The organism is Candidatus Sericytochromatia bacterium, from assembly GCA_035285325.1.
GTDB lineage: Bacteria > Cyanobacteriota > Sericytochromatia > S15B-MN24 > JAQBPE01 > JAYKJB01.
Genome location: JAYKJB010000005.1, coordinates 1 through 57,671, shown reverse-complemented (window position 1 = coordinate 57,671; position 57,671 = coordinate 1). Strand labels below are relative to the sequence as shown.

47 protein-coding genes (1 of these 47 running past the window's edge) are annotated in these 57,671 nt (G+C 64.5%); 26 read left to right on the top strand and 21 right to left on the bottom strand.

All coding sequences use genetic code 11. The features are described from left to right. Positions 1-722: the 5' portion of a hypothetical protein gene (locus VKP62_01080; GenBank protein ID MEB3195774.1), read on the bottom strand. Its footprint begins 154 nt before the window's first position; the window shows 722 of its 876 coding nt (coding positions 1-722); its start codon is at positions 720-722; its stop codon lies beyond the left edge, outside the window. Positions 723-853: 131 nt separating this feature from the next. On the opposite strand from VKP62_01080, the gene VKP62_01075 reads away from it, so the two are divergent. Both VKP62_01075 and VKP62_01070 read left to right on the top strand, forming a co-directional pair. Further along, positions 854-1,792 carry a GerMN domain-containing protein gene (locus VKP62_01075; GenBank protein ID MEB3195773.1) on the top strand — a complete coding sequence of 313 codons (939 nt, stop codon included), beginning with the start codon at positions 854-856 and terminating at the stop codon, positions 1,790-1,792. A gap of 12 nt (positions 1,793-1,804) precedes the next feature. After that, positions 1,805-3,613, top strand: a complete 1,809-nt coding sequence (locus tag VKP62_01070) for an N-acetylmuramoyl-L-alanine amidase (GenBank protein MEB3195772.1) — start codon at positions 1,805-1,807, stop codon at positions 3,611-3,613. A 10-nt stretch (positions 3,614-3,623) separates the two neighbouring features. Here VKP62_01070 and VKP62_01065 read toward each other — a convergent pair whose 3' ends face one another. Then, complete coding sequence (locus tag VKP62_01065) at positions 3,624-4,112, bottom strand: GNAT family N-acetyltransferase (protein ID MEB3195771.1); 489 nt, start codon at positions 4,110-4,112, stop codon at positions 3,624-3,626. Positions 4,113-4,221: 109 nt separating this feature from the next. On the opposite strand from VKP62_01065, the gene VKP62_01060 reads away from it, so the two are divergent. Next, entirely contained in the window at positions 4,222-4,809 is a 588-nt protein-coding gene (locus tag VKP62_01060) for a hypothetical protein (GenBank protein MEB3195770.1), read from the top strand. 164 nt (positions 4,810-4,973) lie between these two features. Further along, entirely contained in the window at positions 4,974-5,552 is a 579-nt protein-coding gene (locus VKP62_01055) for a zinc ribbon domain-containing protein (protein MEB3195769.1), read from the top strand. A 16-nt stretch (positions 5,553-5,568) separates the two neighbouring features. Here the strand turns inward: VKP62_01055 and VKP62_01050 are convergent, their stop codons facing one another. The 3 genes from VKP62_01050 to VKP62_01040 form a co-directional block, all read right to left on the bottom strand. Next, complete coding sequence (locus VKP62_01050) at positions 5,569-5,775, bottom strand: hypothetical protein (protein ID MEB3195768.1); 207 nt, start codon at positions 5,773-5,775, stop codon at positions 5,569-5,571. 16 nt (positions 5,776-5,791) lie between these two features. Beyond that, positions 5,792-6,682, bottom strand: coding sequence for an undecaprenyl-diphosphate phosphatase (locus tag VKP62_01045; protein MEB3195767.1), 891 nt, complete (start codon positions 6,680-6,682; stop codon positions 5,792-5,794). A gap of 123 nt (positions 6,683-6,805) precedes the next feature. Then, positions 6,806-8,518 carry a hypothetical protein gene (locus VKP62_01040; GenBank protein ID MEB3195766.1) on the bottom strand — a complete coding sequence of 571 codons (1,713 nt, stop codon included), beginning with the start codon at positions 8,516-8,518 and terminating at the stop codon, positions 6,806-6,808. A gap of 314 nt (positions 8,519-8,832) precedes the next feature. On the opposite strand from VKP62_01040, the gene VKP62_01035 reads away from it, so the two are divergent. Beyond that, complete coding sequence (locus VKP62_01035) at positions 8,833-11,412, top strand: hypothetical protein (protein ID MEB3195765.1); 2,580 nt, start codon at positions 8,833-8,835, stop codon at positions 11,410-11,412. Between the two features lie 119 nt (positions 11,413-11,531). Here the strand turns inward: VKP62_01035 and VKP62_01030 are convergent, their stop codons facing one another. Continuing rightward, positions 11,532-13,007, bottom strand: a complete 1,476-nt coding sequence (locus tag VKP62_01030) for a kelch repeat-containing protein (protein MEB3195764.1) — start codon at positions 13,005-13,007, stop codon at positions 11,532-11,534. A gap of 190 nt (positions 13,008-13,197) precedes the next feature. Between VKP62_01030 and VKP62_01025 the strand changes: the two genes are divergently transcribed. Beyond that, positions 13,198-14,676 carry an aldehyde dehydrogenase family protein gene (locus VKP62_01025; GenBank protein MEB3195763.1) on the top strand — a complete coding sequence of 493 codons (1,479 nt, stop codon included), beginning with the start codon at positions 13,198-13,200 and terminating at the stop codon, positions 14,674-14,676. Positions 14,677-14,724: 48 nt separating this feature from the next. Here the strand turns inward: VKP62_01025 and typA are convergent, their stop codons facing one another. After that, positions 14,725-16,512 carry a translational GTPase TypA gene (gene typA, locus VKP62_01020; GenBank protein MEB3195762.1) on the bottom strand — a complete coding sequence of 596 codons (1,788 nt, stop codon included), beginning with the start codon at positions 16,510-16,512 and terminating at the stop codon, positions 14,725-14,727. Positions 16,513-16,860: 348 nt separating this feature from the next. Between typA and tig the strand changes: the two genes are divergently transcribed. From tig to VKP62_00995, 5 genes are all read left to right on the top strand, one after another. Further along, positions 16,861-18,312 (top strand): trigger factor, encoded by a 1,452-nt coding sequence (gene tig, locus VKP62_01015; GenBank protein ID MEB3195761.1) that lies wholly within the window; start codon positions 16,861-16,863, stop codon positions 18,310-18,312. Positions 18,313-18,409: 97 nt separating this feature from the next. Then, a complete protein-coding gene (clpP, locus tag VKP62_01010) occupies positions 18,410-19,048 on the top strand; it encodes an ATP-dependent Clp endopeptidase proteolytic subunit ClpP (GenBank protein MEB3195760.1) in 639 nt (212 codons plus the stop codon). Between the two features lie 4 nt (positions 19,049-19,052). Continuing rightward, positions 19,053-20,357, top strand: coding sequence for an ATP-dependent protease ATP-binding subunit ClpX (gene clpX, locus VKP62_01005; protein ID MEB3195759.1), 1,305 nt, complete (start codon positions 19,053-19,055; stop codon positions 20,355-20,357). A 94-nt stretch (positions 20,358-20,451) separates the two neighbouring features. Then, complete coding sequence (locus VKP62_01000; protein ID MEB3195758.1) at positions 20,452-23,139, top strand: valine--tRNA ligase; 2,688 nt, start codon at positions 20,452-20,454, stop codon at positions 23,137-23,139. 7 nt (positions 23,140-23,146) lie between these two features. After that, the gene (locus tag VKP62_00995; GenBank protein MEB3195757.1) at positions 23,147-23,764 is read left to right on the top strand and encodes an SPOR domain-containing protein; all 618 of its coding nucleotides are present in this window, start codon (positions 23,147-23,149) and stop codon (positions 23,762-23,764) included. Positions 23,765-23,792: 28 nt separating this feature from the next. Here VKP62_00995 and VKP62_00990 read toward each other — a convergent pair whose 3' ends face one another. The 3 genes from VKP62_00990 to rpmE form a co-directional block, all read right to left on the bottom strand. Then, the gene (locus VKP62_00990) at positions 23,793-24,536 is read right to left on the bottom strand and encodes a 16S rRNA (uracil(1498)-N(3))-methyltransferase (GenBank protein ID MEB3195756.1); all 744 of its coding nucleotides are present in this window, start codon (positions 24,534-24,536) and stop codon (positions 23,793-23,795) included. A gap of 1 nt (position 24,537) precedes the next feature. After that, positions 24,538-24,996 carry a GNAT family N-acetyltransferase gene (locus VKP62_00985; protein MEB3195755.1) on the bottom strand — a complete coding sequence of 153 codons (459 nt, stop codon included), beginning with the start codon at positions 24,994-24,996 and terminating at the stop codon, positions 24,538-24,540. Between the two features lie 120 nt (positions 24,997-25,116). Beyond that, on the bottom strand, positions 25,117-25,401 hold the full coding sequence (gene rpmE / locus VKP62_00980) for a 50S ribosomal protein L31 (protein ID MEB3195754.1): 285 nt from the start codon (positions 25,399-25,401) through the stop codon (positions 25,117-25,119). Between the two features lie 305 nt (positions 25,402-25,706). On the opposite strand from rpmE, the gene secA reads away from it, so the two are divergent. From secA to VKP62_00945, 7 genes are all read left to right on the top strand, one after another. Then, positions 25,707-28,634 (top strand): preprotein translocase subunit SecA, encoded by a 2,928-nt coding sequence (secA, locus tag VKP62_00975; protein ID MEB3195753.1) that lies wholly within the window; start codon positions 25,707-25,709, stop codon positions 28,632-28,634. Between the two features lie 5 nt (positions 28,635-28,639). Continuing rightward, a protein-coding gene (gene prfB, locus VKP62_00970; protein ID MEB3195752.1) for a peptide chain release factor 2 occupies positions 28,640-29,768 on the top strand; the annotation gives its coding sequence in 2 pieces (ribosomal slippage) (positions 28,640-28,705 and positions 28,707-29,768; 1,128 coding nt in all). Continuing rightward, positions 29,755-30,267: a D-glycero-beta-D-manno-heptose 1-phosphate adenylyltransferase gene (gene rfaE2, locus VKP62_00965; GenBank protein ID MEB3195751.1), complete on the top strand. Its 513-nt coding sequence runs from the start codon at positions 29,755-29,757 to the stop codon at positions 30,265-30,267. The genes prfB and rfaE2 overlap by 14 nt, the downstream gene beginning before the upstream one ends. 1 nt (position 30,268) lies before the next feature. After that, entirely contained in the window at positions 30,269-30,808 is a 540-nt protein-coding gene (locus tag VKP62_00960) for a DUF4330 domain-containing protein (GenBank protein MEB3195750.1), read from the top strand. 1 nt (position 30,809) lies between these two features. After that, complete coding sequence (locus tag VKP62_00955) at positions 30,810-32,240, top strand: O-antigen ligase family protein (GenBank protein ID MEB3195749.1); 1,431 nt, start codon at positions 30,810-30,812, stop codon at positions 32,238-32,240. Continuing rightward, positions 32,237-33,313 carry a glycosyltransferase family 9 protein gene (locus VKP62_00950; GenBank protein MEB3195748.1) on the top strand — a complete coding sequence of 359 codons (1,077 nt, stop codon included), beginning with the start codon at positions 32,237-32,239 and terminating at the stop codon, positions 33,311-33,313. Before VKP62_00955 ends, VKP62_00950 begins: the two co-directional genes overlap by 4 nt. Further along, positions 33,310-33,819 carry a hypothetical protein gene (locus VKP62_00945; protein MEB3195747.1) on the top strand — a complete coding sequence of 170 codons (510 nt, stop codon included), beginning with the start codon at positions 33,310-33,312 and terminating at the stop codon, positions 33,817-33,819. Before VKP62_00950 ends, VKP62_00945 begins: the two co-directional genes overlap by 4 nt. On the opposite strand, the gene VKP62_00940 is transcribed toward VKP62_00945, so the two are convergent. Further along, positions 33,803-34,291: a hypothetical protein gene (locus VKP62_00940; GenBank protein ID MEB3195746.1), complete on the bottom strand. Its 489-nt coding sequence runs from the start codon at positions 34,289-34,291 to the stop codon at positions 33,803-33,805. The two genes, VKP62_00945 and VKP62_00940, sit on opposite strands and share 17 nt — an antisense overlap. A gap of 547 nt (positions 34,292-34,838) precedes the next feature. On the opposite strand from VKP62_00940, the gene VKP62_00935 reads away from it, so the two are divergent. Then, the gene (locus VKP62_00935) at positions 34,839-35,756 is read left to right on the top strand and encodes a GNAT family N-acetyltransferase (GenBank protein MEB3195745.1); all 918 of its coding nucleotides are present in this window, start codon (positions 34,839-34,841) and stop codon (positions 35,754-35,756) included. A gap of 28 nt (positions 35,757-35,784) precedes the next feature. On the opposite strand, the gene VKP62_00930 is transcribed toward VKP62_00935, so the two are convergent. Together VKP62_00930 and VKP62_00925 are read right to left on the bottom strand one after the other, a co-directional pair. Beyond that, positions 35,785-36,951: an aminotransferase class V-fold PLP-dependent enzyme gene (locus VKP62_00930; protein ID MEB3195744.1), complete on the bottom strand. Its 1,167-nt coding sequence runs from the start codon at positions 36,949-36,951 to the stop codon at positions 35,785-35,787. A 259-nt stretch (positions 36,952-37,210) separates the two neighbouring features. Then, positions 37,211-38,110: a tryptophan 2,3-dioxygenase family protein gene (locus VKP62_00925; GenBank protein ID MEB3195743.1), complete on the bottom strand. Its 900-nt coding sequence runs from the start codon at positions 38,108-38,110 to the stop codon at positions 37,211-37,213. Positions 38,111-38,306: 196 nt separating this feature from the next. Here VKP62_00925 and VKP62_00920 point away from each other — a divergent pair, with 196 nt between their 5' ends. Next, complete coding sequence (locus VKP62_00920) at positions 38,307-41,528, top strand: hypothetical protein (GenBank protein ID MEB3195742.1); 3,222 nt, start codon at positions 38,307-38,309, stop codon at positions 41,526-41,528. Further along, positions 41,521-42,912 carry a hypothetical protein gene (locus VKP62_00915; GenBank protein MEB3195741.1) on the top strand — a complete coding sequence of 464 codons (1,392 nt, stop codon included), beginning with the start codon at positions 41,521-41,523 and terminating at the stop codon, positions 42,910-42,912. The genes VKP62_00920 and VKP62_00915 overlap by 8 nt, the downstream gene beginning before the upstream one ends. A 108-nt stretch (positions 42,913-43,020) precedes the next feature. Here VKP62_00915 and eda read toward each other — a convergent pair whose 3' ends face one another. Then, positions 43,021-43,665, bottom strand: a complete 645-nt coding sequence (eda, locus tag VKP62_00910; protein ID MEB3195740.1) for a bifunctional 4-hydroxy-2-oxoglutarate aldolase/2-dehydro-3-deoxy-phosphogluconate aldolase — start codon at positions 43,663-43,665, stop codon at positions 43,021-43,023. A gap of 49 nt (positions 43,666-43,714) precedes the next feature. Next, positions 43,715-45,229 carry a lysine--tRNA ligase gene (lysS, locus tag VKP62_00905; GenBank protein ID MEB3195739.1) on the bottom strand — a complete coding sequence of 505 codons (1,515 nt, stop codon included), beginning with the start codon at positions 45,227-45,229 and terminating at the stop codon, positions 43,715-43,717. Positions 45,230-45,323: 94 nt separating this feature from the next. On the opposite strand from lysS, the gene VKP62_00900 reads away from it, so the two are divergent. Together VKP62_00900 and VKP62_00895 are read left to right on the top strand one after the other, a co-directional pair. Further along, on the top strand, positions 45,324-45,557 hold the full coding sequence (locus VKP62_00900; protein ID MEB3195738.1) for a hypothetical protein: 234 nt from the start codon (positions 45,324-45,326) through the stop codon (positions 45,555-45,557). Between the two features lie 25 nt (positions 45,558-45,582). After that, positions 45,583-45,951, top strand: a complete 369-nt coding sequence (locus tag VKP62_00895; protein ID MEB3195737.1) for a hypothetical protein — start codon at positions 45,583-45,585, stop codon at positions 45,949-45,951. Between the two features lie 16 nt (positions 45,952-45,967). Here the strand turns inward: VKP62_00895 and VKP62_00890 are convergent, their stop codons facing one another. Further along, entirely contained in the window at positions 45,968-47,011 is a 1,044-nt protein-coding gene (locus VKP62_00890) for a LysM peptidoglycan-binding domain-containing protein (protein MEB3195736.1), read from the bottom strand. 250 nt (positions 47,012-47,261) lie between these two features. On the opposite strand from VKP62_00890, the gene VKP62_00885 reads away from it, so the two are divergent. The 3 genes from VKP62_00885 to VKP62_00875 are packed head-to-tail and all read left to right on the top strand — an operon-like array spanning position 47,262 to position 51,203. Continuing rightward, positions 47,262-48,707 (top strand): FAD-linked oxidase C-terminal domain-containing protein, encoded by a 1,446-nt coding sequence (locus VKP62_00885; protein MEB3195735.1) that lies wholly within the window; start codon positions 47,262-47,264, stop codon positions 48,705-48,707. Further along, positions 48,701-49,957: an FAD-binding oxidoreductase gene (locus VKP62_00880; protein ID MEB3195734.1), complete on the top strand. Its 1,257-nt coding sequence runs from the start codon at positions 48,701-48,703 to the stop codon at positions 49,955-49,957. Before VKP62_00885 ends, VKP62_00880 begins: the two co-directional genes overlap by 7 nt. Positions 49,958-49,961: 4 nt before the next feature. Continuing rightward, on the top strand, positions 49,962-51,203 hold the full coding sequence (locus VKP62_00875) for a (Fe-S)-binding protein (protein ID MEB3195733.1): 1,242 nt from the start codon (positions 49,962-49,964) through the stop codon (positions 51,201-51,203). A gap of 20 nt (positions 51,204-51,223) precedes the next feature. On the opposite strand, the gene VKP62_00870 is transcribed toward VKP62_00875, so the two are convergent. From VKP62_00870 to VKP62_00850, 5 genes are all read right to left on the bottom strand, one after another. Further along, positions 51,224-52,339, bottom strand: coding sequence for a hypothetical protein (locus tag VKP62_00870; GenBank protein ID MEB3195732.1), 1,116 nt, complete (start codon positions 52,337-52,339; stop codon positions 51,224-51,226). A 230-nt stretch (positions 52,340-52,569) separates the two neighbouring features. Next, complete coding sequence (gene leuS, locus VKP62_00865; protein ID MEB3195731.1) at positions 52,570-54,966, bottom strand: leucine--tRNA ligase; 2,397 nt, start codon at positions 54,964-54,966, stop codon at positions 52,570-52,572. Positions 54,967-55,147: 181 nt separating this feature from the next. Continuing rightward, positions 55,148-55,459: a nucleotidyltransferase domain-containing protein gene (locus tag VKP62_00860; GenBank protein MEB3195730.1), complete on the bottom strand. Its 312-nt coding sequence runs from the start codon at positions 55,457-55,459 to the stop codon at positions 55,148-55,150. Continuing rightward, entirely contained in the window at positions 55,456-55,872 is a 417-nt protein-coding gene (locus VKP62_00855; protein MEB3195729.1) for a nucleotidyltransferase substrate binding protein, read from the bottom strand. The genes VKP62_00860 and VKP62_00855 overlap by 4 nt, the downstream gene beginning before the upstream one ends. Before the next feature lie 630 nt (positions 55,873-56,502). Next, positions 56,503-57,671 (bottom strand): S8 family peptidase (locus VKP62_00850; protein MEB3195728.1); only part of this gene is annotated, 1,169 nt, incomplete at its 5' end.

Here is a 57,671-nt window from a genome sequence, read left to right as displayed (position 1 = left end):
ATCGGGGCGGCCGTGGGGGCGCCTGTCGGCGAGGCGCCGGGCGAGGGTGAGGGCGTGGGAGTCGCGCTCGGGCGCGGTGGGGGGGGGGATGGCCATTCGCTGGGGTCGAGGTTCAGCCGCTCGCCCAACCGCTCGTTCCACTCCGTCACGCGCGGGGTGATGGAGAGCGCCTCCAGCCGATCGGGATGGCTCACATCGAGGGTCTCGGCGAACCATTGGCCCAGCTGATAGGTGGCGAACATCGACAGGGCCGCACCGGTCACGCTGAGCGTGAAGCTCCGCCAATCGGCCGCACCCGACACGGCCTGCCCCCCGCCACTGGAGAACAGGGCCAAGGGGCCCTCACCCCGAAAGTTCTGGTAGAACAGCAAGCCTCCGAGCGGCAGGCCGACCAACCCACTGCCCAGCCACCAGGCCCAATCCTTGTTGCGCTCCCACTCCCAATCCCGGGTCAGACTCGGGTCGTCCATCAATTCCACAAAGTCGACGTGAAAGATCCGGTCAGGGCCCTGCCGAAGTTGCAAGGGGGCCGGGCTGGCGGACTTGTCCTTCGGGGACGGGTTCTTGGCGTCCTTCGCATCCGACTCGATGATCAGACGCCGGTCCTGGAAGGCATCGATCCGACGCTGGCGGTCGGCATCAGGCTCTTCGACCGCCCCCCAGGCTGCTCGCGGAAGAACCGCGAACAGGACAATGAGACAGAAGGTGCAGCGCAAAGACATCCAGACTCCCCGGGACGCGACCAGTATAACGGCGCAGCTGGAAGCAGGGGAAGCTGAGGCTGCGAAAGCGGGAGGGAAGATGTTACGATGAGCCCATTCCCGGCTTGCGTTGATCGGTTTTCGAGGAAAGATTGCGCGTTCGCACCCTGGTCGTGGTTCTGGCCGGCTCGCTCGGATTGGCCGGGCTCGTCTGGTATGGCTTTTCGGCCACGGCCGACCGCTCGGTTCGGCTCTATCAGGCCGACGCCCAGGGCATGGCCCTGATCCCGACGAGCCGGACGCTGCGCCTTCCGGCCGGCCGAGAGGACTGGGCGCGTGCGGTCTTCCATTCCCTCAAAACCTTCGATGGCGCCGGAGTCTCACCGATTCCTTCAGGCGTCGACCTGCTCGCGGTCCGTTACAACGAGCCCCAATGGGACGTGCAACTGCGGGTGGCCGCGCCACTGGGTTCCACGGCCGAGCGGCTCTTACTGGGGGCCGTGGTGCGCACATTGCTGGAAAACACCCCCGGGGCCAGCCGCGTGCAGATCGCCCTCCAGAACGCGCAGGGGCAACCCTATGCCTCCCAACACGTCGACCTGACCGCCCCACTGACCCTTGCCGATGTCGCCAATCAGCTGCCCGCCCACGCGGCGCCAGGCCCGATCAAGGGACAGTTCTGGTGGCCGAATCCGGCCGGAGACAGCCTGATACCGGTTCAGACAGACCTGCTCTCGGAGACCGGCACCGCGCCACGGGATGCCTTGGCCCAGCTGCTGCGGGGACCGGGGCGGGAGGCCTCGGCCTTCCTCGCACCCTTGCGCAGCCGGGCCGAGGACCTGCGCTGGGGCTCCCTGCGCGATGGCACCGTCCAGTTGGAGTGTGGCGAATCGTTTTCCGGGCCCACGCTGCGAACCATCGAGGTGCGAGCGGTCGTGCTGACCCTGACGGAGTTCCCGGATGTTCAGCGGGTGGCTTTCACGCGGAATCAATCCCCCGTGGGAGGGAAAGCCGGCCCGTATGATCTGTCCCGCCCGCTCACCCGCGCCGATGTGCAAGACGCGCCGGGTGCCCCCGCCGCGTCTCCTTGAAAGGCGGCCTCGATGCGGACCGATCATCGCGCGAAGACGCGCCAGCTGATTCGATGGGCAGCCTCGCTCGCCCTGGCCGTGGCGGCGGGAGCCACGTGGTGGCCCTCCCCCGCGCTGGCAGAGGAACCCGCCGTCGTGAGAGGGGTTCGTTGGGATCGCCCTCAGGCAGCCTACCTCGTGGACGGCAGCGGCCCGTTGATGCCCCGCGTGATGCGCCTGGAGGCCCCCCCACGTTTTGTGATCGACCTGCGCAACACCACGCTGGCGGCCACTTCGCTGCGTATCCCCGGCGTTCCGGGGCGAGGCGTCACGCGGGTGCGGCTCGGCCAGCTGGATGCCTCCACCGTGCGGATCGTGCTCGACCTGGTGCAGGCGATCGACCCGCTGGTCGAGCCGACCCGCGACGGCCTGCGCATCGCGCTCGATACGCACGTGGCTGCGCCGGTGTTGGACCTTCCGGCGGCGCCTTCTCATTTGCGCGGCCTGCGCCGGTTGGGGCCGGATGGCTTTCTCCTGTCGATGTCGAGACGCCGGCCCTACTGGAGCCACGTCTGGCCCATCGGCGGCGATCGCTCCCGCCTCCGCCTGATATTCCCCGCCACCCGCCTGGCCGCCAATGCCCTGGGGTCGGTTGAAATTCAGTCCGCCGGGATCGAACGAATCGCCCTGACGCAGGCCGGCACGGACGCCCGGGTGGACGTGACCTTCCAGGGGCCCCCCAGCGTCCATGTCGTGCCCCATGCGGAGGGCTGGTTGCTCAAGCCCTTGCTCGGGCGCAAGCCGGAGGAGCCGGCCAATGCCCGAAACGAGGGGGCTGCTCAACGGGGGGGCGCTGCCAGGGAAGGGGCACCCCTGCGCCCGCCGGCGGAGGCACTTCTCTCGCGGACATCGCTCGAGACCCCGGCCCCGCGTCGCACGGAACTGGGTTCGCTGCCCCCCTTGCCTGGGATCAGTGAGATGGACCCCAAGGCCCCGCTGATGCTACGCAAGGTCGGCGAAGAATGGCTGCTGACGCTCACCTCCGGCTCCCGCCTGCGCTATCGCCTGCGCGCCTCCGGCGAGGATCGCCTTTACCTGACGCTCAAAGGGGGGCGAATCGCCTTGCCGCGCGATTCCGTCTATATCGACAACGGCCTGATCGCTCGGGTGCGACATCGCGCCGTGGGGCCGGAAGAAAGCCAGCTCACGATTGATCTCGACCAACCGGTGCGATTCCAAACTCGCTTGTCCGCAGGGGAAACCAGACTGACGTTGGCCCTTCAGCGAACCGGTAAAGAACGGGTCACGCTTGATCCGGGCCACGGGGGCACCGATCATGGGGCCTCCGGCGCCAAAGGCACCCGCGAAAAGGATGTCACGCTGGCCGTGGCCAGCAAGGTCGCTCAGAGGCTGGAAACCCTGGGCATCAGCGTGCAGATGACCCGCCTGCGGGACGTGGAGATCCTGCTGCGTCCGCGGGTGGAGATGGCCAATCGCAATGACTCGAACGTCTACGTGAGCATTCACGCCAACTCCTTCGGCAGCCAGACCGGGGTCAATGGCATTGAAACCTACTACTTCAATGATGCGAGCTATCCGCTGGCCCAATCGATTCACCGATCGCTGGTCAAGACCCTTCAGCGGCCCGACCGAGGCGTGCGCAAGAACAACTTTTACGTGGTCCATCACACCAGGATGCCCGCCGCTCTGGTCGAGATCGGATACCTGACCAACCCCCAAGAGGAGGCCCTCCTGAGAGATCCTGCTTACCAGGAAAAGGCCGCCATGGCGATCTCCTCGGGCATCAAGGCCTTCGTGGATAGCCGCGGCAAGACCCACTGATGGAAGCCGCTCAGTCGGGGGGCGTCGCGGGCGGCTCAGGCGTCCGGCGAAGCTCCAGCGTCGTGGGTGTGAAGCCCATCCGCTGATAAAGCGACCGGGCGGCCGTATTGTGGGCGGCAACGAACAAACGTGCCGGCAGGGGCGCGTGGGCGTTGGCTTCTTTCAGCGCGTGCCGGAGCAAACCGCCGGCGATGCCCTGACGTCGCCAGGCGGGCTCAACGGCCAGAGAGACGACCAACCAGTGTCCCACTTCCGTGATGGGGTGCCACTCGGGCTCCAGCCAGACCATACCGCATACCTCCCGCTCACGCCTGGCCAGCCAGATGCGCCGGTCCGGCACTTCCTCGTGGCGCTCCCGCAGCGCGTCGAGACGCTCTCGACGGGTCACGGCCCCCAGTTGCAAGAGCTCGGGGTAGGCTTCCAGCACGGCCATATCGAAGAAATGCCTGACGAGGGGCCTCAGGTGGGGAACGTCTTGCCAGGGCACAATATCAAACAAGCGAAGGCGCTCTTAACAAAAGTTGGGTGCAGTTGGGTGGACTTTTGGACGAAATTTCACCGCAGGAGTGCGCTCACGCCCAGACGGCCGCCGTCGGAGAACCAGCTTCGTGTTCATTGACCCTGTCCTCCACGAACAATTCGTTCAGGAATTTGGCCTGAACATGGTCAATACGCTGACGAACCGCAACCACCGGGTGGTGGCCCACCGCGAAGGCATCCACGTGTTCGACGAATGCGGCGGGGTGATGGGGGGCGCGGAGAACCTGATTCAAGCCTACCAGAACCTGACCACCGGCGTGTTCCATTCCAGCACGCGCAAGCTCGTGGGCGTTCGCTATCGTTGCGACCCCGACGCGCTGGATGTGACGGCCCTCGGAGCGTTTCATACGCATCCGGCCTGCTTCGATGACGACCTGACCAAGCTACGACGCCGCATCGACCAGCTCCTCTGGATGTCGGAGATGGACATCGACGCCTTTCGTCGGCAGCACCGAATCTTTGGCTACCGCTGGCACTTCATCGGTTGCGTTGACCTGGCCTGCTTCCACATTGACGACATCCGCAAGGGCCGCAAGCACCCCCGCTACGTGCAGCGATATCCCCACCTGAAGCGCCTGGTCGCCCAGTTGCGGCCGGAAATTCTCCACTACGACAGGGTGCTGGCTGAACTGCAACCGCAACCGCCAGAACGCTGAGACCACCGGGCACGGCGAGGGTGAATCCGTTCCCGCTCGCTCTGGGCAGACCGACCCGAGCCTGCTATGATCTACGCGTGAGGGCGCCTCTGCCCACAGGGCAGGCCACCGGGTCAGCCGGTCGCGCGGGCGCGGGAGATGACGCAACGGCAATGGAAAAGGGGATGGCGGAATCGGATCTGAGGCTGGAATCCCCGTGCCCACGGTGCGGAAACAGCAACTTACCGATTGCACGCCGCTGCCGCCACTGCTTCCACGAGCTGCCCATTCCTCAGGAGCGCCCGGAACCCGCCCAGATCATCGACCTGTCGCGCTCGTTCTTGGTTTGCAGCCTGTGTGGGAAATCCAGCCCCCATCATGCGTCGGCTTGTCAGAGCTGCGGCGGCGAACTGGACCTTCCTGCCGTGGGCGGCATGCCCCTGATGGACGTCGAGGCCGCGCTGGGGCAGGACCGGCCACGCGGCCTGCGTGCACGCCGGCGGGGCGTGGGAGCCTCCCTGTCCAGGCCCCTGCGCTGGGTCCCGCTGCTGCGTGTGGCGGCGATCGCCTTCGTGCTCTGGGGCGTGGTCGATACCGGCCGCTGGCTCTCGGAAATGAACCGCACGCTGTCGCCGGCTGACCCGGCCGGTCTCCGCTACACCACCTTCGCCATCTACGAACTCGTGCGGAACATCGCCCTGGCCGGTTGCGTCTGGCTGCTGACCGCGCTGGCCACGGAACGTCGGCACCGCCGGGAAGACTGACGCTGAATCCGAACGGTCAGCGATAACAGACGAACACGCGCTGCCCATCGACCAGCGCGCCCTGCGACCCCAGTTCGTGACCGGCGGCGTCGCAAAACCAAGCCTGTTCGGCCTTCATCAGGGCCTGGTCCGGCGGCTCGAGATGCGCCTCCAGCATCCAGACCCGGGCGCCCTGTCGCAGGCCCACAGGTTGGCCCTGCAAGTAGACGGTGATCGGCTCCACGGGGAATGCCAGCGCGTCAATCCGCGTGCATCGGCAAGGGCAGGCCCGCCTGCACCAGCCCGATGATCAGCAATCCAAGCAGGATCCGGTAGACCACGAACACGGTCATGGTCTGAGTCGCCAGGAAGCGCAGCAGGAAATGGATGCAAGCATAGCCGCTGATGGCGGCCGTGGCGGCGCCCAGCGCCATCCAGGGCGCCAGTGCCTGCAGCGCGGCGTCTTCGAAGATGTGCCGCAACTTGAAGACCGTGCTGCCCAGAATCACGGGGAAGCCCAGCAGGAAGGAGAAGCGGGCGGCGTCCTTGCGCGTCAGCCCCAGGAACAGGCCCATGGTCATGGTGGCGCCGCTGCGGGAGACGCCTGGGACCAGGGCGCAGGCCTGCGCCAACCCGATCAGCAAGGCATCCTTGAGGGTGATGCTGGTCCAGGCTCGTGAGGCGCGCGTGAGGCGATCGCCCATCGCAATCAGCACCGCCACCCCGATCAGGGCGCCGGCAATCACCAGCGGCGACCGCAGGGTGGTGGCGATCCACTTCTCCAGCGTGAGCCCGGCCAGCACGGCTGGCACTGAGCCCGCGATGACCAGCCAGGCCAGGAGGCCGTAGGGGTCGCGGGGCGATTCGGCCGGAGGCTCCAAGGCGGCCGCCCCCAGCGAGCGAGGTGGACGGGGCTGGAAGAAGCCCCAGATGCTGCGCAGCCAGGCCACGGCCAGCTGGCGCAGGTCGGAAAAGAAGTAGACGGTCACGGCCACCAAGGTGCCCACGTGCAAAGCGACGTCAAAGGTCAACCCCGGGTCCTGCCAGCCAAGCGCCCACGGCACCAGCGTCAGGTGGGCGGTGCTGCTGATCGGCAGAAATTCCGTCAGTCCTTGCACAATGCCCAGGGTGATGGCCTGAAATGCATCCACGTGTCCAACCCGCCTTTCCAAGCGCCGGAGCAAGACGTCGGTGCCCGTGACATGGGCGCCGCTCCATTCAGGCGGTCGTGTCAGACCACCCGGGTTCCAGCCCCATCATGGGGCTGGACGCGATCATAGCGCGTCGGCGCGAATCACATCCGACAGGTACACCGGGGCACCCGCCGGGTCATAGGCATAGCCGCCCACCACGTACAGGTAATTGTCGACGATGGCGTATCCGGCGCCGGCTCGCTCGCGACCGGTGGGGAAGTCGGCCGCGCCGCCCATCGCCTTCGCCGTGCGCGTCAGGGGGTCGTAACGGATGGCTGTGCTACTCACGCTCTTGGTCGCATCGCTGTCGTCGCCCCCGAAGATCCAAAGTTTTTCAGCCAGATTGACCGCCACCGGGTGGTCGACGCCGCGTGGTAGCAGGTCCGGCTCCTCGGACCAGGCACTGGCGTCCAGGTTGTAACGCATGATGGTTCGGTCCTTGACCCCGGTCTTCTTGGTTCCCCCAACCATGTAAAGGTTGCGACCAATGCCGACCAGGCGCGCACCGGAGCGGCCTGCCTCTTTCGGGACATCCGGTAGCTTGGTCCAGGCCAGCCCCTTGACCGCGCCGGAACCGTCCAGTTCGATGCGATAGAGCGTGGAAACGGTCTTGGATACGCTGGTATCCAGGTAGCCTCCGCAGGCATACAGGAAACCCTGATGGACCGTGACCGCCGGGTCCACCAGGGTGGTCGGGAGGTCGGGCACGGCCGCATTGAACTCGTTGCGGGTGATGTCATACACCGAAACGTCATTGGAAGGAATCAGGGCCCCTGGCCCCGTACGGACCTCGCCCCCAATCAGATACAGCAGATTGTTAATGCCCGCGACGCCAGCTGCCCGACGATAGTTGGTACCGGTCGCCGGTTCCGCGCTCCAACCACGCGGCAGAGTGGGATTGATGGGCAGCCGGAACAAGCCGTCGAACTCCGGCGTGGTGGCACTCACGCCGAACCAGGCGAACAGATCGCCGTTGCTGGGACGCGTGACCCCGACCACGGCATGATGGGCGCGAGGGGGGGTCAGCGTCGGCAGGACGGCGAAGTTGTAGGGGCTGGTATTGACCCACCCCTTGAACAGCAGAGGCTTGTCGAACGTGAATTCGACCTCGGACCTGGCGCCCGCCGCGGTGTAGACCTCTCCGCGCAGGGTGTGTTGCCCGAAGCGCTTGGGCGTGACCACCGAGGCCTTGGACCCCTTGAAATCCTTCACCACGTGAGGGTTCCACTCGTCCAGAATGAATTCGAGGTCGGTCCCCCCCTTCTTGGTCTCCAGTTCCACCCCGTCATAGAGCAGGGCCATCCGGTCGATCTTGATGTCCGTGCCCAGCGGAACCTCGATTTTCAACTTGACCTGGATCTTATCCTGAGTGAAATCGGTGCTCGACGTGGGCGACAGGAAAGACAGCTTGACGGCCGGCACCGGGGTGCTGAGCGGCGCCGGCGTCGGGCGCGGGGTGGGCGTGGGCATTACCGGCACCGAGGCACTGGCGACAGGCTGAGCCGAATCGGGCACATCGGTGGCCGCGGTCGGCGTGGCGGAGGGGTTGGCCTCAACCGTGCCGCTGGCCGCCGGGTCTCCCGCTGCACCCGGCGAACCGGAAGCCGAGGGGGAGGGCGAAGGTGCGGGCGAGGAGGCGCCGCCAGCCATCGTGACCGTGTTGGGCACGTCGTCGCAGCCGACCACGATCTGACTCATCAGCGCCGTGAGCAACAGGCAAGCGACCAGCGAATGACGCCCGTGAAGCGACGCTGCGGACATCTCGTTCGATGGGTCCTGGGGCTTGCGTGACACCGAGGGATCCTTTCCTGGCCTGCTGGTCCGGAGGGGCCGCCCGCCATCTCATGATGGTCGGCCGCGCGGAGCGTTCTCTGTAGTCAGGTTACATTATGAAACAAGGTGGCATATGAAAACTGTGATTTGTTGGACGGGTGCGCAAGATCGCAGACCGACCAGCGGACAACCTGCAAGGTCGAACGGGACAGCGCGAGCCCACGCGCCGGGGTCGGCAGTGGGCTCGCGGAGAAAGCCGCAAGCCGTGCCCACGCCGACGGTTTTCGCGTTTCAATGCGCAATGTCTCAGGTAAGTTAGCTCTGGAGTCAAGCAAATGGCCGCCCGACGCTTCCCGCCCCGGTCCACCATCACGGTCCTGTCGTCCCTGCTGGCGCTAAACGCCACTGCTTGCGGGGGAGCGCTGCCGTTCGCCACCAACAGCATCCGGGCCGCCAAGCTGCCAGCCTCACTGGCCACGGGCACCACCAGCACCGGGCTGATCGGGCCAAAGGGCGACAAGGGCGACCCCGGTGCCGCTGGCGCTACGGGTCCGGCTGGACCCAAGGGGGACACGGGCGGGGTTGGACCGAAGGGAGACAAGGGCGATACCGGCCCTGAGGGGGCCCGCGGCCCGACGGGGGTGGGACAGCAGGGCCCGGCCGGCGCCAACCCGGTGACCGTCACCACTGCGGCATACTCCCTCAACCTCGCTGACACGACCCTCCCCGTGGAGCGGGAACTTGGCTTCGCGCCGGGGGCGATCGTGGTGGTATCGGCTGGGGTTGCAGGCCGCTTTCACGCCCTGGTGACCGGCACCCCCGAGCGGGGCCTGCGGCTCACGCCCCTGAACTACGGGGGCGACGCCGCGGTGGGTACCAACTTCCCGGTTGGATCGACGGTGGGTATCGCCGGTTTGCGTGGCGTTCAGGGTGTCCCGGGCGAAAAAGGAAACCAAGGCGACCCCGGCACGGTCGGCGCCTCTCCCATCACGAACACCACCGCCAACTACACCTCGGCGGCGACCCAGGCCACCGTGACCGTGGCCAACACCGCGCCCTTCATCGAGGGCAGCATTCTGCTGCTCTCTCAGGGGACCAACAAGCTCTACGTGGAACTCAAGGGCAAAACCGCCACGCAGCTGACCTTCTTGCCGGTCAGCACGCCGGCCAATGCCCCGGACGGAACCACCTTCACCACCGGCACCAGCGTGGCTGTCGTGGGGGCGCAGGGGCCCCAAGGCTCCCAAGGGTTGGTCGGCCCCTCCCCGGTGACAAAGATTGCCACCGGCAACGCCTACACCGTACCCGCCGGCACCGCCGGCACGATCACGGTGGATTCCAGCACCCTTGCCTTCGTGGAACAGGGCGTGGTGATCGTGACCAACGGCACCCAGCGCATCCACGCCCGACTCAACACCAAGACCGCCACCACCTTGAACATCACGCCGCTGAACGCCCCCGGCGACGCGGCCACGGGATTCACCTTCAATGCGGGCACCTTCATCGCGGTCGCGGGCGAGGTGGGGCCTCAAGGCGCGCCGGGCGCCACGCCATTCACCACCATCACGGCCCCCTACACGGTCACCACCGCCGGGGTCGTGTCGGATCTCACCGTCGCCGATAATACCGCCTTCGCTCCGAATGCGACCATTCTGCTCAGTGACAACGCCAAGCGTATCTTCGCGCGGGTCGACGGCAAGGCCTCGGGAACCCTGCGAATTGCGCCCCTGAATGCCACCGGCGATGCAGCCGCCTCCCAGACCTTCGCCATCGGTTCCTTTGTCAGCGCAGCCGGCGCGCCGGGCCCCCAAGGCCTGCAGGGCGCCACGGGTTCCTCGCCCATCACGACCATCGCGGCGGCTGCCACCTACACCGCCGCCAACAACACCAGCGCCGTCAACGTGAACGTGGTCGACAGCGCGGCCTTCGTGGTGGGCGGCTTCGTGGTCGTCACCGAAGGCACCACGCGCATCCACGCGCGCATCGATGGAAAACCAGCCACCAACGTTCTGAGCCTGGTCGCCCTGGGGTCTCCCAGTGACACCGCTTTCCCTGTGACCTTCAGCGCCGGCGCCAACATCGCGGCCGCAGGGGCGACGGGCCCAACGGGAGCCAAGGGCGACGTGGGGTCGGTCTCCAGGACCACCGCTGAGTACACCACCACCAATTTTGGCGTGAACGGCACCATCACGGTGGGCAATGGCGACAGCTTCGTACCGAACAGTGTGCTGATCGTGTCCCATCCCACCAACACGAACCGGGTCCACGTGCGCCTGGTTTCCAAGGCCGGCAATGTCCTGACCGTGACACCGCTTGGCTATCCTGGCAACGTAGTGGCTGGAACGCCGTTCCCCGTCGACAGTTTTGTCGGGATTGGGGGCGAGCAAGCCCCACTCTTGAACGCCGCGCGCTTCTCGACCGTTGCACAGACTGGTTGGATCACCGTCAACTCTCCCAATACCACAACCCGATCTTTCACCACCAACAATGGATTGACGGTGGGGCCCCCCGTCACCAAGATCGCTGGTACCCACAACCTGATCGGCCAAAATGGTATCACCGCCACGCCACTGGGCCGGGGCGTCAAGGTGTCTGGTTATGTAACGATCCATGCCCGGTCTGCCACGGCCACACTTGGACTCGCTCAGGTCGAGGTCCGGGTCGGGAATGCCGGGGGAACCATGAATACGATCTACAGGCAAGTGCTGTACGGCTCAGTCAACAATGCTTGGTCGGCGAGTTTCCCCGTCCTGGGAATTTTGGATTACGGTACTCCCGGGAATACAGCTCCCCAGCGATTGGAGGTCGATCTCAACCTGGGGGTCGGCAATAACAACACCGACGCAGATGATAGCGCAACTGGGACGATTAACATCGCAGAGACACGCTTGATTATGGAAGAGCTTTACTTTTAGCGACTGCGTTGTAGCCGGATGCGTTCAGAACGGCCGCTCTCACCAGATTGTGGTGGATTGGTGTCCCATTCTCTGAGCAAGCGGAACTCACTTCCTGGTGGTTCGCGCACAGGCTGTTTTCACAGTGTGTCGCCTCGAAACACCCGATTGGAGGCACTGCGTGCCGGGTTTGTCACGCCTCCCGTCAGATAAAACGACCCGGCGTGGTAGAAAGCAGCCAACCGGTTGACCGGGCGCAGGCCGACTGGCTCGCCCGCCACCTGCGGCAGCGGCCCCATATCGCGCCAGCGCCGTCCGACCGGGTCAAACTCGTAGATTCGCTCGGTGGGCTGGCCGTCGTCGCGCAGGCCGCCAAAGAAGAACAGCCGGCCCCCCACCGGTACCACAGCGGCATATGAAAACACCTCAGGGGTGCCCACCGTTCGCCCTGCCACGTCGGTGAGCAGGCTCCATTTGTTGGTAGCGGTGTCGTAGACCTCGATCGGGCGATGCCCGCCGCCAATCAGCCAGATCTCTTTGCCTTGCGCAAACGCGTAGGCCCCGACCCGCGCGTTGATGGCCGGCGCCCGCGTCTCGAACGCACCGATGGGAAAGCCGTCGCCCCCGATGCGCACGCGCTCAACGGCGGTAAGCGGTGTCCCGGCGGCTTTGCCGCCGAAGACGTACACGTAGTTTTCCAGCGTGACTGCCGCCGCGTCGCTGCGAGGCTGAATCAGGGAAACGCTCGTCTGCTCGATCGTCTTGCGCAACGGCACGTACACGTCGAGCGTCTGCAGGTCGGACGTGCCCCGGCGCCCCCCCAGGAGGTAAAACGTCTGCCCGTTCGGATGCGCGGCCAACGCAAAACTGGCCTTGGGCAGGCCGGTGCCATTGAGGGCCAGGGTCGCCCAGGCGCCATCACCGCCGGGCTTGAAGGAGAAGACCTGGTTACGCGGCGCCACACTGCTCTCGATGCCGTCCAAGCTACCCCAGATCGCATTGTAAGTAGGCGGTTCAGCCCCGTCCGACACCACGGCGTGGTGGCTCGTCGGCAGCGGCATGCCGAGAATTTCCCGCCAGGTCGACAGGGCGATCGGCTTGAAAAAGCGAACCTCCAGGCGAGCCGTGCGCTTCAGCTCGTCACTGGCCTCGAAGGCCAGCAGGTGGTCCCCGGTCGGGACGGGCACGCTGGAGACCGGGTTGGCCAGGTTATTTTCGACGTTGGGATTCCAGTCGTTCAAGCGGAAGAGAGGCCCCGGCCCCGCCAGCGTGCCCAGCTCTCGTCCGTCGTAGAGCACGCGCACCGCGGAGATGGGCTTGCCGTCCGGGGCCTCTGCCGTGAAGGCAATGCGCAGGCCGGGCCGACTGAAATCCGTGCTCGCTCCTGGTTCCAGCAGGGTGATGCGCGGCGTTGGAACGGGGGTCGGCACGGGCGTGGGCGTGGGGCTTGGGGCCGTGGCCACGACGTCAGGTGTCGGCAACGCATCGGGGGCGACCGTCGGCGTCGCCGTTGCGGTCGGCACGACGCCCGTGGTGGCGGTGGTTTTCGGACGGGTGCAGGCGCCGGCCGAGGTCAGCAGGGCGAGGGCCAGGACGGTGCGCAAGCTGGAAGACAACTGACAAACCCCGGAGAAACAGGTATCACGCAGGCCGATTGGCCACCACACGCCCAACGTACCAAGGGTGTCCGACCATTTCAAGTCGGGTACATGCTGAGGAGGCCTGGGCCCCCACTCGCAGGTGCCCGCCGTTCGTCGCAATGGGAATTTTCCGCCGCCCCTCGCAGCCCCCAGGAGAGCCGCCGCTGTGCCAGAATCCTTGATCGAGCACGCCATCGACACCACCCAGAACTTCATCGCCGGTGCCTGGCACCCCTCTGCAGCGAGCCAGTTCATCGACAACCTGAATCCGGCCGACACGCGCGAGTGCCTGGGGCGCTCCCCGGATTCCCCCAGGCGCGAGGCCCAGGCGGCGATTACGGCGGCCGAACGCGCCTTCCCCGCCTGGCGTCGCGTTCCCGCCCCGCGTCGCGGCGCCCTCGTGGGCGAGGCGGCCCAGCTGATGCGCCAGCGCCGCGAGGCGATCGCCCGGGCGCTGACCCGTGAAGAGGGCAAGACGCTGGCGGAGTCGCTGGGCGAGGTGGACCGGGCGATCGCCTGCCTGCAGTTTGCCGCAGGGGAAGGGGTGCGCCTGGTGGGGCGCACGATTCCCTCGCTGGGCACCAGTGCCTTCAACTACACCGTGCGCGAGCCACTCGGCGTGGTCGGCCTGATCACCCCGTGGAATTTTCCTGTCTCGATTCCGGCCTGGAAAATCGCGCCAGCCCTGGTGGCCGGCAACACGGTGGTACTCAAGCCCTCCCCGCTGACGCCGATCACGGCCCGACTGGTGTTGGAGTGTTTCATCGACGCGGGGGTGCCGGACGGCGTGGTGAACATGGTGTACGGCGCCAGCGAGGTGGGCCTCGAACTGACCGAGAATCCGACGGTGAAGGCCGTCAGTTTTACCGGTTCCACCCACGTCGGCAAGGCGGTCTACCGGCAAACGGCTGCCCACACGGGACGCTGCCTGATGGAGATGGGGGGCAAGAACCCGCTGGTGGTCCTGGCCGATGCTGAGCTGGCCCTGGCCGCCAGACAAACCGTGTTGGGGGCCTTCGGCAGCACGGGCCAGCGTTGCACCGCGACCTCTCGCGTGATCGTGGAGGCTCCCGTGCGAGCTGAATTCGAGGCCTTGCTACTGGCGGAGATGCAGCGCGTGGTGGTGGGGGACGGGTTGCACGAGGGCACGACCATGGGGCCGTGCGCGGATGCCAACCGCCAACGAGAGGTGCTGAGCCATATCGCCGCGGCACGTGCGGATGGTGCCTTGTGTCTGGCTGGCGGGGAGGCACTTCGGACGGGCGAACACGCCCACGGACATTACCTCGCGCCGACCCTGTTCAGCCAGGTGACGCCGAGTATGCGACTATTTCGTGAGGAGGTTTTCGGACCGGTCCTCGCTCTGACCGAGGCCGCTGATTTCGAGACGGCGATCGCCCTCGCCAACGACTGCGACTTCGGGCTCTCCTCCTCGATTTTCACCTCCAACCTCCAGCACGCCATGCGCTTCGCGCGCGAGAGCGAAGTCGGGATGGTCCACGTCAACGTGAACACCACCTATTCAGAGCCTCACCTGCCCTTCGGTGGCTGCAAGGATTCCGGCTTCGGCGGTCGGGAGGCTGGCTGGGAAGCTATCGAATTCTACACCGAGTGGAAGACGGTCTATATCGAGGGCCTGAACTGATCGCGGCGCGCAGAACGCGCGCCGCCCGTCCAATCCGTCCCAGCCGCCTCAACGATCGTGGCGGCTGAGCTTGGCCTTGCGCAAGCGAATGGAAGTCGGCGTCACCTCCACCAGTTCGTCCTCACCGATGTACTCCATCGAGCGCTCCAGGGTCATCTCGATGGGCACCTGTAGAGCCGTCAGCACCTCAGCGCCTGCCGAGCGCATGTTGGTGAGCTTCTTGGCTTTGCAGACATTGACGTCGAGGTCCTGGGGACGGTTGTGCTCGCCGACGATCATGCCACTGTAGACCTTGGTGCCCGGCTTGATGAAAAACACCCCGCGATCTTCGAAGTTTTGAATGGAGTAGGCCGTAGCGTCGCCGTCTTCCCAGGCAATCATGACTCCGTTGCGCTGCTGGCCGATCTCCCCGGCGAAGGGCTGGTAGTCAAAGAACGAGTGGTTCAGGATCCCCTCGCCCTTGGTCACGCGGATGAAATCGCTGCGGAAACCAATCAGGCCGCGGGCCGGCACCAGAAACTCGATCAGGGTCCGAACACCGTCACTGTGCATGTGCTGCATCATGGCGCGACGGGTGCCCAACCGCTCGATGCAGGCCCCTGCCGCCCAATCGGGCACGTCCAGCACCAGCGTCTCGAAAGGCTCATAGGCCTCCCCGTCAATCTGCTTCTGGATCACGCGGGGTTTGCCGATTTGAAATTCATACCCCTCTCGCCGCATCGTCTCGAACAGCACGCCGAGGTGAAGTTCGCCACGTCCCGACAGCAGGAAAGTGTCCGGCGAGTCGGTTTCATCGACGCGCAAGGCCACGTTGCTCTCGAGCTCCCGGGTCAGGCGATCGCGCAGCTGACGACTGGTGACGAACTTGCCCTCGCGCCCGGCAAAGGGCGAATCGTTGACCGAGAAGCGGATCTGCATGGTGGGCTCATCGATGCGAATCAACGGCAAGGGATGAGGGTCAGAGGCCGACGCGAGGGTCTCGCCGATATTGGCATCGGGGAAACCAGCCACGGCGACAATGTCGCCCGCCCGAGCCTCCTCGACATCCAGGCGCTTCAGACCCGAGAAAGAGAAGAGTTTGGTCACCTTGCCCCGCAGGTGAGAGCCGTCCGTCCGAATCAGCACGAGCTGTTCGCCTTGCCGGACCACCCCGTTATGAATGCGTCCGATGATGATGCGGCCCAGGTACTCAGAGTAATCGAGGGTCGTAACCTGCAATTGCAAGGACTTGCCCTCATCACCGAGCGGCGGCGGGACATGTTGCAGAATCGCGTCGAACAACGGAGTCAGGTCGCGGCGGTCATCGGACAGCTCCTTGACGGCGAACCCGCTGATCCCCGAGGCATAAATCACCGGAAATTCAAGCTGGTCATCATCGGCGCCCAACTCGATGAACAGGTCGAGGACGCGGTCCACCGCCCGAGCGGGGTCTGCCCCGTCCCGGTCGATCTTGTTGACCACGAGGATCGGTTTCAACCCCTGCTCCAGCGCCTTTCGCAGGACAAAACGGGTTTGCGGCATGGGGCCTTCGAAAGCATCCACCAGCAGCAGGCAGCCGTCCACCATGCCCAACACGCGCTCCACCTCACCGCCAAAGTCGGCGTGCCCAGGGGTGTCCACGATGTTGATCTTGTGTTCACCGTAGGAAATGGCGGTGTTCTTCGCGAGAATGGTGATGCCCCGCTCGCGTTCGAGGTCATTGGAGTCCATCACGCAGGTCTGAACCTGTTCGTGAGCACGAAAGGCGCCGCCTTGCTTGAGCAAGCCGTCGACCAGGGTGGTTTTGCCGTGGTCGACGTGCGCGATGATGGCGACGTTACGAATATGATGATTCAAGGGAACCTCGTCGGGGCGTGGATCGGTTTCAAGTGCAAGAAACTGAAGAAGCGCAGGAATGCGGGCCGTCTGAACCAACAGACGGGCACCCTGCCATGCTATCGGAATGCAGGCATTTCCGCAAAACAGGCCTGAGTTTGCGGGGTGTGCGGCCCAGGTTCGGCTGTCCCACGCGCCAGCCGCGCCCAGGTGTGTTATACTGACCGACAGCTTTTAAGAAGCGTCAGCGGGAGCAGGGTTGCAGGGCGGCGCAGCTGTCCTTCCCGGCTCCCTTCGTCGTCACCCCGCCGGGGGCCCCGGCCCGGCCTCTCCCGCAAGAGGGGCATGCTGTTTCCAGGAGTTCGACTCGTGAAGGTCACGCTCGAAAAGAAAGAAAAGAACCAGGTCCACCTGGAGGTCGAGGTTGACCTCGACCGCGTGAAAAAAGCGCTGGAGCACGCCTACCGGCAAGCCAGCCAACGGGTGAACATCCCCGGTTTCCGCAAGGGCAAGGCGCCGCGCCAACTCGTCGAGCGGACGGTTGGGGCCGATTACATCAAGAGCACCGCGCTCGAAAAGCTCATCCCGGAAGCCCTGGAGGAAGCCGTTCAGAAGGAATCGCTCGAAATCATCGAACGTCCAAACGTCGAGGTGGTGGAATTCGAAACCGACAAGGCCCTGGTCTTCAAGGCCCAGGTTCCTGTCCGCCCTGAGGTGGAGTTCAAGGGCGCCTACACCGATCTGGCGGCCCAAGCGCCCAAGATCGAGCTCGATCCGGCGGCCGTGGAAGCCAAGATTGCCGAGCTGCAATCCCAGAAGGCGACCTACGTTGCTGCAGACAAAGCCATCGAGCAGGGCGATGTGGCGATGATTGACTTCAAAGGCCGTCTGAAGGATGCCGAAGAACCCTTCGAAGGGGGCACTGCAGAGAACTTCCGCGCGGAGATCGCACCGGGTCGCTTCATCGACGGCTTCATGGAGAACCTGATTGGCAAGAAGGCCGGAGAATCCACGGCCTTCGACGTCACCTTCCCCGAGCAGTATCACGCGGAAAACCTGGCGGGTCAGCCGGCGACCTTCGAAGTGACCGTGCGGGAAGTCCAAGCGCGGACGCTGCCGCAACTGGACGATGCCTTCGCGGCCACGTGCGGTGACTTCAACACCGTCGACGACCTGCGGGCGCACGTCACCAAGGAGCTTACGGAAGAAGCTGAGGAGGGACGCGACAACCTCCTGCGCCAGCAAGTTCTTGACCAAGTGCTTGAGCTGTCCGACGTGGAAATTCCCGAGGTGATGATCAACCGGGAGATCGAGTTCCTGATGCGTCAGTACCTCCAGGTGATGCAGGCGCAGGGAATGAACGTCAACCAGATGTTCACCCAGGACCGCCTGGGCAAGTGGCGGGAAGAACTGCGTGAGGAAGCGACCAAGCGCATCCGCACGAGTTTGACGCTCGGCACCGTGGCCAAGGCCGAAGGCCTCACGGTGACCCAGGAAGAAGTCGATGAAGAGATCACCCAGTACGCGGCCATGTATCGGGTCGATCCCACCGCCGTCCGCAATCAATTGATCCAGAGCGGTGGTTGGACCACGCTGGCGGACGAGGTTCTCTCCAACAAGATTCTGGATTGGCTGCTCGAGAAGGCCAAGGTCAGCGAAGGCCCCATCCCCGCTCGCTACGCACCGAAACCGGAGGGCGAGGAAACCGAAGCCGCCACGGAGGCTCCAGCTGCCGAGTTGGCGCCAGCCAAGAAGAACACCCGTAAAAAGAAGTCTGCGGAATCCGCCGAAGATGCGGCCGCAGAGACGGTCGAAGCCTGAATCGGGTCCTGAAATCATTCCAGCAACCGTCGTCGTCGCATTGTCGTATCCGATAGACTAGAGGCAGGAGGAAAAGTCAGTGGGCTCTCACATCCACATGGGTCTCGTTCCGATGGTGGTCGAATCCACCAGCCGTGGCGAACGTTCCTTCGATATCTTCTCGCGCCTGCTCAAGGAGCGGATCATCTTTCTGGGGACGCCAATCGACGACACGATCGCATCGTTGATCATCGCTCAACTGCTGTTCTTGGAAGCTGAAGATCCCGAGAAAGACATCATGCTTTACATCAACAGCCCGGGCGGGGTGGTGACGGCGGGCATGGCAATCTACGACACGATGCAGTACATCAAACCGAAGGTGTCCACCATTTGCCTGGGCCAGGCAGCCTCCATGGGGGCTTTCCTGCTGGCGGCAGGCGCCCCAGGGAAACGAATCGCGTTGCCGAATGCGCGTATCATGATTCACCAGCCCCTGGGTGGCGCTCAAGGCCAGGCAACGGACATTGAGATTCAGGCGGCTGAGATTCTCCGAATCAAGCGCCGTCTGAACGACCTGCTGTCCATTCACACCGGACAGCCCCTTGAAAAACTGGAGAAAGACACGGACCGCGACTTCTTCATGTCCCCATCCGACGCGAAGGCTTACGGTCTGATCGACGAGGTGCTCACGCCCCGCATTGGTGCCGACAAGGTCCCCATGCCGGAAGCCACGGGCACCGATACCGGAGGAACCTGATCCGATGCCCCCCAAGTACGACGACTCGAAAGGGCACCCCAAGTGCTCGTTCTGCGGCAAGACCCAGGAGCAGGTGCGCAAGCTCATCACCGCGCCTGGGGTCTACATCTGCGACGAGTGCGTCGATCTGTGCAACGAGATCCTCGATGACGAATTGTACGAAGATCAAAAGGCGGCAGACGCTCCGCCGCTTGAGATTCGTGACATTCCAAAGCCCGCCACGATCAAAAAGATCCTCGATTCGCACATCGTGGGCCAGGACAACGCCAAGAAGGTGCTGTCCGTTGCGGTTTACAACCATTACAAGCGCATCAGTTCGCCCGCTCAGGACGACGAGGTGGAGATCCAGAAGAGCAACATCTTGCTGATCGGGCCGACCGGTTCGGGCAAGACGTTGCTGGCGCAGACCCTGGCCAAGGTCATCAACGTGCCGTTTGCCATCGCCGACGCCACCACCCTGACGGAGGCCGGCTATGTCGGCGAGGACGTGGAGAACATTCTGCTCCGTTTGCTTCAGGCGTCTGATTACGACGTCAAGAAGGCGGAGCGCGGCATTGTCTACATCGACGAGATCGACAAGGTCGCCCGCAAGTCCGAAAATCCGAGCATCACGCGCGACGTGAGCGGGGAGGGGGTTCAGCAGGCCCTGTTGAAGATGCTCGAAGGCACCACCGCCAACGTGCCGCCGCAGGGGGGGCGCAAGCATCCCTACCAGGAGTTCATCCAGATCGACACGACCAACATCTTGTTCATTGTGGGTGGTGCGTTCGTGGGCCTCGACAAGGTCATCGAGTCCCGGATCGGCAAGAAGAGCGTGGGCTTCGGGGCCAACGTTCAGGCGGTGGATCAGAAGGACATCGGCGAGACCTTGCGCTCGCTGTCTCCGGAAGATTTGCTCAAGTACGGCATGATTCCCGAATTCATCGGTCGGATTCCGGTCATCGCGACCCTCGATCAGTTGGATGAGGCCGCGCTGGTTCGGATCCTGCAGGAACCCAAGAATGCCATCCTCAAGCAGTACAAGCGCCTGCTGGCGATGGACGACGTCGAACTCGAGTTCACCTCAGACGCCGTGCAGGCGATCGCCGAGGAGGCCATCAAGCGCAAAACGGGCGCTCGCGCGCTCCGCTCGATTGTCGAAGAGATCATGATCGATGTCATGTTCGAAGCCCCCAGTCGCGCGGACCTCAAGAAGTGCGTGATCACGGGTGACCTGGTGGGTAAACGTGCGGACGCTGCCTTGATGGTGGTGGGCGACAAGAAACCCACCGCTGTTCCGGCCAACAAGCCCCGGGGCGAGACCGCCTGACGGCTCTATTGCCGGCCCCCCCTCACCGGGTTTCGTCTGTTGCGCTCGTGCGTACGGCCGGAATCCGGTGTTTGAGTGAGGAAACACCAGCACGATGACCGACGTGACGACGCCTCTGGAGATTGCCAAAGCCTACGAACCCACGGAGGTCGAAGCCCGCTGGGTTGAACGCTGGGACGCGCTGGGCGTCTTCCGCGCCGATGTGGAGAGCCCGCGGCCGGCCTTTGTGTTGGCTTGCCCGCCTCCCAACGTGACGGGTTCGCTGCACATGGGGCACGCCGTGAATGGAACGGTACAGGACATTCTGGCCCGCACCAAGCGCATGCAGGGGTTCGAGGTGCTCTGGCAGCCCGGCACGGACCATGCCGGCATTGCTACCCAGTATGTCGTCGAGAAGAAGCTGTATAAGGAGACCAAACAGACTCGCCACGACCTGGGTCGGGAAGCTTTTCTGGCGCGCGTCTGGGAATGGAAGAACGAAAGCGGCGACGCCATCTATGGCCAATACAAGCGGTTGGGCGCGAGCCTCGACTACAGCCGCTGGCGCTTCACCATGGACGAGGGATACAGTCGCGCCGTGCGCAAGGCCTTCGTCTTGCTGTTCAACAAGGGCTATATTTACCGCGGCAACCGCATGATCAACTGGTGCCCGTCGTGCCTGACCAGCCTGTCCGACCTGGAAGTCGCCGCCAAGGAACAGGCTGACGCGCTCTATCACATTCGCTACCCCCGCGTGGACGGTCTGGGCGATGTGGTGGTTGCCACGGTTCGCCCGGAGACCATGTTCGGCGACGTCGCAGTGGCCGTTCACCCCGAAGACGAGCGGTACCGTGCTTTGTTGGGAACGCGCGTCCGTCTGCCGTTAACGGATCGAGACCTCCCCGTCATTGGCGATGCGCACGTCGAACCGGATTTCGGCACCGGTTGTCTGAAAATCACGCCGGCGCACGACATGAATGACTTCGAGATTGGCCAGCGCCATGGGCTGGAAACCCGTAACACGCTGACGCCAAAGGGGGTGCTGAATGAGGCGGCGGGGGCCTACGCCGGGCTCAGTCGCGAGAAGGCGCGCGAGCGGGTGGTGGCGGACCTCGAAGCCGGGGGCTACCTCGTCAAGAAGGAAGACTATCTGCACAACGTCGGGCGCTGCTCGCGCTGCGACACGGTGTTGGAACCGTACCTGTCGGACCAGTGGTTTGTGCGCATGGCCGAACTGGCCGGTCCCGCCATCGCTGCGGTGGAACGCGGCGCCATCAACTTTCATCCGCCGCGTTGGGGCGAGGTTTACCTCGATTGGATGCGGAACATCAAGGACTGGAACATCAGTCGCCAGCTCTGGTGGGGGCATCAGATTCCGGTATGGTACTGCCCGAATGGCCACGTTCACGCGGCTGAGACCGACCTGACGGCGTGCCCGACGTGCGGGGGTGGGGACCTGGTGCGGGATGCCGATGTGCTCGACACCTGGTTCAGTTCAGCCCTGTGGACCTATGCGACGCTGGGCTGGCCGGATGACACCCCGGAGCTGCGCAAGTTCCACCCCACCCAGGTCCTCTCGACCGCGCGCGACATCATCTACTTGTGGGTGGCGCGCATGATCTTCACCTCGCTTGAATTCCGCGATGAGATTCCCTTCTCGGACGTGATCATTCACGCCACCATTCTCGACCCGGAAGGCCGCCGCATGAGCAAGTCGAAGGGCACCGGGATCGACCCGCTGGTGGTCATGGATCGTTACGGCACCGATGCCGTGCGCTACTGGATGGCGGGTGCGGGCACCAGCAGTCAGGACGTGCGCTTCCGAGAAGAGAAGATCGAGACCTACCGGAATTTCGCCAACAAACTCTGGAACGCCAGTCGCTTCATTCTCACCAAGGCGGCCGCGGAAGGCCTGGCGCCCCCGTCCTTGCCCAAGCGCGGCGAGCCTCGCACAACACCCGATTCGGTGGTCGATCGCTGGATTCTCAGCCGCCTGCATGGCTTGGTGGCCGATGTGACGGCGCAGATTGAACGCTACGCCTTTGCTGAAGCCACCACGGCACTGTACGAGTTCACCTGGAACGAGTTTTGTGACTGGTACCTGGAACTGGCCAAAGGACGCCTCGACGCGGGGGATTCCGTCGTGCGCGAGGTGCTGGCCGAGGTGATGGACACCTTGCTATGCCTGCTTCATCCCTTCATGCCCTTCATCACCGAAGAAATCCACCAGTTACTGGTGGCGCGTGGCTGGGCTCCGGCGTGCAATTCGCTCTTGCGCAGAGCCTGGCCCGTGGCCAACCCGAGTCTTCGTGACGAGGCCGCCGAGCGGGAAATGGGTCTGCTGATCGATGCGGTGCGCCAGCTCCGTAACATGCGAGCCGAATTGCGGGTGGAGCCTGCCAAACTGGCCCCGGAGGTGTTCATCATCCCGACGGAGGGGGACCGGGAAGCCTTCCTGCGCTTGGCGCCGCAGATCGCGCGCATGGGGCGGGCCGAGGCGGTCCGCGTGCTGGAGCCTGAGGCCACCGTCGCCGACGACAAGGTGGCGACGGGCCTGGTCGGGGAGAGCCAGGTCATTCTTCCCCTGGCAGCTTTCGGCGACGTGCTCGCCCGTGAGCGCAGCCGCCTGGAGAAGGAGTTGGGAGCCCTGCGCAACGAACAGCAGCGGGTGGCCGGACAGCTCGCCAATGAAGCCTTCGTGGCCAAGGCGCCGGTCCAGGTGGTCGACAAGTTGCGGGCAAGGGCCGAAGAAATCGTCACGCAGATCGAGACGCTCGACGCGCAGTTGAAGGCGTGGGCCTGACCCTTCGATGGGAAACGCGGCCGATATCCTGGCGAGTGCCACTTACTGGACCATCTTGACGGTGTCTTGTGGCGGCGCGTTCTTTGCCGGCTTCCACTACACCCAGGGCGCCACCTCCAACGTCCCGGTCAAGCAGCCAGTGATGCTCGGGCAGCGTCAGCCGACCCCCATTCCGGTGGCCACGCCGATCATCACCACCACCAGTACCCCGAAGCCTTCCCCGAAGCCTTCCCCCAAACCGACCGCCACCCCCACCCTGGTGCCGGGCCCGATTCCGGTTTCCCTCCCGCCGGAACAGACGGCCTTCAGTGAAGGGGTGCCTCCAGGAGGCTCTCAGGAAGCGTTCCAGGCCCCTTCAGGAGACAGGACGCTCCCCCCGGCCGACAACCCCGGAGACGCGGGAGGGGCTGCCACCGTCTATCGGGTGCAGGTGGGTGCATTCGATACGCGGGAAGGCGCTCAGCGTCAGGTGGAGGCACTCCAAGCCCAGGGCATCAATGCGGTGGTGGTCTGGGATGGAGGAAGTTACCGCGCTCAGCTTGGCGCCTTCAGCGACCGCGCCCGCGCGTTTTTTGTCGCCGATGAGATCAACGCACGCGGCTTCCCCGTGACCGTGCGTCGCTAAGGTGGGCCAGGCCTGCGGGGTTGCGCGGTCAGGCCCAGCCAAAGTGCGCTTGGGTCACCGCCAAAGCCGCCAGGCCCGCCGTCTCCGTGCGTAGAATGTAGGGTCCGAGGGAGACCGGCAGCGGCTCGTTGGGCGCCAGCCCCACGAGGTCCTCCGGCGCCCAGCCGCCCTCCGGCCCCACACACAAGCAGAGTGACGGCGCATCCGTCAGGGTCACCAGGGCGTCCGAAAGGGAATGGCCCTGCGTGCGTTCGGCCAGCTGAAGGCAGATTGCGCCGGCGGGCTTGCGCCAGCTGGCCAGCGACATCGGTGGCCAGACATTTGGCACGTCCAGGCGTTCACACTGCTCGGCCGCCTCACGGGCGATCGCCTGCCAGCGCTGACGCTTGTGGGCTGCCCCATCGGCATCGAGCTTCACCACTGAATGGCGAGTCGCGACGGGTTGAATGGCCCATACCCCCAGTTCGGTGGCCTTCTGGACGATCCAATCGAACTTGTCGCCCTTCGCCAGGGCCTGAACGAGCACCAAGCGCCTGGCGGGCAAGTCGTGATGGCGCACAGCGGTGATTTCGAGCCGCACTTCCGGCAAACCCTCCGAGCGCAAAACCGCTTTCATTTCGCGTCCGGCGCCATCCAACAGCGTGACGGCGTCGCCGACCTTCAGGCGCAGGACCCGCACGGCATGGCGGGCATCGTCGCCAGCCAGGTGCGCCTCGCCGGAACCCGACGGTTCCAGGCGTAGGTGCTCGGGCGAGACAAAGAAGCGCGGCATCTCAGGGAGCCTCCGGGGCGACCAGGCGGGACGGGACCGGGCCATCAAAGCGCTGCAGCAGGGTTTCCATCCACGGGGTGAAGCCCTCGGCCGTATAGAGGTTGCGGGCCGGGCTGTCGTGAGCCACGCTGATGGTGACCGCGTCCAGGCCACGACGCCGAATGTCCGCCAATGCCCGGCGCAACAGGCGGCGCCCCCAGCCCTTTCCGCGCCACTCAGGCCGCAAGTACAGGTCGGTGACGGCCGCCGAGGAAAAGCACATCTCGACCGGACTGAGGTTGGGCACGGCTGCGGCATAGCCCAACACATCCGCTCGGGACGCCAGCACCCAAACCTGTTTCAACGTGGCCAGCTGACGCAGGTGGGACTGCGCCAGCTCCCGGTTCCGCCGGGTCGCGCGCACCTGCCGAGACGGACCGCGCAGGTGTTCCCGGTGCAGCGCCAGCCAAAGCTCAGCCAAAAGCGCAGCCTCGCCTGGCCGGGCGAGCCGGACACGGGGATTCGCAACAAGGGCGGTCTGGTCAGGCATGGAGATGAAAAAAAAGGCAGGACCCGTGGGTCCTGCCGGTGCCGTTCAGGCTCAGGCCTTCGCCTCAGCAGGCGCCTCAGCCGCCGGCTTGGCGGCCGAAGCCGACTGGGCCGCACGCGCGGCGAGCTTCTTGTTCTGGCTTTCGAACTTCTTCATGAAGCGGTCGACGCGGCCTTCCGTGTCGACAATCTTCTGCGTGCCGGTGAAGAAGGGATGGCAAGCAGCACAAATTTCAATCCGGATGTCACTGCCCTTGGTGGTGCCGGTCTTGAAGCTGTTGCCGCACACGCAGAGGACGTTGACCTGGGTGTAGTTGGGATGAATGCCCGATTTCATGGCGTTGTGTACTCCGTTGATGGGGGGGATATGGCTGGTTTCCAAGCAGCCTCGGCGACCAATCGCCGTCCAGCAAGGCTCTTCACAAGGCGTTGCGAGGGCCTCACACCAGGGCATCGGGCGTCCAAGGGAGGACGGGAGACCGGGATACCCTGAAAAAGCGGATCAAAATCATACCGTGAGCCCAAGGCCCAGTCAAGGCAAGGGGTTTTGGCAATCGTGCGCACGAGTTGCTATACTATGGCGTCGGTCCGCGCTCGCCATGACGGGACAAGCAGGCCGCAAGAAAGGGTTTCACGCCGCGCATGCTCAAACTGCTCAGTAAAATCATCGGAGATCCCAACGAACGCAAGGTCAAGCGCCTCGACCCGATTATCCGCCACATCAACAGTCTCGAAGAGGACATGATGGCGCTGTCGGATGAGGCCCTGCGCGGCAAGACGGCTGAGTTTCGCCAGCGACTCGACAACGCTTTGCGTGGCAAGAATCCCGAAGACAAGCCTCAGGTTGAGAAGGAGATGCTGGAAGAGCTCCTGCCCGAGGCGTTCGCCGTCGTGCGTGAAGCGGGCCGGCGCGTCCTCAACATGCGGCATTTCGATGTCCAGTTGGTGGGTGGCATCATCCTGCACCGCGGACAGATCGCCGAGATGCGCACGGGCGAGGGCAAGACGCTCGTCGCCACGCTCCCTTCCTACCTCAATGCCCTGACCGGCAAGGGCGTTCACGTTATCACCGTCAACGACTACCTGGCCAAGCGAGATTCCGAGTGGATGGGCCAGTTGCACCGCGCCCTCGGGCTGGAAGTGGGCCTGATTCAACACCACTATCATCCCGGCCAGAGAAAGATTTCCTACGGCGCGGACATCACTTACGGAACCAACAACGAGTTCGGTTTCGACTACCTGCGCGACAACATGGCGACCTCTCTGCACGAGTGCGTTCAGCGAGGCTTGCACTATGCCATCGTCGACGAAGTTGACTCGATCCTGGTCGACGAGGCCCGCACGCCCCTGATCATCTCCGGTCAGCTCGACCAGCGCACGGATGTGTACGTTCAGATGGCCAAAGTGGCCCCCATGCTGCAACGCGACGCTCACTACAAGGTCGATGAAAAGACCAAGAATATCCTGCTCAGCGAGGAGGGCATTGCGCACGCCGAGCAGATTCTCGAAGTCGCCGAGCTCTATGACCCGAACAATCCTGAGCTGGCCCACCACCTGGTGCAGGCCCTTCGGTCGAAGGAACTCTACCGGCGCGACGTGGAGTACGTGGTTCGCTACAACGAGGAAAAGGGCTTCGACGAGATTGTCATCGTCGACGAGTTCACGGGGCGACTGATGATCGGTCGGCGCTACTCGGATGGCCTGCATCAGGCCATCGAAGCCAAGGAAGCCGTCAAGATTCAGGAAGAGACCCAAACGCTCGCCACCATCACCTTCCAGAACTACTTCCGGATGTACGACAAGCTGGCGGGCATGACGGGTACGGCCGCCACGGAGGAAGCCGAGTTCGGCAAGATTTACAACTTGGAAGTCACTGTCATTCCCACCAACAAGGAACGCATCCGCAAGGACCACCCCGATTCGATTTACAAGACCGTTCCCGCCAAGTTTCGGGCGGTCGCGCGCGAAGTGGCCGAGATGCACGAAACGGGTCGCCCCGTGCTGGTCGGGACCGTCTCGATCGAGAAGTCCGAATACCTGAGCAACCTGCTCAAGGAAATGGGCATCCCTCACAACGTCCTGAACGCCAAGTATCACGAACAGGAAGCCAAGATCATCGCTCAGGCCGGCCAGCGCGGCGCCGTCACAATCGCCACCAACATGGCGGGTCGTGGCACCGACATCATCTTGGGGGGTAACGCGGAGTTCATGGCGAAGGACTTCCTGACCCAGATGGGCCTGGAACCTTATCCCTATGAAGACCTGACGCGCGCCCTGCTGCGCAAGGATACGGACTGGGCCAACAAGGTCCACCGCGAGAAGTTCCCCGAACTGGACGACGCGACCTACGGCAAGATCAAGGCGGCCATCTACGACTTTGTGGATGAATGCAAATCCGGCGGGCGCGAGGTGGTCGAGATCGGCGGTCTGCACTGCATCGGCACCGAGCGACATGAATCCCGACGCATCGACAACCAGTTGCGTGGGCGCGCCGGCCGCCAGGGTGACCCGGGTAGCTCGAAGTTCTTCCTATCCCTGGAAGACGACCTGATGCGCCTGTTCGGTGGCGATCGCCTCAAGGGCCTGATGGACAAGATGCAGGCCGATGAGGACATGGACATCACCTCCGGCATGGTCAGCCGCTCGATTGAAGGCGCCCAGCGCAAGGTCGAGGTTTACCATTTCAACATCCGCAAACAGGTGCTGGAATATGACGACGTCATGAATAACCAGCGCAAGATTGTCTATGCCGAACGACGCAAGGTGCTGGAGGGTGAAGACATCCGCCCCGTGACCTTGCGGATGATTGAAAAGTTCGTGCGGGACGTGACGGCCGAGTTCGCGAACCCTGCCCTGCCGGTGCAGGAGTGGGACCTGAACAGCCTGGTCGCCAACCTGGCCGATGCCATGCCGTTGCTGCGCATGCTGAGTGTCGCGGAACTCGAAGGCATGGGCTCGGATGCGTTGGCCAACCACCTGGTCGAACAGGCCATCAACGCCTACGAGGCCAAGGAAGCCACGATGGACCGCGAGATGATGCGCCAGCTGGAGCTCCAGTTGCTGCTTCGGATCATTGACCAGAAGTGGATCGCCCACCTGCACGACATCGATTCATTGCGGGAAAGTATCGGCCTGCGTGCCTATGGCCAAAAAGACCCCCTGCTTGAGTACAAGCGCGAGGCCTACAGCACCTTCCAGGCGCTGATGAAATCCATCCAGGCCGACTTCATCGCCCAGGTCTTCCACATGCAGGTGGTCTACGAGCCGCCGCCGAGCGCGTTCCAGATGATCATGCCGGAGTTCTTCCAAGGTGCGGACGAAGAAGGCATCGCCCGGTTCGAGTCGCCGGAGGAATTGGTGGCCGAGATGCGCGCGCTGGGTCTGCCCGTGCCGGCTGAGCTGGAAGCAGAGGCCGAATCGGAACCGGAGCCCATGAAATACGAGGAGACCCCCTTCGTGTTCGGACCGGCCGCCCGCCTGTTCAGCCAAAGCCCCGAAAACGGCGCGCAAACGACCACCGCGGCCGATGCGGGTACCGATGTGGACTCCCACTCAGCGGAAGGGAAATAAAGGCGATGTACGAAACCAGACAAGAAATCAAGGCGCTCGCGGAGCGTGTGGCCTCGGCCAGGAGGCATCTTTGACCCGTCCCGGTTGGCGCAGCGCATCGAAGCGCTGGAACACCGGGCGGCGGATCCTGACCTTTGGAACGACCCCAAGCGGGCACAGACCACCATGCAGGAGCTCAACGAGCTAAAGGCGCAGGAAGTCCAGATCAATCGTTGGATTCGCAGCATGGACGACATGGACGTGCTGCTTGACCTCGCCGAAGAAGACGCGGGCATGGCCGCCGAACTCTCCCAGACCTTGGCGACGCTGACGCAAGAGGTCGACAAATGGGAACTGACCCAGCTGCTGTCCGGGCCCTATGACAACAGTCCGGCCATCCTTTCGGTGGCGGCCGGGGCCGGCGGCACCGATGCCAGTGACTGGGCGGCCATGCTGCTGCGGATGTATTCCCGCTGGGCCGAGCAGAGCGGTTTCAAGGCAGAGCTCACCGACTACTCCGAGAACGAGGAAGCCGGCATCAAGGGAGCCACCCTGATCATCACGGGCCCCTACGCCTACGGCCGCCTGCTGGCGGAGAAAGGCACCCATCGCCTGGTGCGAATCTCCCCCTTCAATGCAGCGGGCAAGCGCCAGACGGCCTTTGCGGGAGTGGACATCGTGCCTGAAATCGAGGCGGATGCCGATGTCGAGATCGATCCGAAGGACCTGCGCATCGACACCTTTCGTTCGGGTGGGGCCGGCGGACAGAACGTCAACAAGGTCGAAACGGCCATTCGCGTCACGCATATCCCGACGGGCACGGTGGTGTCCTGTCAGAATGAGCGTTCCCAGTTGCAAAATCGCGAGACGGCGATGCGCGTCCTGCGAGCGAAGCTGTTCGATCGCATGATGGCCGAACATGCGGCAAAGCTGGCCGACCTCAAGGGTCCCCAGACCGAAGCGGCCTGGGGGCATCAGATTCGCTCCTACGTGCTGCACCCTTACAGCATGGTCAAGGATCATCGGACCGGTGAGGAAACCGGCCAGGTTCAACACGTGCTGGATGGGGCGATCGACCCCTTCATCGACGCCTATCTGAAGGCGCGGGCGGCCGGCAAGCTGGCCGAGGGAGTGGCAGCCGGTGACGATTTCTAAAGGAGAAGCGGCGCACGTGCTCAACTCGGCCGCCAAGGTCCTACCTGCTGACCAGCTCGCGCGGAGGCTGGCCGACCAGCCCGGAAAGACCGTGTTCACCAATGGCTGCTTCGACCTGCTGCACGTGGGCCACGTCCGCTACCTGCAGGCGGCGCGGGCCCTCGGCGATCGCCTGGTGGTCGGACTGAACAGCGACGCGTCGGTGCAGGCCCTGAAAGGCCCCTCCCGTCCGATTGTCAGCGAGGAGGAGCGGGCGGAATTGCTGGCGGCCCTCGCGTGCGTGGACTACGTGACGGTCTTTGCTGATGCCACAGCAGCCCCCTTGCTGGAGGTCTTGCGGCCTCACATCTATGCCAAGGGCGGCGACTACACCCCCGACAGCCTGCCAGAGGCGCCCACCGTGCGCGCCTACGGCGGCGAAATCGCCATCGTGCCATTCGTTCCTGGACGTTCCACCACCGATCTGGTGGCGCGCATTCAGGCCCCGGAAAGGAACTGAGATGCCCCTCGTAGATGAACGCGGCCGTCTGTTCGGCCTCGTGAACGCCCTTGACGCCCTGATCACGGTGGCCGCCTTCGGTCTGGTCATCGGGGTGGTGGCCGTGAAAACCGGACATACCTCGGTGCAGCGCATGGCCGTGCGCCAGGGCCCGGCCGAGGTGGATGTCATGATTCGAGCCAACATCAAGGATCTGGGCATGTTCAAGGTGGGCGACAAGGCCTTCATCACCATCCGCAATCAGCCTTACGACAAGGTCGAGATTGCCAACGTGGTGGCCAAGCGCCAGCAGATTGCGATTCCCATCAACGATGGCAAGGATCTGCGCCTCACCACCGATCCCACCGCCCCTTACGCGTCCGAGGTGCTGCTGACGCTGCGCGACGCCGGCATGGAAACGGAAGACGGCATCGTCTGGGGCGGTCAGAAGCTCAAGTTGGGCAACCCGATCGAGGTGGAAGGCTTCAAGTATCGCTTCAAGGGCTCGGTGATCGACGTGCGCATGGTCGACCCGCGTCAGGCTTCCGTGACTCAACCCTGATATGACGGCCTCTCATTTTCCGCCCGCGCTGACCACCGCGGAGCCCGATGCGGGTCATCGGGTCTGGGCTGGCAGCCGGCTGGCCCAGCGCTGGCTCAGCCTGGCAGCCTGGCTTCGCGCCTCCCTGGCGGCTCCTTTGGCCCACAGCCGGCTCGCGCCACAGGCCGACCATCTGGCGCTGGTGATGCTGGTGGCCTTGCTGGTGGCCTCTCCCTGGGTCGGAACCGGTCTTAATGCGGTGCTGGTCCTGCTGGCAACCGGCTGTGTCGTGCTGCGCCTGTTGCATTGCCCCAGGCCACGCGCCCGCTTCAACACGCTGGACCTGCTGGTGCTGAGTTATGTGGCCTGCCATCTGGTGGCCACGGCCTTCTCGCCCTTTTTCCTGGCCAGCCTCAAAGGCCTGGCCAAGATGATGGTTTATTGGGCCGCCTATTTTTCCTTCCGTCAGGTGCTGCTGAATGAGCGGGCCGCCTTCTTTCTGCTCACGGCCCTCGTGACGACGGCCGGGCTGGAGAGCGCCTACGGCATCTACCAGTGGGTGGTGGGCGTTGAGCCCTTGGCCAACTGGGAAGATCCGGAAGCGCTCGATCCGTTGACTCGGGTCTATGGTTCACTGATGAATCCCAACCTGCTGGCCGGCTACCTGCTGCCAGTGTTTCCGCTCGCCTTGGCGGCGGCCGCCACCAGCTCGGGCCGCTGGCGCTGGCTGGCGATCGCCACGGCCGCCGCCGCTCCGGCCTGTATCTTCTTTACTTACAGCCGCGGCGCCTACCTGGCGTGGTTGGCCAGCGTGGGGGTGTTTGCGGCCCTGGCCCTGCACACCAGCTGGCCGTGGCTGAAACAGCGACGAGCCTGGTTGGCGGGCCTGGCGACCGGCGGCTTGGCCGTGGGCGGTTTGGTGGTCTGGCGCATCCTCAGCTCGCAAGCTCTGCTCGACCGGATTGCCTCGATCTTCACGCTGCGCGGCCACAGTTCCAATTCGTTCCGGGTGAATGTCTGGCACGGTGTGGTGCAGATGGTCCAGGACAACTGGGCCTTCGGCATCGGCATCGGCAACGCGGCCTTCCGCAAGATGTACAGCTTGTACATGGTCAGCGGCTATGAAGCCCTCGGGGCCTACAATATCTTCCTGGAGGTGCTGGCCGAAATGGGCGTCCTCGGCCTGCTGGTATTCCTGACCCTGCTGGGCTGGGTGGTACTTCAGCACTTGCGCGGCATCGCCCGCGGCGACCGTCCCACGCGCTGGTTCAGTGTGGCCATGCTGGCCAGCATGACGGCGATCGCCGTGATGGGCCTGTTCGACACCGTCTACTATCGTCCAGCGGTGCAACTCCAGTTCTGGCTGCTACTCGCCTTGACCGTCTACCACAGTGAGCGGCTCAGCCTGCTGCCGTCCCCCCCGTCCGTCTCCGGAGTCCATCCGTCGCCGTGAGCCATCCTGTCCCCTCCGACCCCCGTGTCTCCCGCATCCTCGTCGTGAACTTCGGCGGCATCGGCGATGAGATCCTGTTCTTTCCCGTCATCCAGTCCCTGCGGAAAAGCTGGCCGCAGGCTCACCTGGCTGCCCTGGTCGAACCCCGCTGCAAGGGCATCATGGCCTTCAATCCCGGCGTCGATCAGGTGTTCACGTTCGATGCCAAGCATCGCCCCAGCAAGCGCGAATTCGCGCGTCTGGTCTGGACCCTGCGACGGGAGCGCTACGACATGGCCGTGACCGCCGGCAGCAGTCCCTTGATGGCCCTGCTGGTCTGGCTGACAGGTGCACGGCACCGGATTGGTTACGCCACACACCGCTGGACTTCCTTGCTGACGCACGCCGTTCCTCTGAACAAGCAGCAATACGCCGCGCACATGTACCACGATCTCGTCGCCTGGCTGGGACACGCCCCTGAGAATCCGCGCATGGAGGTTCCGGAGGCCGATCGCGCCTGGGCAGACCACTTTCTGAAGACAGAAGGTGCCAGGGGAGCGGCCCCACGGGTGGTGCTGCATCCCGGCGTGAGCACGCTCTCGCTCCAGAAGCAGATTCTGAAAGGCTGGACCCCTGCCAACTGGATCGCGTTGGGACGTCGTCTGACCGCCCAGGGTCTTGAGGTGGTCCTGGCGGGCGGTCCGGACGATGCCGCCGTGATCGGCGAGATTCGAGCCGCCGCGGCCTTCCCCTGCATCGATGCCTACGGACGCACGAGCAGCATGGGGCAACTGGCCGGTCTGATTGCCGCCGCAGATGCGCTGGTGGCAGTGGATTCGGCCCCGATGCACGTGGGCGTGGCCGTCGGAACGCCCACGATTGCCCTGTTCGGTCCCACCGACCCCAGCAAACTGCTGCCTCGCGAGGGGGGCCATACGGTGGTGCAAAGCGGACCGCTAGCCTGCCGTCCCTGCCTGTGGGACCACCGGCAACGCTCTTGCGAGACCCCAAAATGTCTCGATTATGCCGTGGACGATGTCGAACGCGCCGTCCTGAACACCCTGCAAACGCTCCAGGAGGGAAATCCTTCATGACCGCGCCGACCGATAAGAACCGGATCAACCGCACCCCCGAATTCCTCTTCCGGGCCGAGGCCGACGCCTTGTATGGCACGCCCGTGGCCGAGGTGGCTGCCAACCTGGCGTTTGAACGGGAGATGGCGGAACTGAGTGACAAGATGGTGCTCGAGGTGACCGCCCTTTTCGATGAACACTCCCTGGAGCTGGACTTCTCGGAGGAGAGCCTGGGAGACCTCGACCGCCTGGTGACAGAGGTCTGGCCCGAGCCGATCGAGGATGCCGATGCGCTGGATGCGATGGTCGCCAACTGGGGCGCCTATCTGGGCCAGACCGTGATCGAGCACCTGGGGGGTCAGTGGACCTTCCGTCAGGATCTGGAGCATGCGTCCTTGTATTTTCCCCGCCTCGGCCTGGAGGCGTTTCCACTGCACGTCGTGCGGAAACGCCTGGCCTTGGGACCGGAGGAGAGCCTGGCGGGTTTTTATGAGGCGCTGGTGGAGCGCCTCACGGCTGACGACTGATCGGTCCGGTCGAGGACGCGCGGCCGAGCGCGACGGTCGGCCGGAACGCTTCGGCGTGAAACACCGCCGTCAGCAGCGCGAATAGCCCGGCGAATGGCAGCACGGGCAAGGCCTGGCGCGCGGTCAGCCAGGTGGCCTGATCCAGGCAAAGGCCCAGCCAGCCTGCCACAAACGAAAGTCCTGCGTGGAAAACGAATCCGACCCAGTAATGCCTCGACAGGAGCAAGCCTCCCGTCTGGCGCCAGGCCCCCTCGAAGCTCACGGCCGCAGCGATGAAGGGCAACAGCAGGGCAGCGGCCAGGCAGGCCCAGGAAAGGTTCAACCAGGAAAAGCAGCCCTCCGCCGCCGTGAAGAACACCAGGCCAGCGGCGATCGCCCCCGGGCGGAGCGAATCCGACCAGGTGCTCGGCCGAGTGGTTGACGCGACGGCGTTGTCTGCGTCCTCGGAAACGGACAAGGGGGATGACGACACGCCCACGACCTTTCGGCAGGGGGGCACGGGGTGGCAATCCCATGGTGCGGAACCACCAAGGCTTTGACGAGGTCCGATCTCATCTTAGCAGGCAGACCTGAGCTGGCAACACCCGCGAACCACCCGGTCCAGATAATTACGATTATATGGACATAGCCCCAGATTCAGAGTTTCCCCCGAAAGCGCAGCCGGGACTCGAGTTTCAGGCTCAGCGGCTCAAGCCTTTATCCAGATAAAGCGAGAATCATCACCACTCCCTCGAACCCCTTCCCTCTATCGAGCAAGATAACACGAAAGGGTCAGGCCGTCGGCGGAGCGGTGGCCCAGGTTAGGTACAGCCAGGCCTTCCGCTCAACGTCCGTAAAAGACATAAGACCGGCCTGCCCCGGGGGGCACACGACGCGTCGCCAGCTGGGTGCTCGCCGGGCGGAGAGGGCGACTCGGCTCCGCTTCACCCCAAGGCTGTCAATCGGCCTCCCAGCCGAAGGCAGGTGCTTCATCTGATCGTTCCGATAGGATACAATCGAAAGGAAAGGTTGTGTCTTTGATGGCAGCCGCAGTGCGGATACGGCGTTACCAACCCGCGGATTTCGAGTCCATCGCTCAGCTGGCGGTCGACGCTTCGGCGCAGCCTGAAACAGCTTGCGGTCAGCCGGACGTCGCCAGCGTCGCCGAATTTCAGACCGACTATGGCCATCGGGCGCTGGAATCAGAGGCCTGGGTAGGAGAGAGCGCAGACGGCCAGGTGGTCGCCTTTGCGGCGGGCACGACCCGCCGCGGCGTGGTCCTGATCGACGGTCCGATCGTGGCCTCGGGATGGCGCGGTCAGGGGCTCGGGCGTTCACTCTTCGAGCGCATCTCCGATGAGGCGGCCGAACAGGGCGTGGAGTGGCTGGAAGTGGGGGTACGTTCCACCAACCAGCGCGGTGATGATTTTCTGGAGACGCTCGGCTGTGAAACCTGTCGAGAGGTCTTCGTGTATGAATCGCATCAGCCCGCCCGGGGCGAGTTTTTGGTCCCAGAGGGTTACAGCCTCGCCGACCTCAAGCCGCGCTCGCTGTTGCCCTTCCTGATGGTGATGCACGAGTGTTTTCCTGGCTACCGGCTGCCGAGCACCCCGCAGCGCCTGTTCGAGCCCGACCGGATGAAGATCATGCTGGTCCTGGACCCCGCTGACCAAGTGGCCGGGGCTGTCACGGCCTTTTTCTATCCGGAGGATGGTCACGGCTACCTCTACCACCTGGGTATCAGTGAACCGCATCGCGGCAAGGGTCTGGCACGGGCCTTGCTTGCCCACGCCAGCAACTGGTTGTGGGAGGCCCACCAGCCTCATCTGATCGGTCTGTCGACCAGCGATGACCTGACGTTACGCCAGAAGCTCTTTCATCCGCTCGGCTTCGCCCTGCAATATTCGTTGCGTTATCGCCGGAGACGCACCCGGCAGCCCGCTCCGCAAGGAGAGTGATGGGCCACCGGGGGCGTCCCCGAAGGCCTCAGTCGCCGCGCCGGATGGCCACCACGGCCTCGACGAATTCCCGCACCTCATCATCCGTGTTGTAGAAGTGCGGAGAGACCCGAATGCCGCATTGGGGGCGATGGTCGTGCTGGAAGCCGCGCCGCAGCAATTCTTTGCTGACGGTCGCGGAATCCGGGAAATCCAGGCAGACCGTTCCGCCCCGGCGCGCATCATCGCGTGGATTCCTGACCGTCAGACCGGCTTCGTCCGCCAGGGACATCAACAAGCGGGTCTGACGAAGACTTTTCTCGCGGATGGCCGGGATGCCCACCTCCCCGATGATGCGATACCCTTCCCGCGCCGCGTACATGGAAGCGACGCCGGGGCTACCACCGAGGTAACGCAACACGTCATCGGCGTATTCCATATCCATGCGAAAGGCAAACGGGGCCTTGTGGGCCAGCCAGCCTGTCTGGCGGGGCTCAAATTGGGACATCAGGTCGGGTCGCACATAGAGATAAGCAGCCCCGGGTCCCCCGCACAGCCACTTGACCGAACCGCCGACCACGAAGTCGACTCCGAGGTCCTGCACGTCGACCGGCAGAATCCCCACCGATTGGTAGGTATCAAGAATCACGTAGGCCCCGTGCCGGTGGGCCTTTTCAATGATGGGCTTGGCGTCTTGAACGTAGTTGCTCTGAAACAGGACGTGCGAAATCGGGACCACCAAGGTGTCGTCATTGATGGCCTCAAGAATCCGTTCGGTCGGCACGTGAATGCCGTCCGGGCTCTCCACCAAGGTGACCCGAGCGCCCACCCGTTGCTGGGCCTGCCAGAAGTAATGCACGGTGGTGAAGTTCATCGCCTCGTAGACCACCCCATTTTTCTTGCCGGAAAAATCAAAGCAGCTGGCCAGAATCCCCTGCAGGGTGGACACGTTCTGATGCATCAAGACCGAGCCGGGAGCGGCATTCATGAGGCGACCCACCATGTCGCCCGTTTCCTGAATCATGGGAAACCAGGTGTCCCAGGCCTCAATGCCATCGACTTCCCACCGCTCTGCATAGGCCGCCATCGATTGCCGCGTGCCGCGAGGCATGGCCCCCAAAGAGTGATTGACCAGATAGGTTTTGGAAGCGAGGATCGGAAACTCGTCACGCCAGACGAGCAACGGATCCGCGGCCGCGATGGGTGTCGACGCCATTGTCAGTCCTCCTCAGGGGATGCGGATGCTTGCATGCCAGGTTCGGCCCGGCCGCAGCGCGTGTGAGCGCGCAAGCGCGCGCGACGAGGGCGGACCTTCTGGCAGGATACCTGGCTTCTGGAGAAGCAGCAACCACGGGCCACAGGCCGAGTATTCCAGACCCCTGCAAGCCTTTGCCAGAAGGTCTTGAACCTGATCGGATGGACGTGAAAGGCCGCGGGCGTCGACGTGCCCGTCGCTGGTCGCCGGCGGACGGGGGTCAGTGGAAGGGGCAGCCGCCGGTCGGAGGACCACCCGTAGAACGTTCGGCCGTGGGAGATGCCCCATAGGGCGCCGCTGCAGCGCCGCCCAGCAGACTGCGGGCTTCGAAGAGCAGAGGAAAGCATCGTTTGGTCAGCGTCGAACGGAGATAGCCGGAGCCACTCGAGCCTCCCGTTCCCACCTTGTGACCAATCACCCGTTCCACCACGCTGACATGGTGGAAGCGCCAGAGTCCGAGTTGCGTGTCGAAGTCCACCAACGCTTCGGACAGCATGTAGAGCTCCATCTGGGCCTCCGGATGTTCATAGAGCGAGGCCAGAACCTTCAACAGTTGGTCCCGCTCCGGCCCCTCGGAGGGTTGATTGGCCATGGGGGCGGGAACCGGAAAGCCGAGGTCTGCCAGTAATTTCTGGTAGCAGGCCCACAGCCCCGGATGCGCGGCCCGCTGGCGCAGGTTGTCGAGACCCGACTGTTCGATGAAGTGGTCATAGTAGGACTCGTCGACGAGTCCAGCGATGAATTCGAGTTCACGAAATTGAAAGGACTGGAACCCGCTGGCTGGATTGAGGTGGTCACGGAAGCCGAGAAACTCGATCGGCGTCATCGTCTCCAAGATGTGAATCTGACTCACCAGGACCTTCTGAATTTCGACCACCCGACGCAAGAAATGGTGAGCCCGCAACACTTCCCGGCGCCCCATGTACGCCATGGCGTTTTCCAATTCCAGCAGGATCAGCTTGAACCAAAGCTCATAGGCCTGGTGAATCACGATGAAGAGCATCTCGTCGTGATGGGGTGGATTGGATTGCAGTTGCTGCAAAGATAGCAACTGAGGCACTTTCAGGTAGTTGCCGTAGGTCAGGTCAGTCGGCTTGTAGACGGCGGGTTCTTGGCTCACAGCTGGTCTCCTCTTCCCCTAGATACCCGAAGGAGAGAAATGATCTGCCACTCTCAACAGAATCCGGCAAGTGCGGTACACTGAAGGGCAAAGCGAGCCTTGCTCTCGCGCCGCACTCGCCCGGATGCCCCCTGCGTTGGGGGAGCCGATGTGCCCCAAGAGTGGCAGATTACTCGAACAGGATTCTCCCGCCTCCATGCCAGATTTACTTTCCACGGCGGAATTCGAACAACACGTCGTCAAGGTTTCGGAACGCCTGGAAGGTCTGCGCGGTGCCACTCGCCAGGCTCACGTCACAGGAAGTGTGCCTTACGCCGGCACAGACCTGACGGACATTCTTCCCGACCTCGCCGCCGTCCTGGCGACCCTGATCCGGCAGGATCCCGAGGAGCCAATCACCAACAACGCCAGGCTTGAAGTGGGCGGTCGGAGGCTGGCTTTGGCCGCCATTTGCAGTCTCCTGCTGCAGGGTGACGGGCTGTCTGACTTCCCGGCTCGCTACAAGGCGTTGATGGGGAAGGAACCAGAATGGGACCTGTTCGAGCGCCTGCTGCCAACCGCCATGCGGGAGGCGGGTCTGCCGATCCCTGGGCGCACCGACCCCAAGGCATTGCTCGAATCCCTTCTGGTGGCGGCTGGATTACCGAAGGGCTTGCTGATCGCGGCCTGCGAATACTTCGTGATCTACTGGCGCTGGTTTCACCCTTGCGAGGAACCGTTGGCGCCACTTCAAGACGAGTCCCTGCGGCAGGGGCTACCTCCTGCCGCAGTGTCGCTGCTGGAGACGTTGGCCCCTCGCCTGCTCCCCAACGCTGGCGTGGTGGTCCCGTTCATTCAACAGCTGTGCGACCTGATGGTCGGCCTTCGCACCCAGCCTCGCTGGCGTCTCGACGATGCCTTCACCCAACCGGACCTGATCCTCAACTGGACGGGCATCGAGCCTAAAAAGCTGCTTCAAGGTGACGAGGAAGCACTTCGGATCTTGAAGGAAGGTTTGAGCAAGGCCTGGCACCCCAGCCAGTTCCAGCGCGTGCTGGCCAGTTTCCCGCGGGGTGCGGAAGTGCGCCTGCCGAGTGGCAGCTTGGCCATGGTAGACAAGTGCTTTGGCGTTCCCCAGTGGGGGGTGTACCGGATCGAGCACAAAGTCTATCTGGTCAGCCCCAACGAGGGGCTGGACCTGTCGGATCTGGCGGCTCTGCCGAACCAGGGACGCGTAGGCTCTCAGTTCGTGTGTCGTTCCGCCGATGAGGTCGCCATCACCTGGGATGAATGGCCCAGCTTGGAGCGGGGACGCGCGCTCTTCGATGACAAGCAGGCGGGCGGTTGGCTTTTTGTGGCGCCGTGGCGGCCCGGGGTTCGCGTCTCGGTAGAAGGCCGGAGTGTGGCCTGCCGCGAGGGGGTCCACTGGGGCTCGACCCTTGCCCTGGAAACGCTGGCGGAGGTGGGACCTCGTTTGGCGGTTCGCGTGCGTGGGCTGAAAGTCTGCCTCCCTGAGTACGCCGGAATGACGGTGCAGTTGGAGTGCCCCCAAGCTGAGACCTCCGGGCGTTTGACCTTCGAACTTTCCGCCGACGGCATGGGGGAGCTGCCAGACCAGGCCCTCCTGCTCACGACGCCGGAACCCGGTCACGTCGACCTGGTGCTTCAAGACCATGCCACCGGCAGCGAACTGGCCCACGCGGGCCGCGCCCTGCGCCGGCGCCTGCCCTTGCCCGAGATGGCGCTGATGGGAGAGGCCGACGCGGGGTTCACCCCTCCGTCGGAAGCGCCGCGGATGTTCGGTTGCGGCAGTTACATCCTGTTCTCCACCCGTCCGGTCAACACGGGCGCGATGCAGATGCGCGACATCGGCGTGACCGCTTTGGGACGGCAAGGGGGGTACGAGCTCCATCGTTTGACCTGGCTGGAAGGCACCGCTCCACTGGAAATCTATGTGGACGGGCGGCACCAATGGAACTTTGATTACCGCATCGAGGGGGTCTGGCAGACCAGCGACATGCCTTCGGCGCCTGCCCCGCTGGTGTTTGCTCCCGAGAGCCCGTCCGGGCTGACGGTGGCAACGGTGGACAGTCTGTTCGTGGACGACGTCTGCCTGCTGGACGGAGCCTTGGTGACGCTGGAACGAGACGGGGTTGCCCTGTTCTCTCTGACGTGGGCTGAACTCAACTGGCTGATGAACTTCCCGGCCGAAAACCGGCGGTTGTCGGGGGCGATGGTGCGTCGTGCCTTGGACGCCCCGCCCGAACACGACTTTGCAGGGCGCTACACCTTGGCGATGCGGGCGGCCGGCCGGAGCTTGGGTCGCCGGGACCTCCTGGTGCTGCCCCAACTAGACCTGGCTGTATCCCCCAAGGGGCTGGTGGACGAAGAAGCCGTCTATACCATTTCGGCCAAAGCCTCGGTCCCCTGCTTCCCGGGCGGCCTGCGTCAAATGGACCTGCTACTGGGGCGTCCCATCGTCGATCGCGACGCGATGGAGAACCCGCCCTTCGCTCCACGTCCCCTGGAGGGCAAGTTGCGCTTTGCGGTGCCCTCCGTGGAGGTGCCCGTCTCGGTCGTGCCCGACGTGGGGGGGTTCCGGCTGCTGGACGACCAGGAAGGCTCTTGGGTCAGGAAAACCGTCCTTGGGCACGAGGAACTCGACCACCTCACGCTGGTTCTGTTTGCGGCCGGTGGCCAGAACGGTAGCCTGCAGGCCGGTTCCCAGCCCCCGTTGTTGGAGGAGTTCTATGAAGGCTTCGCCACCTTCCCGCTGGGCAGCTTGTCGGGGAGTTTGACCCATCACGAAACGGATCTGGAAGTCTGCATCGATGGGCGCTCGTTCGGCACGCTCAGCGTGGTGTGGCACCCCCGCATTCAACGATTCGAAGCCGCCAGCGAGTACCTGATCGACGGAGTCGCCGTCCTGGACATCGCGGCCGATGGCCCCGAGGATGTGCCAATTCGCCTGGAGGCGTTCGCGCCCGACGGCACGCGGCTGACCAAACTCGACGTGGATACCGACGGGTCGTTGGACCGGCAAATTTCCCTGGTCATTCCGGGCAGCAAAGATCATCCCGTGGTCACGGTGAAGGCGTTTGTCCCCACCTTGCAGGGCGGCATGGCCGCCGGCACGGTCGAAGTGCGAAATCCAGCTTTCGAGCCGGAAATCGAGGAGCTGAACAACCGCATCGCCGCCGACCCGAAGGCCGCGGAGCTTCGCTACGAGAGAGCGCAGCTCCTGGTGGCGCGTGGGTTACGCAAGGCTGCCGCGCGGGATTTCCAGGCTGCCATCGATCTGGGGATGAGCGAGCTGCTCGACTCCCCTCAATACCAGCAATTCCTCAGTCAGCGGCGCGCCGAAGGCTTCCACGAGGACCTCAAAGCCATCGCGTGTTTCTTCGTGCCGTTCGCCCGGAAGGAGCTTTCCATTGGCTAAGTTGGATACGGATGCGCAGGCGCTCAACCAAGCGGTCGAGACGGTTCTCGGCGGCCTCGGGCTGCGCCGCAAGCAGGAGCTCGTCGAGCGCAACGATCGCCTGCGCCCTCAGTTTCTGGGGACCCAGAAGATGGCGGTGGGCAAGGCCCGTGAGGCCCAGGTAAACGCCTTCCTGGCGCCGCTGGTCGCCTCGGACAAGAAGATCCGGGCGCTGGTCTTCAGCGCTTGGGTCAAGGACAACGCCGCTTCGTTGGGCACCATTCCGGAGTTTCCTGAAATCTTCAAGCGAGACAGCGACGCTGCTGAAAATGCGGATGAAGAAGCCATCGAGGCCGGGAGTAAGGACGCCACGGCAGCCTTCAAGAAGTGGCTGAAGTCGTCGGAATTTGCCCCAGTGAATGCCTATGGCCGACTGGGTCCTTATGAATTCCCGGCGAAGGTGCTGACCACCCTCAAGCCCCCCAAGGCCAAGCCCGCCGCAGAGGCCACCGAAGCTCCTGCTGCAGAGACGGCCGTGGCTGGTGGCGTGCCGGAGAGCGTGGTCGAAGACCTCCGGCGCGAGATGGAAGAACAGAAGGGTCTCCTGAACGCCAAGCTTGCCAAGGCGGAGGAGGAAATAAACAAGTTCAAGCGCCTGCTGGAAGAAAACAAGGAAAAACGGCGCGCCGAACTGGCGGAAGCGACGGACCGGGCCAAGGCCGAGTTGCACACCAAATCCGGCGATTGGCAGCGGGTGGAAGCGCAACTGCGCCGGGAAATCGGGGAGTTGCAAAAGTCCCGCCAGGACTTTGCGGACAAGACCTCCAAAGTTCGCGACGAGATTCTGCCGCTCAAGCAGCAGATCGATCGGCTGGAGAAAGAGGCGCGGCGAGGCACCAGCCAAGCGCAAGACGCTCGCGCAGAGGTGTCGCGACTGGTCGAGGAAAACGGGCGCCTGCTCGAGCGCATCAAGGGCCTGGAGGCCTCGCAGCAACAACTGGTGGTCAAGGAAAAGCAGCTTGAGCGCATGGAAAAGAAGGGCGCAGCTATCATGCTGACGGCCAGCGACAACCTGAAAATCTGGGAAGAGGCGCTCAACGAGCAGGAGGTCAAGGAATCCTTCCGTCGAACCTTCAACCTGGACACCATCCGGGTCAACCGCTACGAGCATGACGAACGTGACCTGCACGAAGTTTGGAAAAAGCTGATTGCCAACGAGCAGGATATCGTCGAGCGTTTCTTCGCGCTGCCTTTCGATGAGCTGACCACCCCCAGTGATGAGTTCCGCGAACTGATCCTCAACTTCATCGAGTTGAAGGACACCCTGGTGGCGCGGGAGCAGCTTGCCCACATGCTCAACTTTGTCGGCGACCGCTTCCTGTCGACGTTGAAACAGAAGGTCTGAGCGGTTTCAACGGCACGATCACCTTCACGCGCTGGGTTCCGCAGGCCCCACTGAGCTTGCCGTCCCCAGCGCGTGATCTGTTTGCCCGTGCTCGTGTGCCCTTCGCCGTCAGTGCGTGGGGCCGTGGTGGTTCTGAACCAGGGCACTCCACTGTCGTGCCAAGGCCAGGATGTGGTCCTGGTCGTTGGCGGCGATCGCCGCCTGTGGGGCCACAGCGGATGCCACCCCCAGGGCCACCGCGCCAGACGCCCAGTAGGCAGCAGCCTCGGCCAGGCCGACGCCGCCGCTGGGAAAGAAGCGCAGGGAGGGGAAGGGGTCCAGCAACAGGCGCAAGTAAGCGGGCCCGCCGACACTGGCGACCGGAAAGACCTTGATCAACTCCACGCCCAGCGAGGCGGCGGCCTGCACCTCGGTCGGCGTCAGGGCACCTGGTATCGCCAGCACTCCGGCCTCCCGCGCAACCGCCAACACCTCCGGGACCAGGCACGGAGATACCACAAAGGAGGCTCCCGCAGCGATCGCCGCACGGGCCTGGGCGGCATCCATCACCGTGCCGGCCCCCACCTGAAAGCCGTCTCGGGCAAGTTGCCGGATGGCATCGACGCCATTCGGCGTGGTGAGCGCCACTTCCACAAGTGCCAGGCCTCCGGCTTTCAGGGTCCGACAGGCTGCCACGGCGCGACCCGCGTCGGGCGCTCGGACCACCGGCACCACGCGCGCTCGAGCCAGTTGGGCAAGCATTTCGGAGGGCACGGATGGCTCAGCTAATCACGGCCAGGCCGTAGCCAGGGCAGGAGCGACATCATTCACGCGGACGCATGTGAGGAAACAGGATCACATCACGAATCGAGGCGGTGTCCGCGACCAGCATGACCAGACGATCGATGCCGATGCCCAGGCCGCCGGTCGGAGGCAAGCCCAGTTCCAGGGCGTTCAGGTAGTCCTCATCGATGGTGTGGGCCTCGTCGTTGCCGGCTTCCCGCTCCTTGAGCTGGGCAGCAAAGCGCTCCCGCTGGTCGATCGGGTCGTTCAACTCGGTGAAGGCATTGCCCAGTTCGCGCCCCGCCACAAACACCTCGAAACGTTCCGTGAGGTGTGGCATCTCCGGCTTCCGCTTCGCCAACGGGGAAATCTCGACCGGATGATCGATCACGAAGGTCGGTTGAATCAGGTCCCCTTCTGCCACCGCTTCAAAAATCTCGTTGACCAGATGACCGTGGGTCGGCAATGCCGGCTTCTTGGCCTGAACGCGAGCGGCCAGGGCGGACAGTTCCTCGACCGACATCGCTGCGACATCCACGCCCAATTTCTCCTGGATCAGGTCGGACATGGTGGCGCGCCGCCAGGGACGCGTGAAGTCCAGGGTCTCCCCCTGGTAGGGAATTTTCAGGCCCCCGCAGGCCGCCTCGATGGCGCCACAGACCAGTTCCTCCGTCAGTTCCATGATGTCCCGGTAGTCGACATACGCCTGGTAAAGCTCCATCATGGTGAATTCGGGGTTGTGACGGGTGGAGATGCCCTCATTCCGAAAGTTCTTGTTCAGGTCGAAGACCTTTTCGAATCCCCCCACGACCAGCCGCTTGAGGTACAGCTCCGGCGAAATGCGCAGGTGCAGAGGCATGTCGAGCGCGTTGTGGTGCGTATGAAACGGGCGTGCCGCTGCACCACCGGGGATGGCTTGCAGCATCGGGGTTTCCACCTCGATGAAGCCCTTGTCTTCCAGCATACGTCGCAACGTCCGGATCACGAGCGAGCGCTTGCGAAACACATCACGGGTCTCCGGGTTGACGATCAGGTCCAGGTAGCGCTGGCGATATCGCAGTTCCACATCGGCGAGACCATGCCACTTTTCCGGCAACGGGTTGAGGCATTTGCTCAAGAAGGTCCACTGGCCGGCCGCCACCGACAGCTCCCCGCGCTTGGTGCGGCGCACCGTCCCTTCAACCCCGAGAATGTCGCCAAGGTCGAGCAAATCGAGGCGCTCCATCCAGGCTGTCCCCAACTTGTCCAGGGAGAAGGTGATCTGAATCTTGCCGGTCTCGTCCACGAGGTCCGCGAACACCAGCTTGCCCTGCCCACGGCGCCCCATCAGGCGTCCAGCCACGCGAACCACGTCCTCGGTGTCAGCACCGGCTTCGAGGGCCTCGTAGCGTCCCTGCAGGTCCGCCGCCGTCACGCTGCGGTCGTAGCGCGTGGGGTAAACATCCACGCCTTGTTCCTTGAGGGCTTGCAGCTTCGTGCGCCGCACCCGCGCCTGTTCCGGCAACTGTTCGAGATCGATCGTCACGCACGTTCTCCGTCGAAAAAGAAGCTTCATGCTACCAGCCAAAGCACCTGAAAGCCAGGCAGGCAGGCATGTTTCCAAGCCAGAGTCGATTATGTTACCCTGCTCGAGCAGGAGGGGTTGGCGCGTGTGGTTGGAAAGCGACGATCTGGTGACGCCGAACCATGCCGCCGAACTGGCCGGCGTGAGTCCGGCAGCCTTCCAGGACCATCAACGCTGGGGGCAGATTCGCCCGTTTGTGGTGATCGACGGTCTGGTCTTCTTTCATCGGCGAGAGGTGTTGGCCCTGAAGCACTACATTGATACGCTGACGGGCCGCCGCGCGGGTCGCGTGCTGCCGAAACTTCAGGATCTCTTCTGACCCGCCCTGACGCGAGGAACTCCTCATGACCACGCCCCCCAATCCCATCGAATTGCTCGGCGCCTTCATGGCCAGTCGGGCGCGTGAAGTGGGCGTCACCGAGCAGCAAATCTTGCAAATGCTGGGCATCAAGGGCGCGGTCGGCCCGCTTGAAGCGCTCCTGTCGGGTCGCCCCGCCGCCGAAACGATTCCCGACCTCGCCAGCGGGCTCGTGCAGGGCACCGACGTGGTGGCAAAGGCCGCGCGTCAGCACGTCGAACAGGCGATGCCGATTGTCGTCCCGGAAGAACTCAAAAGCCTGCTCAAGAAACTCGAGATGCTCAATGCCGACGGCTTGAAGCAGCTCGAGACATACCTGAACTTCCTGATCTCGCAAGGTGCCTTGACCAAATAGGCCAGGCCTCCTGGACTCACGCGGCGGGCTTGTCAGGCATCCAGTTTCCTCGGCGCACGCCCCACAGGTTGTTGCCCGCCCCCAGCCACTGCCGATATTCCGCGCTGCCGGGCTCCAGCACCATCTCACTGACCGGCTGCAGGTCGAGCGCCCCCCAGGTCAGGGGGCCACCCCCCACGGTGTCGTAAGTGCCGAAGGCCAAGGTCACCCGACCGTCCTTGCTCACGTCGACCACCTGAACGGTGTGGTTGACGATGCCATCCTTGTCCCAGTCATAGAACAGCACATCTCCCGGGCGCAAATCCTCGACATCGACAGCGCCGGTCCGGCGGTCATAACCACGCACGCCATTGCCGTTCGCATCATTCACGACCTTGGTGTGGTGCTTGGCGAAATTGTCGGCGTTCAGGCCAGGCAAGAAATAGTTCGGCCCCTTCACATTGGGCAATCCGCCCGTCCGGCCAGGCCCATACGCGTGAAATGCATCGGCCTGTTTGCCCATCGGATTGGGCAAGCCCACCAACTTGCAAAAGTCGCTGAGCAACTTGATCGCGAAATCGGCACAGTCAATCTCGACTCCCCGCCCGATCATCTTGCGCGTCTGCGTCTGCACGAACGACTCGTATTCCTTGGCAGCCTGCTCGTTCCAGCGGCGATCGCGCGGATTGTCAGGCGACGCATCGTATCGGTCGCTCACCCCATCGCCATCGCGATCGCCCGGCCGGCCCACCGGTCCAACAGGCGTCGGCGCGGTGGGCGCACTGGGCTTCTTGGGAGCCGTGGGAACGCCAGGCTTGGGCGCTTGAGCCGGCTGGGCAGCCGGAGGCGTGACACCGCCCAGGGCGGGAATCCGCAAGACCATCCCCACCTGCAGAAGGTGAGGGTCGTTGCCGATCACCGCCCGATTGGCCTCGTAGAGGTCCCGCCAGCGTGCCCCCGATCCCATGGCACGCGCCGCGACGCGGTACAGCGTTTCGCCCGACTGAACCGTGACGCTGCCCTCTCCCGTCGAACGCGAGGAGGGAATGCGGGCACTAGCGGTTTGAACCGGAGCGGGCATGTTCGGTTCCTTTCTGGCAGACGCAGATGGGCAGCTGAACCTCCATGCTTATCGCTGCCCGTCGGGGGTATTCGGTTATCAAAACGTAAATAAATTGTTAATCTTCAGGTCCATCACCCTCGTGCGCTGGCGTGGTGCCCCACGGCTGATCGTCACCTGACAGGGCAAGGCCAGCAGCAGGGCGAAAGGCGTGTCTGCTCTTCCGCTGAAGGGGCAAGCGCAGGCGCAGGCAATGCGTTATGATCCAGGCATGACACTGCAAGCAACCGAAGCTGCTTGGCTGGCGGAGCTGGAAGCAGCCCTCCCCGCCGGTTCGGTCTGGAGGGACGCCGCTCACCGGCTGGCCTACGACTGCGACGCCTACACCATCGAAAAGGGGGCCCCGAGCGTGGTTGTGCTGCCTGCCAGCACGCGCGAGGTCAGCACCGTGATGCGCATCGCCGCGCGCCACGGCGTCCCTGTGACCCCGCGAGGAGCAGGAACGGGCCTGGCAGGTGGCAGCACACCAGCCCACGGGGGAATTCTGATTGGCCTCTCGCGCATGAATCGGATCCTCGCCGTGGACGGCGCCAACCAGCGGGCGACGGTCGAGGCGGGCGTGGTCAACCTGCACCTGACTCAGGCCGTGACGGAAGCCAAGCTGCATTTCGCGCCGGACCCGAGTTCCCAGCACGCCTGCACGATCGGGGGCAATATCGCGGAAAATTCGGGTGGTCCTCACACCCTGAAATACGGCGTCACGGTCAATCATGTACTGGCCGTAGAACTGGTCCAACCCGACGGCGAGGTCGTCTGGATCGGCAGTGAGTGGGATGAGACCCCCGGCTATGATCTGCTCGGCGCCGTGATCGGAACGGAAGGAACGCTCGGCGTGATCACCAAGGCGATCGTTCGCCTCACCCCGGTGCCACCCGCCGTCTGTACCTTTCTCGCTATCTTCAACACCGTTCGCGATGCCAGTCAGGCGGTTTCCGCCATCATCGCGCAAGGCATCCTACCGGCGGCCCTGGAAATGCTCGATGGCGCCATCATCCAGGCCGTGGAGGCAGCCTTCGCCATCGGACTCCCGCTGGATGCGGGAGCGGCCTTGATCGTGGAACTGGACGGTTTGGAAGCGGGTCTCAGCGCTGACGCTGCCCGCGTATCGAGCTTGCTGCAACAGCACGGGGCCGTGTCGGTCACCCAGGCCAGCGACGCGGCCAGCCGCGATCGCCTCTGGCTGGCGCGCAAAAAGGCCATCGGGGCCGTTGGGCGGCTGGCTCCCAGCAAGGTGACGATGGATGGCGTCATCCCCCGCACCAAGCTGCCGGAGGTCCTGGAGGCCATTGCGAGCATCGCGCAGGCGCACGGCTTGCGCGTCGCCAACGTGTTTCACGCCGGAGACGGCAACCTTCATCCCATCCTGCTGTTCGACGAACGCGACCCCGCGCAGGTTGACCGCGTGCTGGCCGCTGGAGGAGCCATTTTGAAGGTGTGCGTCGATGCAGGCGGCAGCATCACGGGGGAGCATGGGGTGGGCATCGAAAAGCGTGACCACCTGGCCTTGATGTTCAATGAGGCCGACCGAGAAACCATGCAAGCCTGGCGGCAGGTTTTCGACCCCACCGGCCGCATGAACCCGGGCAAGCTGTTTCCCGTTCGGCGTGGCTGTGCCGAGGCAGGGCCCAGTCGACTGGGAGGAGGTCCGATGTGCTGAAGGCCGAACTTCCCTCCGCAAGACCGCTGGAGGCCTTTGGCGTCGATGGCCGGCTGCCCGGACAACTCTGGCGGCCAGACACGACCGAGGCCACGGCGAAATGCCTGGCTGAAGCGTCCCGCGAACGCCTCGCGGTGGTCCCGTGGGGGTTCGGCACCCACATGTCGCTGGGAGATGCCCTCCAACGCTATGACGCCGCCCTCGACCTGACGGCCTTGCGGGCTCCCATCGCGCACGCTCCCGGCGACCTGACGGTGACGGTCTCCAGTGGCGTGACGCTGAGCGACCTGAACGCCCAGCTGGCCCAGTACGGGCAGTGCCTGCCCATGGATGTGGAGGCGCCTGAACGGACCACGGTGGGGGGAGCGATCGCCGCCGGGGTGGCCGGGCCGCGTCGCCTGCGTCACGGCACGTGGCGCGATCGCCTGCTCTGGATGCAGGTGGTCACTCCCCAGGGGAACCTGGTGCAAAGCGGCGCCCCGGTGGTGAAGAGCGTGGCAGGCTACGACCTTGGCAAGCTGCACATCGGGGCCTTGGGTTCGCTCGGGGTGATCACGTCCGTCTGTTTCAAGCTGGACCCGCTGCCCGCCAAGCAGGTGCTCTCGGTCGTGCATTGCGACCCACTGGACGCCACCTTTCCCCTGCTGGCCGCCGTGAAGGCCGAAGGTCTCGCGCCTCACGCCCTGACGCTGACCACCGGTCTGCTGGAGGCCCACCACACCTTCGTGGCTCGTGGGGTGTATCTGGCCGTGGTGTTCGAGGGGGCGGCCGAGACCGTCAGTTGGCAAGCCGAACGGTTTGATGCGCTGGTCAAGCGTCAGGGGCTGGCGATCGCCCATCACACCGGCGCCCCGTTTCAGGAGGCCTTGCAGTCCCTCTCCACCCCGCGCCAGAGTGGCGCACTGCGCCTGCGCTTGATCAGCCTACCCGATCGGGTGCCGGAGTTGCTGACAGGTCTGGCGTCACTCTCGTGCCCCCCTGGCGCGCTCTGGGGGGAGGTGGGCAATGGGGTGGTGCGCGTGGGCTGGGCGACCGCTCCCGAGGCACCGGCTGAGTTCTTCGCCGAGCTGGCGTCATTGATGACGCGCCTGCGCGGGACCTGGATGGTGGAGGCTTGTCCAACGAACTGGAAAGGTGGGCTCGTGGATGTGTGGGGGCCGGAACGCCCCGATCGCCCGATCATGCGCGCCCTCAAGCTGGCCTGGGACCCGCAGGGGATCCTCGCGCCCGGCCGTGCAGCGGGAGGCTGAACCGGTGCCCTCACCCACCAACACCGAGCTTTTGAATGCCTGCATCCACTGTGGCCTCTGCCTGACGCGCTGCCCGACCTACCGGGAGACGGGCGACGAAGCCGCCTCCCCGCGGGGTCGGCTGTACCTCATGCGCGCCCTGGAGGAGGGTCGCTTGCAGGCGGGTCCGGAGGTCAACCCCCACTTTGACAGCTGCGTGGGCTGCCGCGCCTGCGAAACCGCCTGCCCCGCGGGCGTGCAGTATGGCAGCCTGCTCGAGCGGGTGCGAGCCGAGCACGTCGAGCCCTCCCGTCCTGCTGGTGTGGGGCTGCGCGCCTGGCGCAAGATCGTGCGGGACGTGTTGCCGGATGCCCGGCGACTGTCGCTGGCAGCCATCCCGGGGCGCCTGACCAAGCGCCTGCTGGTTCGGCGTGGACGCGCCCCGGGCTGGTTACCGGGCGGACTGGCGAGAGCCCTGGAATTGCTGCCTGATGGGCCTTTGCGCCCGGCTTCGTGGCTGCCCGAGTGGACACCGGCCCAGGGACCGGAACGCGGTGTGGTGGCCTTCTTGCCTGGCTGTGCCGGTTCCGCCCTCTATGCGTCCTCGGGCCGGGCAGCCGTCCACTTGTTGACGCGCGCCGGCTACCGCGTCTGGGTGCCGCCGGCACTCGGTTGCTGCGGCGCCGTCCACCTGCATGAAGGTGATCGGACAGGGGCCATCCAACGGGTCGAGGCCAACCTGGCCGCGCTGCAGGGTCAGGAATTCGAGGCGATCATCAGTCACGCGGGCGGGTGTGGCGCGACCCTGCACGAATACGGCTCGCTGCTGCCTGAGCGCGGGGAGGCGCAAACCCTGGCGTCCAAGGCCACGGACCTGGCCAGTTTCCTGGTGCGGGTGGGCCTGCCCGCCCCCAGTCCGCGTCCGGCCGTGCGCGTCACCTGGCATGATCCGTGTCATCTGGCCCACGGGCTAGGCGTGCGGAGCGCCCCCCGGCAGTTGCTCGCGAGTTTACCCAACGTGGAGCTGGTGGAACTGCCCGAGGCGGATTGGTGCTGTGGAGGGGCCGGCACCTACACGCTGAAACAGGCCGCACTCTCGGACAGCCTGTTGAATCACAAGCTCGACCACATCCGCAGCACGCACGCGACCCAAGTCATCACGGCCAATCCGCCCTGCCTGATGCAACTGGCCCGAGGCCTGCAGCAGCAACTCCCGGAGGTACAGGTGGTCCACCTGGCCGATTTCCTGGCCGCATACCACCCCTGAACGATGGCAGGTCGGGCGCGTTAAACAGGTGAGGGGCTTGCCGAAGGCGGTCGACTGGGGCTGGCGGACGGCGATGGGCCGGGACTGGGACTGGCAGATGGCGACGGACTCGGGCTGGGGCTGGGGCTGCTCGTCGGCGCTGCCGTGGGTGGGCGCGCGGGCGTGGGCGTCGGGGGGGCCTGGGGAGACAGGGCAAAGGCGGCTTGCCGTCCAGGGCGCGATACCGCCAGACGAGCAGTATCGCGCATCCCGGTAAACTGAACATTACAGGCCATGTAGAGCCGATCGATGTCCCGCGAGACGTTGGCGTCACGGCGTGCCAGTTCATCCAGCAGCCGCAAGGCCCCGTCGGCCCGGTCACCTTCCTGCGTCCAGTCACCCAGCGGCACCGACACCGAATAGGGGTCAAAGCTGAGCCCGGCCGGCAACCCGCCTTCAAGCAGCCGACGAAGGCGCAGGAGCAGCGGCTCAACATCCCCATCGCGGATGGCGTTGAACGTCGCCAGATTCTCACTGCGCTGGCGGAACCTCAGGACCTCTCGCACCACCAGGGTCGAGGCCAGGTCGACCGTGACGCCTTCACGCGACCGGGTCCAGCCAAACATCCGGAAGGTGCGCCCGCCGACGTGAGCCCGCACGTCCAGGAAAGGCGTGGTCGAGGGCGAGACGAAGCGCAGGCTGAAACGACCGGCCTCATCCGTGTAGGCGCCAGGATTGCCGCCTGCCCAGTTGAAATCAGGCCCTAGCGGACTTACCAGGGCATCTTGGAGCGGCTTCTCGACGGTCATTTGCTGCAATCGAAAGGCCAGCACCGCCACCGGCAGCAGGGCGATGCGCGCCTCCAAAACGTCAAAACGTTCAGCTCTGACGACCGCCGCGTTGGGCGCCAATGAGCCCAGCGCGAGCGCCTTGCCGGAAAGGACTTCCCCGGTGCGCAGGGTCATCACGCGTTCGAGCGGCCTGAGGCGAGGCGAGGCCGTGGAGACAGACAGACTGGCCGCCACCGTCGGCGTGGCCGATTGAGGCAACACAGGCGCCGGGGCGACCGAGGGCGGCGAGCAAGCGGCGATTCCGACCACGGCAGCGGGAACAAGCCAGCGATTCCAGGCACCCGCAGGAGCTGTCAATATGTGCATGATCCCGTCAACGGAGGCCCCACGCGCGCTTCCTGCAGGACTGCCCTGAGGGCCTGAAGCCACGCGGGCTATATACCCGCCAGAAGCAGCCTCTCGGGGCGGGGAACGCCGTGAAATTGAGCCCGCTCGGGGCCACCAAGACGAGGGCGAGCCTGGCTTCACCGGCTGGAACCACCAGCAAGTGCTCCAAGCTGCCTACGCGTGGCGTGCCGAGGCCGTGGAGTCAGGCCTCAGCCAGAGACCACCAGATTGACCAGGCGTCCCGGCACCACGACTTCCTTGACGATCGCCTTGCCGTCGAGAAATTCGGCCACCGCCGCCTTGCCCTGGCTCAACACCGCTTCCTTCTCCGCCTCGGCCGGCACCACGATGCGCGCGCGCAACTTGCCGTTGACCTGAACCGCCAATTCCACTTCGGCATCGCGGGTGAGGGCCTCGTCGTAAGCCGGCCAGGGGGCGTAAGCCAACGACCCGACGTGCCCCATGCGGACCCACAATTCCTCCGCCAGATGGGGCGCGAAGGGGGCCAGCAGCAGCACAAAGGCCTCCATGTCGGCCCGCGGCAGGTGTTCCGCCTTGTTGGCCTCGTTGAGCAGAATCATCATCTGACTGATAGCGGTGTTGAACCGCAAGCCCTCGATATCACTGCCCACCTTCTTGATGGTCTTGTGCAACAGGCGCGTCAGGTCGACGTTTTGCACCTCGGCGATCGCCGGATTGAGCGAGCCGTCCTCCGCGATGAACAGGCGCCAGACCCGCTGCAGGAAGCGGAACAGCCCTTCCACCCCGGTATTGCTCCAGGGTTTGGTCGCCTCCAGTGGCCCCATGAACATTTCATAGAGGCGCAGCGTGTCTGCCCCGTACTTGGCCACGATGTGATCGGGGTTGACCACGTTGCCGCGCGACTTGGACATCTTCTCGTTGTTCTCACCGAGAATCATCCCCTGGTTGAACAGCTTCTGGAAGGGTTCCTCGGTCGTGACCAGGCCACAATCGAACAGCACCTTGTGCCAGAAGCGGGCATACAGCAGATGCATCACGGCGTGTTCGGCTCCACCGATGTACAGATCGACCGGCAGCCAGGCCGCCAGCTTGTCCTCGGCCGCGAAGGCTTCCGTGTTGCGCGGGTCAATGAAGCGGAGGTAGTACCAGCAACTGCCGGCCCACTGCGGCATGGTGTTGGTTTCGCGCGAGGCCTCCCCCACCTTCAGCCAATCGCCGGCGTTCACCAGCGGGCTCTCGCCCGTGCCCGAGGGCGTGATCGCGTCCAGGTGCGGCAGTGTCAGCGGCAACTCGTCCTCGGCCAGTGCCGTGATGCGTCCGTCGGGCTGATGGAGCACCGGGATCGGTTCTCCCCAGTAGCGCTGGCGGCTGAAAATCCAGTCGCGCAGGCGATAGGTGACCTTGCCCCGGCCAGCCCCGCGTTCCTCCAGCCAAGCCACCATGCGGGATTTGGCCGCCGAGTTGTCGAGGCCGTCGAGCGGACCGGAATCCAGATGCCGGCCATCGCCGGTGAAGGCGGCCTCGTCGAGGTTTCCTCCTTCGATCACGCGACGCAGGGGCAGGCCCACCGCTCGGGCGAACTCCCAGTCGCGCTGATCGTGCGCCGGCACGGCCATGACGGCGCCCGTGCCGTAGGTGGCCAGCACGTAGTCAGCGATCCAGACGGGGATGGCTTCGCCGTTGGCCGGGTTGATCGCCATGGCGCCCGTGAAGGCACCGGTCTTTTCTTTGGCCAGATCGGTGCGTTCCAGGTCGCTCTTGCGGGCGGCCGCCTGGCGATAGGCGTCGATCGCCTCGCGCTGCGCGGGCGTGGTGATGGCATCGACCAAGGGGTGTTCGGGCGCCAGGACGCAGTAGGTGGCGCCGAACAGGGTGTCGGGACGGGTGGTGAAGACCGTGAAGCCGTCCTCGCGCCCTTGCAGCGTGAAGTCGATCTCGGCGCCCTCGGAGCGCCCGATCCAGTGGCGCTGCATCTCCTTGATGTTCTCGGGCCAGTCGAGGCCTTCCAGGCCGCTCAGCAGGCGTTCCGCGTAAGCCGTGATGCGCAGCACCCACTGCCGGATCATGCGGCGCTCAACCGGGTGCCCCCCCACCTCGGACTTTCCGTCCACGACCTCCTCGTTGGCCAGCACCGTCCCCAGCGCAGGACACCAGTTCACAGGCATCTCGGCCTCGTAGGCCAGGCCCCGTTCGAACAGCTTCAGGAAGATCCATTGGGTCCAGCGATAGTAGTCCGGATCAGCCGTCGAGACTTCTCGGTCCCAGTCGTACGAAAGGCCCAGCGACTTGATCTGGCGACGGAAGTTGTCGATGTTCTTGCGCGTGATGACGGCCGGGTGGATCCCGGTCTTGATGGCATACTGCTCGGCCGGCAGGCCAAAGGCATCCCAGCCCATGGGATGCAGCACGTCGAAGCCCTTCATGCGCTTGTAGCGGGCCACGATGTCAGTGGCGGTGTACCCCTCCGGATGCCCCACGTGCAGCCCGTCCCCCGAGGGGTAGGGAAACATATCAAGCACGTAGTACTTGGGCTTGGTCGGCAGGTCCGGCGTCTTGAAGGTCTTGTGGGCGTCCCAGTACTGCTGCCATTTGGGCTCGATCGCGATGGGGTCGTATTTGGCCATGGGAAAAGTCTCCAAGGGGGCTTCGATGGGTCATGCTAGCAGGTTTTGGGAAACGATACGGCGACATATTTCCTGATAACAAATGTTATCGATTATATTCGCCGTAGACTCTCGCTTCATCTCAGTGCCATCTTCACGGCGGGCAGAAATGCCCTTGATCATCCAAGGGGGCACACACGGTTCAGCCGGTCCTTTGATAAATCCGAAGGCCGACCCTGGCGATATGAGCGAGCAAGGGCGGATGGTCGATCGTCTCAAGCGCCAGAACATCGAAGCGCCAGGGCAGGGGCAGGGACTCAAGTTGCTGTGCGATGCGCTCAGTCTCGAGGGGTTCCCTGATGCCCTCCAGCGCGAGATCGATGTCCGAACGCGGCGTGGCGCAGCCCTTGGCTCGCGAGCCGAACAGGATGGCTCCGGTGACGGTGGGGAACTGGGTTAGTACCCCTCGAATCTGATCCAGGTGCTGCTCGGACAGCCCGGTCCCATCGGTCACGGCTGATCGTACCGCGCGCCGAGCCAGGCGTGGAGCCCCTCGAAGGCATCCAGATAGCGATCTCGGATGGCCTGCACGGCCTGCTCGAAGGTCACCTGCCGGTAGGTGTGCGACAGCAAGTTCCGGTGATCGAGCATGTCAATCCAGACCTGCCCATCTGCCAGAATTTTGGCGGCGTAGCCTTCTTTTACGACATTTTTTGGGGTGACGGGTTCGAACATGGCACCCTGGGCCTCCATGTAATCCTTGAGGGTCTTCCAGGCCAGCTCGAGCACGTACTCGAAGCGCTGGACCGTGCCCTCTCGCTCCAGGGCAGACAATGACTCAGGCGCGCGCTGCAACGGTTCTCGCAGCAGCACAAGCGCCCGTGAAAAGTTGTCGAATCGTTGTTTCCAGCGAATGTCCAGGTCCAAAACCGACCTCCAGCCCTCGCACGGCGGCCACCCACACGGAACGCGGAGCAATTGCCTCAGGCCATGGTAGCGCAAGCAACACGACACGAGGCAAACGCCCACACGCTTTTCTTGAGGGAATCTCATTCCAAGCCGCACGAACCAGCGGGTCCGATGGGGCAGCAGCTGGGGCTGCCCGGGGTCGGCGAGGCCGAGGCTCATTCCCGGAAGGCATGGTCCGAGAATGACACCGCCCACCACCCAAGCACGAGTTCCAACGTCCAGACACTCGGCCGATCTCTTGGAGCGGGCTCATCCGCAACCTCCGATTATCTGAACTGGAATCACAAGCCGTGCAGGGCACCACCCCCAAAAAAGCTGGAAACCCGCATGAAATCGTTCACCCTTCGCGCCTTCCCAGATAATATCTCTTATCTGGCCCATGGAGTCGCAGGCGGACCCTTAGCGTCCCGGCGGCGGAGGGCTCACCTCTAGCGAGCCATGTGGTCCTCAGTGGGCAAGGGCTCACGTCCGGCGAGCCGCCAGCCTGGCCCGTGGCCCCACTCCGTCGTGGCCGGGTTTGCCTGACGCCGCCTCAGCATCGAGATGCAGAGGGGCGGCAGGCCCGCGCGGCCGCCCGTCGAGCAGGCGTCAGCCTCGCAGCGCCCGCCCGGCGTTAAGGCGTCCGTGGCCGAAGATCGGGTCGAAGCCGGGCGCGCCCAAGTCGTCGCTGGTGGCTTCCAGCCTGGCTCGCACCTGCGCGGGAGACCAGTCGGGGTGGCGATCGCGCAGCAGGGCCGCCACTCCGGCCACACAGGGCGTGGCCATGGAGGTGCCGCTCTTCAAACCGTAGCCCGCCGGGCCGGGCAGGGTCGAGAGGATCGCATCGCCCGGCGCGCAGAGCGAAATCCAGGCGCCTCGGTTGGAGAAGCCGCACACCGCATCGGCGGCGTCGGTTGCCCCCACGGCCAGCACCCCCGCATTGGCGGCCGGATAGGAGGGCCGCAAACCGCCTTCATTGCCCATGGCTGCCACCAGCAAAACCCCGCGGGCCTGCGCATAACGCACGGCGTCGTCAATCACGGGCACGGCCTCGGGGCCCCCCAAGCTCAGACTGATCACCGAGGCGCCCTGGTCGGTTGCGTGAATGATGCCCGCCGCCACCGCCGCATCGCTGCCGGCGCCGTTGTCCCCCAGCACCCGTTCGGCCAGCAGCCGCACGCCCGGCGCCTGCCCCACGATACCGACGCCGTTGTTGGCCGTGGCGGCAGCAATACCGGCACAATGCGTGCCATGTCCGTTGCGGTCCATCGGGTCGCCATCCAGGTTGACGTAGTCCTCGCCTTTCACCACGCGGGTGGCTGCCCCCGTCGCCTCTCGAAAGTCGGGATGGCGGTAATCGACGCCCGTGTCGACGATCGCCAGGGTCGTGCGAGCCGAGCCAGTGGTCACCGCGTGCGCGCCGGGCGTGTCGACGCGCGCGAGGGCATACTGCACCGACGCCTGAGGATCGTTGTACGGAGCGGAGCCGACCCTGCGACCAGCCGTTCCCAGGGCCCGCAGGGTGCGGCTGGGCAGCACGGCCACGACCCCGGGCTCCGCCAGCAGGGCGGCGCGGAAGCCGTCGCCCTGCGACGGGACGCGCGCCCAGTCAATCCGGGCCAGCGCCCGATCGAGCGACGACTCGGTGGCAGGGTTGCCGGCTGCCAGTCGCGCGCGCAAGCGTGCCGCCGACACGGGCCTCGCCAGCTTGACCATCAGGGCCTCGGGTTGCGCCTTCGCGCCCAGTGGGCCGAAAGGCGACGAGGGTGCGGCGGCGA

Excerpts from the sequence above, each read along its gene's own strand:
- VKP62_01070 (MEB3195772.1), top strand. The coding sequence starts at position 1,805 with ATGCGGACCGATCATCGCGCGAAGACGCGCCAGCTGATTCGATGGGCA.
- VKP62_01055 (MEB3195769.1), top strand. The coding sequence starts at position 4,974 with ATGGCGGAATCGGATCTGAGGCTGGAATCCCCGTGCCCACGGTGCGGA.
- VKP62_01035 (MEB3195765.1), top strand. The coding sequence starts at position 8,833 with ATGGCCGCCCGACGCTTCCCGCCCCGGTCCACCATCACGGTCCTGTCG.
- clpP (MEB3195760.1), top strand. The coding sequence starts at position 18,410 with ATGGGTCTCGTTCCGATGGTGGTCGAATCCACCAGCCGTGGCGAACGT.
- clpX (MEB3195759.1), top strand. The coding sequence starts at position 19,053 with ATGCCCCCCAAGTACGACGACTCGAAAGGGCACCCCAAGTGCTCGTTC.
- VKP62_01000 (MEB3195758.1), top strand. The coding sequence starts at position 20,452 with ATGACCGACGTGACGACGCCTCTGGAGATTGCCAAAGCCTACGAACCC.
- VKP62_00995 (MEB3195757.1), top strand. The coding sequence starts at position 23,147 with ATGGGAAACGCGGCCGATATCCTGGCGAGTGCCACTTACTGGACCATC.
- VKP62_00990 (MEB3195756.1), bottom strand. The coding sequence starts at position 24,536 with ATGCCGCGCTTCTTTGTCTCGCCCGAGCACCTACGCCTGGAACCGTCG.
- rpmE (MEB3195754.1), bottom strand. The coding sequence starts at position 25,401 with ATGAAATCGGGCATTCATCCCAACTACACCCAGGTCAACGTCCTCTGC.
- secA (MEB3195753.1), top strand. The coding sequence starts at position 25,707 with ATGCTCAAACTGCTCAGTAAAATCATCGGAGATCCCAACGAACGCAAG.
- VKP62_00960 (MEB3195750.1), top strand. The coding sequence starts at position 30,269 with ATGCCCCTCGTAGATGAACGCGGCCGTCTGTTCGGCCTCGTGAACGCC.
- VKP62_00955 (MEB3195749.1), top strand. The coding sequence starts at position 30,810 with ATGACGGCCTCTCATTTTCCGCCCGCGCTGACCACCGCGGAGCCCGAT.
- VKP62_00945 (MEB3195747.1), top strand. The coding sequence starts at position 33,310 with ATGACCGCGCCGACCGATAAGAACCGGATCAACCGCACCCCCGAATTC.
- VKP62_00935 (MEB3195745.1), top strand. The coding sequence starts at position 34,839 with ATGGCAGCCGCAGTGCGGATACGGCGTTACCAACCCGCGGATTTCGAG.
- VKP62_00930 (MEB3195744.1), bottom strand. The coding sequence starts at position 36,951 with ATGGCGTCGACACCCATCGCGGCCGCGGATCCGTTGCTCGTCTGGCGT.
- VKP62_00920 (MEB3195742.1), top strand. The coding sequence starts at position 38,307 with ATGCCAGATTTACTTTCCACGGCGGAATTCGAACAACACGTCGTCAAG.
- lysS (MEB3195739.1), bottom strand. The coding sequence starts at position 45,229 with ATGAAGCTTCTTTTTCGACGGAGAACGTGCGTGACGATCGATCTCGAA.
- VKP62_00895 (MEB3195737.1), top strand. The coding sequence starts at position 45,583 with ATGACCACGCCCCCCAATCCCATCGAATTGCTCGGCGCCTTCATGGCC.
- VKP62_00890 (MEB3195736.1), bottom strand. The coding sequence starts at position 47,011 with ATGCCCGCTCCGGTTCAAACCGCTAGTGCCCGCATTCCCTCCTCGCGT.
- VKP62_00885 (MEB3195735.1), top strand. The coding sequence starts at position 47,262 with ATGACACTGCAAGCAACCGAAGCTGCTTGGCTGGCGGAGCTGGAAGCA.
- VKP62_00870 (MEB3195732.1), bottom strand. The coding sequence starts at position 52,339 with ATGCACATATTGACAGCTCCTGCGGGTGCCTGGAATCGCTGGCTTGTT.
- leuS (MEB3195731.1), bottom strand. The coding sequence starts at position 54,966 with ATGGCCAAATACGACCCCATCGCGATCGAGCCCAAATGGCAGCAGTAC.